A 55,605-nucleotide genomic window follows, 5' to 3' on the forward strand; every position below is an offset into this window, starting at 1 on the left:
CGGGGGCCGGGGCGCGCGCCGGGGCCGCCGCGGCGTCCCGTGCGGGTGTCGGTGCGGCCGCCGGTACGGCTGCCGGGCGGGCCCGTCCGCCGGAGCCGCGACCCGCGCCGCTGGTCCGGCGCCTGGGCGCCCGGCTGCTGGACACCGCCGTGCTCGCGGCGGCCGTCTCGGTGGTCGGGGTGCCGCTGGTGCGGCAGGCGGTGACGCATCTTCAGGACAAGATCGACGCGGCCCGCGAGCTGACCGGGCAGACCCGGATCTGGCTGGTGGATCCCACCGTGCTGCGGGATGCCGGACTCTTGCTGATCGCGCTGCTGGTGGTCGGATTCGTCTGCGAGGCGCTGCCCACCGCGGCCTGGGGCCGCACCCTCGGCAAGGCGATGTTCGGGCTGCGGGTGGTGGACCGGCGTTCCAAGCGGGCGCCGGCGCTGGGCCGGTCGCTGGTGCGCTGGCTCACCCAGCTGCTCTCGATGCTGCTGCTGGTCGGTGTGTTCGGCCTGCTGGGCGCGCTGACGGACCGTCCGTGGCGGCGCGGCTGGCACGACCGGGCCGGGCGCACACTGGTGGTCTCCGGGAAGGCCAGGGCCGCCAGGAGGAACTGATGTACCCCATTTGGCGCGACACACCCGGGTAGGGCACAGTCTGATGAGATATCAGATGATCTACTCGTGCTATGACCACACCCGAGCCGCCCGGCGAGCCGACTCCGCCGTCGTTCGAGAAGCCCGCCGCAGGCGGCTCACCGTCCGACCAGCCGCCGCTGTACAACCCCGACCCCGCGTCGCCGCCACCGCCGCAGTCGCCGTACGACAGCAACCCCTATGAGAACAACCCCTACGGCAACGCCCAGCCCTACTACAACCCCGACGGCGGGGAGCCCGGCGGGGCGGTGCCGGGTGCGATGCCGCCGCTGGGCGGGATCTGGATCCGGCTGGTCGCCAGGATCATCGACGGGGTCCTGCTGGCGATCGTCGCGGTGCCGCTGTCCTTCGTCGCGGCCGCCGCCAGGAACAACGAGCGGACCACGGCCACCTTCGTGGTCGAGACCGGGATCCTGCTGCTCTACTTCGTCTACGAGGGCCTGATGCTGACCCTGGCGGGCGGTCAGACCGTCGGCAAGAAGGTCATGGGCATCCGGGTGGCCATGCTCGCCGACGGCTCGCCCCCGGTCGGCAGCGCCGGGTGGATCAGGGCGGCGGTGTACTCGCTGCCGAACATCATCTGCTGCGTCTGGCAGCTGGTGAACGTCCTGTGGTGCACCTGGGACCGGCCGTACCAGCAGTGCCTGCACGACAAGGCGGCGAAGACCGTGGTGGTCAAGGCCGTGCGGACGGTCTGACCCCGGCGCCCACATGCCTGGAGCGCCCACCCCGGTACCGGGCGGGCGCTCCAGGCACGTGGCGTCGACCGGTCAGTGGCGGGCGCCCTCACGCTCGCGCGCGATCGACTCCACCGGCGGAGCGGAGGCGGGACGGCCGCCGGCCACCAGCCGGCTCCGGGCCGGCTTGGCCCCGCGCCGGGCGGGCGCGGTTATCGCCAGGGCGACGGCGATGGTGCCGAGGGTGAGCCCGAGGATCATCAGCAGGCTGATGGTGAGCAGGCTGTGGGTGCCGGAGGCGGCGAGGAGCGCTACCGTCGCGACGACCACCGCGAGCGTGCCGTAGCAGATCTGGGCCGGTGTCAGACGTGGCATGGCTGTTCCGTCCTTGGGCTTCGGGGCTGCGGGCCGGGGGGTCGACTCCGCTGAAGGGGGCCTGTCGTGCTTCCGGTTGGCCTTCCGGGCTCCATCTCGTCTGACCTCTTCGGCAGGGAGTCGGGACCGGAAAGTTGGAGCCAGGTTCATCAGCTGAAATACCCGGGCCGTTGACCCGTGACGCCCAGCCTAACCTCACCAAGGGAGGCACAGGGGGCGCATCGACTCATCGAAAGGGCGGAAGGTTACCTCTGGCACATGCCGCGGGCGCCCCCGCGCGCCCCACCCGTCGCAGTGCGCCCCTCCCCGCTCAAACGCCGCTCCCGCAGGGTCAGTTGGCGAGCACCACGGGCGTGCCGGTCAGGGTCACCCCGGCGTCCTGGAGCTGCTTGAGCGCCGTCTCGGTGGACTCCTTGCCCACCCCGGCGGTCAGGTCCAGCAGCACCCGGGTGGTGAAGCCCTCCCGGGCCGCGTCCAGGGCGGTGGCGCGGACGCAGTGGTCGGTGGCGATGCCGACCACGTCCACCTCGGTCACCCCGCGCTGCCGCAGCCAGTCGCCCAGCGACACCCCGTGCTCGTCGGCCCCCTCGAAGCCGCTGTAGGCGGCGGCGTGCGCGCCCTTGTCGAACACCGCCTCGATGGCGCCGGAGGTGACCGTGGGCGCGAAGTTGGGGTGGAAGCCGACGCCCTCGGTCCCGGCCACGCAGTGCACCGGCCAGCTGGTGGCGAAGTCGGGGGTGGCCGAGAAGTGGCTGCCCGGGTCGATGTGGTGGTCGCGGGTGGCCACCACATGGGCGTACCCGGCGGTGGACTCGGCCACCAGGTCGGTGATCGAGGCGGCGACCTCGGATCCTCCGGCGACCGGGAGGCTGCCGCCCTCGCAGAAGTCGTTCTGCACGTCGACGACGATCAGTGCGCGGTGCATGGCTCTCCTTGGAGCTGTGCCGGGAGGGTGCGGGGTGCCGGACGGTGACCGGGGTGGAGCGCGAGTCCGGTACAGAGAGAGTAGGGAGCGGCGCGCGTTCTCGCGAGAGGGGGGCACCGTCAGGCTCGCCCCGGGCTACAGAGCCGGTTCCGCCGGGATCAGGTAGTCGGTCGGGATGACCGGTTCCCCCTTGGACAACTGGGTCGCGGAGATCGGCAGTTGGGCCCGCGAGCGCAGGTGCCGCTCGCGCGCGGCGAGCAGCGGCTCGCGGCCGACCACGGTGCCGCCGGTGATCAGCGGGACTTGCAGCAGCCGGTCGGCCAGGTCGGCCGGCACCGGCCCGGTGCCGACGACCTCGGCCTCGGCCACGCCGTCCTGGTCCAGCCGGCGTGCGCCCCACTTGCGCCCCCCGCGGCTGGCCTTGCCCCCGGCGGACCGCTTGGCCACCGGCACCAGCGGCGCGTCCGGGTCGTCCGAGGCGGCCCTGGCGACCAGCTTGTAGACCATCGCGCAGGTCGGCTGCCCGCTGCCGGTGACCAGCGAGGTGCCCACCCCGTAGCCGTCCACCGGCGCGCTGCCCAGCGCCGCGATGGCGTACTCGTCCAGGTCGCTGGTGACGGTGATCCTGGTCTTCTCCGCCCCCAGCTCGTCCAACTGCCGGCGCACCCGGTGGGCCAGCATCAGCAGGTCACCGGAGTCGATCCGGACCGCGCCCAGCTCGGGGCCGGCCACCTCGATCGCGGTGCGGACCGCCTCGGCCAGGTCGTAGGTGTCGATGAGCAGGGTGGTGCCGCGGCCCATGCTGGCGATCTGGGCGGTGAAGGCGTCCCGCTCGCTGTCGTGCAGCAGGGTGAAGGCGTGCGCGCTGGTGCCGGTGGTGGGCAGGCCGTACCGGAACCCGGCCTGCAGGTCCGAGGTGGCCGAGAAGCCCGCCACGTAGGCGGCGCGGGCCGCCGACACCGCCGCCTGCTCGTGCGCCCTGCGCGCGCCCATCTCGATCAGCGGGCGGCCGCCGGCGGCCGCGGACATCCGGGAGGCGGCCGCGGCGATGGCCGAGTCGTAGTTGAGGATCGAGAGGATCACCGTCTCCAGGATCACCGCCTCGGCGAAGCTGCCCTCGACCACCATCAGCGGCGACCCGGGGAAGTAGCACTCGCCCTCGCCGTAGCCGCGGACGTCGCCGCCGAAGCGGTAGTCGGCCAGCCAGGCCAGCGTGGTGTCGTCGACGACGCCCTGGTCGGAGAGCCAGTCCAGCTGGGGGGTGTCGAAGCGGAAGGCCTCGATCGCGTCCAGCACCCGGCCGGTGCCGGCCGTCACGCCGTAGCGGCGGCCCTCGGGCAGGCGGCGGGTGAAGACCTCGAACACCGAGCGGCGCCGCGCGGCTCCGCTCTGCAGCGCGGCCTGCAGCATGGTGAGCTCGTACCGGTCGGTGAGCAGCGCGGTGGACTGCGCTGGCGCAGTCAGTTGGGCGGCGTCCATACGATGATGCTAGCGCCATCTCGTCAGTTTGACGATTTCTCAGCAGCGACCGGCCCCGGATCGCTTGTGATTCCCCCGGATGGCAGCATTGGGGGTGTCCCGAAAAGTCGTAGCAGGACCCGCGTCGCACCCCCACCCCGCTGGACGGCGCGCGGGACCGAAGAGGAGCCACATCGTGAGCGTCGCGCCGGTCGAGATCGAGCGCACCGAGTGGGACACGTCCTCGCAGGAGACGCCGTCCCCGGACACCCCCTGGGTCACCATCGTCCACAACGACCCGGTCAACCTGATGAGTTACGTCGAGTACGTCTTCCAGTCCTACTTCGGCTACCCCAAGGACAAGGCCCGCAGGCTGATGATGGACGTGCACCACAAGGGGCGCGCCTCGGTCTCCAGCGGCAGTCGCGAGGAGATGGAGCGGGACGTCCAGGCGATGCACGGCTACGGCCTCTGGGCCACGCTGCAGCACGACAGGTGACGTACGCTCAGCCCGCTCGGCATTCCTCCCCCGCTCGAACCTGCTCGAAAGGCGCCACGGACCCCTCATGGCCGGACTGTTCAAACCCGCTCGCCACGGTGGCGCGTCACTCACCCTCGACCCGGTCGAGGTGTCCATCCTGCGCAACCTCTCGGTCCAGATGCTGGAACTCCTCGGTCCGGGGGACGAACCGGCCGCCGACGAGGACCCGCTGGCCAGGCTGTTCGCCGAGGGTCCCAGCAAGGCGCCGGAGGACCCCGCCCTGGCCCGGCTGTTCCCCGACGCCTACGGGGAGGGCGAGGACGCCGCCGAGCTCTCCGCCGAGTTCCGCCGCTTCACCGAGAACGACCTGCGCGACCGCAAGCGCGAGGACGCCCTGGCCGTGGTCCGCAGCCTGGACGCGGCCGGCGCCGACCGCAAGGGCCGCAGCCAGGTCCAGCTCGACAAGGACGGCTGCGCGCACTGGCTCGGCGCGCTGAACGACTTGCGGCTCACCCTCGGCAGCCGGCTGGAGGTCAGCGACGACCCGGACGAGGCCGAGGGGATGTACCGGCTCGCCGACGACGACCCGCGCAAGCCGCTGGTGATGGCCTATCTCTGGCTCGGCGGGCTGCAGGAGACGCTGATCGAAGTGATCACGCGCTGAGGCCTGCTTATCCTGGCGCCATGCTGACCATCACCCGAGCCCTGCACGACGCGATCGTCGCCCACGCCCGCGCCGACCACCCCGACGAGGCCTGCGGCGTCGTCGCCGGCCCCGCCGGGACCGACCGGCCCGAGCGCTTCATCCCCATGCTGAACGCCGCCCGCTCGCCCACCTTCTACGAGTTCGACTCGGGTGACCTGCTCAAGCTCTACCGCGAGATGGACGACCGGGACGAGGAGCCGGTCGTCGTCTACCACTCGCACACCGCCACCGAGGCCTACCCCTCGCGCACCGACGTCTCCTACGCCTCCGAGCCCGGGGCCCACTACGTCCTGGTGTCCACGGCGGACAGCGGCAACGACGAGGGCCCGTTCCAGTTCCGCTCGTTCCGCATTGTGGACGGCGAGATCACAGAGGAAGACGTCGAGGTCGTCGAGAGCCATGCCTGAACGGGTCGCCAGCCGCCCCCGGACCGGGCCGGGGGCGCGCCCGCATCGGTCGGGTCCCGGATGATGGGATGCGACCATCCGAGGAGTGGGACGCCCATCCCTTTCCGGGGTCGGGAATCTATACGATGAGCCCATGCGTTCCCTCGATGTGAGCACACCCGCCCCAGGCATCCGCCTCGTGGCGCGGCTGCACGTCGACCTGTGCCGCCTCGCCAGCGCGATCTGTCGCCCCAGCTGAGCCCGCGCAGTACCCCCGACTCCCGCTTTCCCGGGCTGCGTCACCGCGCCCGCAGCCAGCCCCACTCCAGTCACTCCCACTCCTCAGGAGCGCAGCAGCCATGGCCATCGAGGTCCGCATCCCCACCATCCTCCGCACCTACACCGACGGCGCCAAGGCGGTCGAGGGCAACGGCGCCACCCTGGACGCGCTCTTCGCCGACCTGGACGCCCGCCACCCCGGCATCCGCGCCCGCCTGGTGGACGCCGGGCAGCTGCGCCGCTTCGTCAACGTCTACCTGAACGACGAGGACGTACGCTTCCTGGACGGGATCAACACCGCCCTGGGCGAGAACGACGCCGTCACCATCCTCCCCGCCGTGGCCGGCGGTTCCGTCTGATGAAGTACGACACCCCCCTCGAAGCCGTCGGCAACACCCCCCTCGTCGGCCTGCCCCGCCTCTCCGCGAGCATCGACGGCAACGAGGCGGGGGCCGTACGCCTCTGGGCCAAGCTGGAGGACCGCAACCCCACCGGCTCGATCAAGGACCGCCCCGCGCTGCACATGATCGAGCAGGCCGAGGCCGACGGACGGCTCACCCCGGGCTGCACCGTCCTGGAGCCGACCAGCGGCAACACCGGCATCTCGCTCGCCATGGCGGCCAAGCTCAAGGGCTACCGGATGGTCTGCGTGATGCCGGAGAACACCAGCGAGGAGCGGCGCGAGCTGCTGCGGATGTGGGGCGCCGAGGTGATCCCCTCCCCGGCCGCCGGCGGCTCCAACACCGCGGTCCGGGTCGCCAAGGAGCTCGCCGCCGAGCACCCCGACTGGGTGATGCTCTACCAGTACGGCAATCCCGACAACGCCGGCGCGCACTACGCCGGCACCGGCCCGGAGATCCTCGCCGACCTGCCCAGCGTCACCCACTTCGTGGCCGGCCTCGGCACCACCGGCACCCTGATGGGCGTCGGCCGGTTCCTGCGCGAGAAGGTCCCCGGCATCACCATCGTGGCCGCCGAGCCCCGCTACGACGACCTGGTCTACGGGCTGCGCAACCTCGACGAGGGCTTCGTCCCCGAGCTCTACGACGCGTCCGTGCTCTCCACCCGCTTCTCGGTCGGCTCGGCCGACGCCGTCCGGGGCACCCGCGACCTGCTGCAGCAGGAGGGCATCTTCGCCGGGGTCTCCACCGGCGCCATCCTGCACGCCGCCCTCGGCGTGGGCCGCAAGGCCGCGAAGGCGGGCGAGCGCGCCGACATCGTCTTCGTCGTCGCGGACGGCGGCTGGAAGTACCTCTCCACCGGCATCTACACCGCGGCCAGCACCGAGGACGCGGTCGAGGCGCTGCAGGGCCAGCTCTGGGCCTGACCGACCGGCAGGCTGACCGACCGGCGGGCGTACCGGCCCCCACCTGTGTGACACGGGTGGGGGCGTTTTATTTGTCTGTTTCCTGATCCGGAACGGTCACAGAACGTCGACAGGGAACGATCAGTGAGCTTCTGCCTCGTTGGGCCCGGAAAAGGTTGAGAACAGTTCAGCCGACCAGTTGGTGACAACGCATCAGACCTGGTCACGCGTCCAGCCGCAGGAGGTACCGGGATGAGTCCTCGTAACGGAGAGCTCTGGTCCTACACCGAGATCGCCGCCCATATCGGCGTCAAGCCGGAGACAGTGAAGTCGTACCGGCGTCACGGAATGCTGCCCGATCCCGACGTCGTCACCGTCCTCGGCCAGCCGCGCTGGTACGCCGCCACGATCAGGGCCTGGAGCGCCCGACGCCCGCACAGCCGAGACAGATAGGACACCGGAGCAGGACACCGGACCAGGACGCCGGAGGAGGACGCCGGAGGACGGCGTACACGAGTACGGGGGGAGCGCGCAGCTCCCCCCGTACTGGTGATTCCGACCACAACCGGCCCCGCGCACAGCAGCGAAGCCTTTACGCCGCCTTACCCTCGACTCTCAGTGGTGGGGGACGCTGACTTCGCGAGGAGAGGCTGAATGGAACTGACCGTGGTGGGAAGCTCGGGGAGCTTCCCGTCAGCCGACTCTCCCTGCTCCTGCTACCTGGTCGAGGCCGAGGGCTACCGGCTGGTGATCGACCTGGGCAACGGAGCGCTCGGCGCGCTGCAGAAGTACACCGGCCTCTACGACGTGGACGCCATCCTGCTCAGCCATCTGCACGCGGACCACTGCGTGGACATGTGCGCCTACTACGTGGCCAGGAACTACCGGGTCGGCGGCTGCCCCGACCCGCTCCCCGTCTACGGCCCGCACGGCACCCCCGAGCGGCTGGCCCGGGCCTACGACATGGACGAGCACCCGGGGATGAAGGAGGTCTTCGACTTCCGCACGCTGCGGAACGGCAGCTTCACCCTGGGACCCTTCACCGTCACCGCCACCCGGGTCGCGCACCCGGTCGAGGCCTACGCCTTCCGGGTCGAGCAGGGCGGCCGCGCCTTCGTCTACAGCGGCGACACCGGGCCCTGCGAGGAACTGGTCGCGCTGTCCCGGGGTGCGGACCTGCTGCTCAGCGAGGCCGCCTTCACCGACGGCAAGGAGGACATCCCGGACCTCCACCTCAACGGCCGCGAGGCCGGCGAGCACGCCGCGAGGGCCGGGGTGGGCCGGCTGGTGCTCACCCACATCCCGCCGTGGACCGACCCGGAGCGCAACCGCAGCGACGCGGCCGCGGCCTTCGGCCACCCGGTCGAACTGGCCCTGCCGGGGGCCGTGTACTCCGTATGAAGTCCTCTGAAGTTCCGTGAAGCCCGCACGGCGAAGGGCCGGTCCGCACCTGGGGGTGCGGGCCGGCCCTTCGTCCGGTTCTGCCGGGGTCACGCCTTGGTGATGTCCTCGATCTCCTCCTCGGGCTCGCGGCCCGGGGTGGCCAGGTTGAACCTGGTGATCGCGAAGCGGAACAGGACGTAGTACAGCGCCGCGAACACCAGGCCGATCGGGATGATCAGCCACGGCTTGGTGGCCAGGTTCCAGTTCAGCAGGAAGTCCAGCAGGCCGGCGGAGAAGGTGAAGCCGGCGTGCACGCCCAGCATCCAGGTCACCGCCATCGAGACACCGGTGAGCAGCGCGTGGATCCCGTAGAGGACCGGGGCGATGAACATGAAGGAGAACTCGATTGGCTCGGTCACCCCGGTGACGAACGCGGTCAGGCCGACCGAGAGCATCATGCCGGCGACGGCCTTGCGGCGCTCCGGGCGGGCGGTGTGCACGATGGCCAGCGCGGCGGCCGGGAGGCCGAACATCATGATCGGGAAGAAGCCCGACATGAACTGGCCGGCGGTCGGGTCGCCCGCGAAGAAGCGGTTCAGGTCGCCGTGGACGCCGTGGTAGGTGCCGACCTGCTGCCAGAAGAAGGTGTTGACGAACTGGTGCATGCCGATCGGCAGCAGCAGGCGGTTGACGACACCGAAGATGCCCGCGCCGAGGCCGCCGAGGCTGATCAGCCAGTTGCTGAAGTGGTCCAGGCCGGTACCGACCGGACCCCAGGTCAGACCGAAGAAGACGCCGACCAGGGTGCCGATGAAGGCCATCTGGATCGGGACCAGGCGGCGGCCGTTGAAGAAGCCGAGCCAGTCCACCAGCTTGGTGCGGTGGAACTTCTGCCACATGACGGCGCTGAGCAGGCCGATCACGATGCCGCCGAGGACGCCCGGGTCCTGCGGGCTGCCGGCCGGGTTGGCGGCGGTGACCGAGCCGGAGGCCGGGAAGGCCGTCAGCACGTTGTGGTAGACGAGGAAGCCGACGATCGCGGCGAGCGCGGTGGAGCCGTCGGCCTTCTTGGCGAAGCCGATGGCGACGCCGATGCAGAAGAGCAGCGCCATGTTCGAGAACACGCCCTGGCCGGCGGCGGCGAAGACGGCCGCGACCTTGCCCCAGTGCAGGCCCTTGTCGCCGAAGACGTCGGGCTGGCCGAGGCGCAGCAGGATGCCGGCTGCGGGGAGGACTGCGATGGGCAGCTGCAGGCTTCGGCCGACCTTCTGGAGGCCCTGGAAGAAGCCTGAGCCCCGCTTCTTTGCGGGGGCCACCGGGACGGCGGTGGTCGAGCTCATAGGGTGTTCCTTCGCGCTAAGTGGTCTACACCACTGGGTGGTGTAGACCATTTTTAGCACGCGCTTATCGCCATGTGGAGTCTCGTGTTCCAGTTGTGATGTTCGGCATCAGGGCACGTCGAAGGCCCCCGGCGGGTCGCGCCGGGGGCCTTCGGGGGAGTGCTGCGAAGGTGGGTGCTACTTGGTGACTTCCGCTTCCAGCTCGTCCGCGTCGTCCTCGCGCCCGGGGGTCTTCAGGTTGAACTTGGTGATCACGAATCTGAAGACCGTGTAGTAGATCACCGCGAACACCAGGCCGATCGGGATGATCAGCCAGGGTTTGGTGGCCAGACTCCAGTTGATGGCGTAGTCGATCAGGCCGGCCGAGAAGCTGAAGCCGTCATGGACGCCCAGGCCCCAGGTCACCGCCATGGACACACCGGTGAGGACGGCGTGGATGCCGTAGAGCACCGGGGCGATGTAGAGGAAGGAGTACTCGATCGGCTCGGTGACGCCGGTGACGAAGGAGGTCAGGCCGACGGAGATCATCAGGCCCATCACCTCCTTGCGGCGGTGCGGCTTGGCGCAGTGCGCGATCGCGATGGCGGCGGCGGGGAGCGCGAACATCATGATCGGGAAGAAGCCGGAGGTGAACTGGCCGGCCGTCGGGTCGCCCGCCAGGAAGCGGTTGATGTCACCGTGGACCACCGTGCCGTCGGGCTTGGTGTAGTCCCCGAACTGGAACCAGAAGAAGACGTTCAGGAACTGGTGCAGGCCGAAGACCAGCAGCACGCGGTTGGCCACACCGAAGATGCCGGAGCCGGTGGCCCCCAGGTCGGTGATGCTGTTGGCGAAGCTGTCCAGCCCGCGTCCGACCGGCGGCCACACCCAGAGGCAGAGCACCGCGAAGATCAGGGCGACACCGGCCATGATGATCGGCACCAGCCGGCGGCCGTTGAAGAAGCCGAGCCAGTCGACCAGCTTCACCCGGTGGAAGCGCTGCCAGAAGTAGGCCGACAGCAGGCCGATGACGATACCGCCGAAGACCCCGGGGTTCTGGTACGTCGGCTCGGTGTAGACACCGTTGGTGACGACGCCCTGGGTGGCCGGGAACTTGTGCAGCACGCCGTAGTAGACCAGGAAGCCCGCCACCGCGGCGAGAGCGGTCGAACCGTCGGCCTTCTTGGCCATGCCGATCGCGACACCGACCGCGAACAGCAGCGGCAGGCCGAGCGAACCGTCGAGGAGCGCCCCGCCCGCGCCGCCGAAGACCTTCACCACGTTCTCCGGGAAGCCCCAGCTGGTGTGGATGTCGTCCTGGCCGAGGCGGTTGAGGATGCCGGCTGCGGGGAGGACCGCGATCGGCAGCTGCAGGCTGCGCCCCATCTTCTGCAGGCCGCTGATCAGGCCCTGCCACCATGGCGCCTTGGGGGCGGCGACGTTCGCCGAGCTCATGCACTCTCCTCGTCGGGCTCGCTGTTCCACTACGGACTGACGCGGGTCCGCCCCCGACGCCCTTTTGGCGGACACCCTCGAAGTGGTGTAGACCAGTTGTGCGCGAGCTCGCCCGTAACGACAGCAGGGACGACCAAAGTCCCGTTGTCGTCATCCTCGGTGAGCAGGGTGATCTTCGCGCGCGAAGTTGGGCCAACCGTGCGTTACCGTGTCAATGCGGACCAAGAGGGCGCTCCGTGCCGGAGCTCGCCCATAGGTCGGGCACACGGCCCACGGCCGAGAACAGGAGAACAACGATGGCCACGAAGGCTGAGAAGATCGTCGCGGGGCTCGGCGGCATCGACAACATCGAAGAGGTCGAAGGCTGCATCACCCGGCTGCGCACCGAGGTCAAGGACGCCTCCCTCATCGACGAGGCCGCCCTCAAGGCCGCCGGCGCACACGGCGTCGTGAAGATGGGCACCGCGATCCAGGTCGTCATCGGCACCGACGCCGACCCGATCGCAGCCGACATCGAGGACATGATGGAGTAACGCTCCGTCATCCGGGCCCTACCGGGCCCACCTGGACTGCCCTCGCGAGGGGCACAGCCGGCGGCCCGCGCCGCCCGTCCGTCCGACCGCACGACCGGTCGGACCGGAGGGGGCGCGGGCCGTCGGCGTCTGCTTGGTCTTCCGGCCACAGCAGCGGATAGGGTCGGAACCATGACACGCAACGACGGCCGCAGCCTCGACCAGCTCCGCCCCATCACCATCGAGCGGGGCTGGAGCAAGCACGCCGAGGGCTCGGTCCTGGTCTCGTTCGGGGACACCCGGGTGCTCTGCACCGCCAGCGTCACCGAGGGCGTCCCGCGCTGGCGCCGCGGCAGCGGCGAGGGCTGGGTCACCGGCGAGTACGCGATGCTGCCCCGCGCCACCAACACCCGCAACGACCGCGAGTCCGTCCGCGGCAAGATCGGCGGACGCACCCATGAGATCAGCCGCCTGATCGGCCGTTCGCTGCGCGGCGTGGTCGACACCCGTGCTCTGTCCGAGAACACCATCGCCATCGACTGCGACGTCCTCCAGGCCGACGGCGGGACCCGGACGGCCGCCATCACCGGCGCCTACGTGGCCCTGGTCGACGCGGTGCGCTGGGCCCAGGAGAAGAAGATCACCCGGGCCAAGGCCGAGCCGATCGTCGGATCGGTGAGCGCGGTCAGCGTCGGAATCGTGGGCGGGCTGCCCATGCTCGACCTCAACTACGAGGAGGACGTGCGCGCCGAGACGGACATGAACATCGTCTGCACCGGCGACGGCAAGTTCGTCGAGGTCCAGGGCACGGCGGAGGGCGCACCGTTCGACCGCGACCTGCTGAACCAGCTGCTGGACCTGGGACAGCTGGGCTGCGCCGAGCTGGACGAGATCCAGCGCAAGGTCCTGGAGGGGTGAGCGGCATGACTGACCGTCTGATCCTCGCCACCCGCAACGCGGGCAAGGTGGTTGAACTCCGGACCATCCTCGGTGACGCCGGGCTGGGCGTCGAGCTGGTGGGCGCAGACGCCTACCCGGAGATCCCCGACGTCGTCGAGACCGGGGTCACCTTCGCCGAGAACGCCCTGCTCAAGGCGCATGCGCTGGCGCAGGCCACCGGGTTTCCGGCGGTGGCTGACGATTCCGGCCTCTGCGTGGACGTGCTCGGCGGCGCCCCTGGCATCTTCTCGGCCCGCTGGGCCGGCCGGCACGGCGACGACAAGGCCAACCTCGATCTGCTGCTCGCCCAGCTCGGCGACATCGCCGCCCCCCACCGCGCCGCCCACTTCGCCTGCGCCGCGGCACTCGCCCTCCCGGACGGCACCGAACGCGTCGTCATGGGCCGCCTGCGGGGCACCCTCCGGTTCGAGCCGGTGGGGACGAACGGCTTCGGCTACGACCCGATCCTGCAGCCGGACGGGTACGAGGTCACCTGCGCGGAGCTGTCGCCGGAGGAGAAGAACGCGATCAGTCATCGTGGCGAGGCCTTCCGCGGGCTCGTCCCGGTGGTGCGGGAACTGGTGACGGCGGGCTGACGGTCCGGGTCATTCCGCCTGGCCCGCCCCCGCCGACGGTGTTGGATGGCCGGATGGATGAGCAGATCGTGAACCGGCTGCACGAGGCGGTGCGGCGGACGGCGGAACTTACCAGCGGACGGGTGGCCAGCGGGCGGGGCCACGACGAGGCCGATGACTCCGTCGGCACCATCGGCACCGACGACGCTTGCGGCTTCGACCCGTTTCCGCTGCTGCGGTCGCTGCACCGGGCCGGAGCCCGGGCGGTGGTGATCGGTCAGGTTGCCGGGATCCTGCACGGCTCGAACGAGCTGACGGGCGATCTGGACCTGCTCTGGAGCGGGGATCCGGCCCAGGCCGGACCGCTGGTGGCAGCCCTCTCGGCGGTGGGCGGCTCTCTGAGCGACGACGACGGCGCGCCGATCGCCCTGGAGCCGGGCGCCTTCCTGTGCCCCAAGGTCCAGTTCTCCTCGCCGGGCGCCAGCGGTGACTGCTGCACGCCGGCACTGCCCTGGGGCACACTCACCGTCGCCGACTACCTGGACCGCGCCCTGACCGCCACCGACCGCGACGGCTCCGAGATCCACTACCTCCGCCGCGAGGACCTGATCAGCATGCGCAGAGCAGTCGGCCGCCCCAAGGACCTCCGCCGAGCAGCCGAACTCGAAGCCCTCTGAGGGCCGCCTGCTCGTGAAGGCGGGCGGCCCCTTGGACAGTGCGCTCGGTGGGATTCGAACCCACAACCCCGGCCACCTAAAGACCGTCTCTCTTGCCAATTGGAGTACGAGCGCATTGTGTGACTACCGCGTCTCGCCACTGCGGTAGCTGCCTAGATTATGGCATCCGGTCGGTCACTCGATCACCAGGATCCGCCGGTTGCGGCCGCGATAGGTGGGCGTCTGGCTGTGGCAGCAGGGGCACAGGTAGCGCAGATTCTCGGCTCGGCTGTCGAGCCAATTCCCGTCGATGTGGTCGATCTCCAGGACCAGAGGCTTCCCGTTCCAGATCTGCCCGACTCCGCAGTCGCTGCAGAGGTATGACCTGCCGATCTCGTCCAAGGCGCGCCGCAGGCGCGTGTTGGAGACGCGAGTGGAGCCGGGTGGGTATTCGATCAGGATCTCTGCTGCTGAGCGGCGCTGGGGAGAGGGGAGATTCTTGAGGTGCCCCTGGCCGGTGAAGTGGGACGTATCCAGGTTGTGCACCTCGATGCTGTGCATGGTCAGGCTGCGGGATGCGCCACCGTAGTTGAGATCCAACAGGCGGATCACGCCGGTGATGCTCCGGGAGTCCGCGACGGCCGGCTCCAGTACCTGCCGGGGGATGAGTCCCCCGAACTTGCGTACCGGCGAACGACCGGTTGCCGTTGCCGCGGCGAAGTGCGACGTGTCGATGCCGAAGTGGGCCAGTCGGCTGGTCAGATACGAGTAGGCGCTGTTGTAGGGCGCGATGCCCAGATACCGCATGACGTCGCCCACACTCCGGGAATGCACTGCTGCTTCGGCCAGTGCTTCTCTCGTGTACGTACGGCGCGCCTGCGTGGGCCTATTGAGATCGGTGAAGTGTGACGTGTCGATGCCGTAGTGCCTGAGCCGTCTGCTCAGGTAGCTGTGAGTGCCGCCGGCCAAGGGCACATCGAGGCGGCGCATCATCTCGGTGATGCTCTTCGATGCGGCGGCAACCTCGGTGAGCAGGTCCTGGGTGTACTTCAGGGTCGGCATCTGGATCTCCTCCAGGCGGCCGACGAAGCGTCGCGGACCGGAGGGCGTGCACGAGCATCCACCTGGCCGGGTCGCGGGGGCGTCGTCTGCCGAGTGGGCGGTGCTTTGGGTTCGTATGGGTCAACGAGGGGGGAACGGGTGGGTTACGCCGTTCGAGGTGTGAGGTGGATCACATGCCATGGGAGGTGTGGGTGGCGTGAGCATGGTTGTGGTTGAGACCAATAGGACTAGGCCACTTTGGAGGACTGGGGCCCTGAGCTGGCCATCTGTTGAACCTTAAGGGAACTTAAGTGATGTGTTGCTGAATGGGGTCTTGACGGGCGGGGATGGTCCAGGCCAATTTATCCGTCAACAACGGTGGTTACCCGGGAGTCGTGTGGGGGTCTCGGATCCGACTGCCGCAGCAGGTCCGCAGGTGTCAGTCACGGATGGTTCATGTTGCGGAGGCAGAGATGGTCGGTAGGCCCACACAGACGGGGGCCCGGCGGGTACTGGTGGCGGCGTGTTGCGGCGCGCTGCTGGCGGCCGGCGGCTTGCTCACCGTCGGCGGGAGTGCCCAGGCGAGTACGGCACAGTTGCTGGTCAACCCCGGGTTCGAGAGCGGGAGCCTGAGCGGTTGGACCTGTTCGACGGCGGACAAGGTGGTGACGAGCCCGGTTGCGGCGGGCTCGTACGCGCTGTCCGGTACGCCGGCCGGGTCGGACTTCGCGCAGTGCGCGCAGACGGTCACGGTCGCGCCCAACTCGACGTACACGCTGAGCGGGCAGGTGGAGGGGAGCTACGTCTACCTCGGGGCCACCGGCACGGGCGTGACCGCGAGCAACTGGACTCCCAGCGCCACGAGTTGGCAGACGCTGTCGACGACGTTCACCACCGGTGCCAGCACCACCTCGGTGCAGGTGTACGTGCACGGGTGGTACGGGCAGGCGGCCTTCGGGGCCGACGAGCTCTCCTTGAGCGGGCCGCCGGCCGGGGGGACGACCTCCACGCCCACGGCGACGGCCAGTTCCAGCCCCACAGCGAGCGCCAGCCCGACGGCCAGCGCCAGCCCCACCGCCAGCGCGAGCCCCACCGCGACGGCGACCACGCCGCCCGCCGACACCGGGTTCCGGCACCCGGTCTACATGATGCCGCTGGACAACAGCCCGCAGTCGATCTCCGACGTGATCACCAACTCCGGTGAGAACGAGTTCCTGTTCGCCTTCGTGCTGGACTCCGGCGGCTGCACCCCCGCTTGGGACGGCAGCGCCTCCTCCACCGTCGCCTCCGACACCGCCGTGCTGGCGGACGTGAACGCCGCCCGCGCGGCCGGCGGCGATGTCGCGGTGTCCTTCGGCGGCTACAACGGTACCGAGCTGGGCACCAGCTGCGGCAGCTCGTCCGCGCTGGCCGCGGCGTACCAGCAGGTGATCAACAAGTACAAGCTCACCCGGATCGACCTGGACTGGGAGAACGGCAGCCTGGACGCCAACATGGCGGTCCGCTGGGGCGCCATCAAGCAGCTCGAGGCGGCCAACCCCAGCCTGAAGGTGACGCTGACGATCCCGATGACCACCATCGGGCTCCCGGACACCGGCCGGGACGAGATCCAGCAGGCGATCAACGACGGGGCCCGGATCGACCGGGTCAACATCATGGACTTCGACTTCGGACTGAGCGCCGGCACCGAGACCGCCGCCGCCGAGACCGTGGCCAACGACGTGGTCGCGCAGCTGGAGAAGCTCTACGGCTGGGACGCCGCCACCGCCTGGGCGCACCTCAGCGTGCAGCTGATGAACGGTCACACCGACCAGCCCAGCGAGCTGTTCACCCAGTCGACCTTCACCGACCTGCTCGGCTTCGTGCAGGCCAACCACGCAGCGGCGTTCTCCTACTGGGACGTCAACCGGGACCGCGCCTGCGACCCGAGCGTGGTGCACAACTGGGCCGACGGGGCGTGCAGCAGCGTGACCCAGAACGCCTACGACTTCACGAAGATCCTCACCCAGTTCAACGGCTGAGAAGCGGTTCGACGGCTGACTCCACGTCAGCCGTCCGTCCGTCAGCCCCCATGTTCCACCCGCGCCGGGCCGCGTCATGCACCCCCACAACGCTCTGCGCATGTCGTGCTCACAGTCCGGCGCGGGTGTTTCCCCCACAACCCATCTCCTCCAGGAGCCCTTTCATGCCAGAACGCGTCCCGTCCACCCCCCGCGCCGGAAGGCGAGGGATGAGGCGCGGCACCGCGCTCGCCACTGCGACGGTGCTGATAGCCGGTTCCGCCGCGCTCGCCACGACCGTCACCGGGGCCAGTGCCGCATCCACCAATCTGCTGACCAACGGCGACTTCGAGACCGGCAGCCTCAGCGGCTGGACCTGCTCGCTGGGCAGCGTGGTGACCTCGCCGGTGCACGCCGGCTCGTACTCGCTGCTCGGTGCGGCGTCCAGCTCGGACGACGCGCAGTGCACGCAGACCGTGACGGTGCTCCCCAACACCACGTACAGCCTGTCCGGCTACGTCGAGGGTGCCTACGTCTACCTCGGTGCCACCGGCACCGGCGTGACCGCAAGCAACTGGACGCCGAGCGCGACCAGTTGGCAGCAGCTGTCGACCTCGTTCACCACCGGCTCGGCGACCACCTCGGTGCAGGTGTACGTGCACGGCTGGTACGGGCAGGGCTCGTACCACGCCGACGACGTGACGCTGACCGGCCCGGGCGGGACCAGCACCAGCAGCCCCTCGGCCAGTGCGTCGGCCAGTGCTTCGGCTTCCGCCTCGGCGTCCGCCAGTGCCTCCTCCTCGCCATCGGCGAGCGCCAGCCCGAGTGCCAGCGCGAGCGCCTCCGCGTCCGCCTCGGCCAGCGCCTCGGCGTCGCCGAGCAGCACCGCCACCACCGGCACCGGCAGCGGTCCGACCGGCGACGGCCTGGTGAGCACCCCGACCGGGGTCACCGCGAAGGTCACCAACACCGCGGTGACCCTCTCCTGGGCGGCGTCCACGGACAACTCCCAGACCGGGGACACCCCCGGCTACTACGTCTACTCGGGTTCCAACCTGGTGGCGACCTCGATGGGCACCTCGGTGACCGTCAGCTCGCTGCTGCCGAACACCGCCTACTCCTTCACCGTCCAGGGCTACGACAAGGACGGCCACTCCTCGGCGCAGTCCGGTGCGGTCTCGGCGACCACGGCCGGCGCGGCGACGGGTGCGATGAAGTCGGCGTACTTCGACCAGTGGTCGATCTACGGCAACGCCTACTACCCGAAGAACGTGGGGACCTCGGGCGCGGCGGCGAACACCAAGGTGATCACCTACGCGTTCGAGAACATCGACCCCACCGCGCACACCTGCTTCGAGGCGGTCAAGGCCAGCGACTCCACCAACGAGTCCGACGCCAGCGCGGGTGACGGTGCGGGCGACGCCTTCGCCGACTACCAGAAGTCCTACACCAGCGACATCAGCGTCGACGGTTCGTCGGACACCTGGTCGCAGCCGATCAAGGGCAACTTCAACCAGCTGCGGGAACTGAAGGCGAAGTACCCCAACCTGCGGTTCACCCTCTCCATCGGCGGCTGGACCTACTCCAAGTACTTCTCGGACGCGGCGGCCACCGACGCCTCCAGGAAGGCCTTCGTCTCCTCCTGCATCAACATGTTCATCAAGGGCAACCTGCCGACCGGTGTCTCCGGTGACGCCTCCGGCGGCACCGCCGCCATCGCGGGGCTGTTCGACGGCATCGACATCGACTGGGAGTACCCGGCCTCGGCCGGCGGCCACACCGGCAACCACACCTCGGCCGCCGACACCGCCAACTACACGGCGCTGCTGGCCGAGTTCCGCAGCGAGCTGGACGCCTACGGCGCGAGCATCGGCAAGCACTACCTGCTGACCGCGGCGCTGCCCAGCGGCCAGGACAAGATCGCGCTGATCCAGCCCGCGCAGATCGCCCAGTCCCTGGACTACGGCAACATCATGAGCTACGACATGCACGGTGCCTGGGAGTCGACCGGTCCGACCAACTTCCAGGACCCGATCCACGACACCTCCGCCGACCCGAGTGCGGTGATCGCGCCCGGGACCGAGAAGTACAACATCGACAACACCATCAAGGCCTACACCACCGGTTCCTCGGCGTACGGGATCACCGGCGGCTTCCCGGCGAGCAAGCTGGTGCTGGGCGTGCCGTTCTACTTCCGCGGCTGGACCGGGGTGCCGGCCGGCAGCAACTACGGCCTCTACCAGTCGGCGACCGGGGCCAGCCCGGCGCAGACCTACACCCAGCAGGCGGGCATCGCGGACTGGAAGGAGCTGGTGGCCAAGGGTGTGACCACCGGCAGCACCGTCCACTGGGACGCGACCACGCAGAGCTCCTGGATCTACGACGGCACCAACTTCTACACCGGCGACACCCCGCAGGCGATCACCGCGCGCGGCGCCTACGCCACGTCGAAGGGGCTGGGCGGCATCTTCGCCTTCTCCTTCGAGGGTGACGACGCCAGCGGCTCGCTGATCAACACGATGAACAGCTCCATGCAGTAGCCGAGCGGTTCGGCGCAGGGAGGGGCGGTGCACCCGGACGGGTGTGCCGCCCCTCGCCGTGTCCGGGGGCCCGAGTCGACCGGAGTGTCAGCCGATCTTGAGGTCGCGGATCAGCTTGGCGACGTGCCCGGTGGCCTTGACGTTGTAGAAGGCGTGCTCGACCTTGCCGGCCTCGTCCACGACGAAGGTGGAGCGGATCACGCCGGTGACGGTCTTCCCGTACATGGTCTTCTCGCCGAAGGCCCCGTACGCCTTCAGTACCTCCTTCTCGGGGTCCGCCACCAGGGTGACCTTGAGGTGCTCCTTCTCGCGGAACTTGCCGAGCTTCTCGGGCTTGTCCGGGGAGACGCCGATCACGTCGTAGCCGGCGCTCGCGAGCAGGTCCAGGTTGTCGGTGAAGTCGCAGGCCTGCTTGGTGCAGCCGGGGGTGAGCGCGGCCGGGTAGAAGTAGACGACGACCTTGCGGCCGAGGTGGTCGGCCAGGGAGACCGGCTTGCCGTCGGCGTCCGGGAGGGTGAAGGCCGGGGCGGTGTCGCCGGCCTGCAGCTTGGTCTGCTGGTCCGTCATGGGTGCTCCTGCTGGTGCGTGACTCTTACGGGGGCGGGGAAGGTCGTGCCCAGAAGAACGTACCGCCCGGGTGCGACAGTGCGGCGGGAGACCGGGGTGCCGCTGCGCGCGGCGTGACGGGACCTGCCAAACTGTCCGTCAGGTGCACAGGTGGAGCGGGTAGCGGAGGAAGGTGGACTCGTGGGCGAGGTCGTCGGCACGAGGGGCAAGGACAGCGGCCCGGACGGGCGTTCCGCCGCGCAGATCGAGGCGGACATCATCCGGACCCGGAAGCAGCTGGCGGCGACGCTGGACGAGCTGGCCGTGGCGGTGCACCCGTCCACGATCGTGGGCAAGGCCAAGGCCGACGCCAAGGCGGTCGTGGACCGCACGGTGGGGCAGGCCTTCGTGGCGGCCAACCGGGGCGTCGAGCAGGTGCGGGCCCAGTTCGTGGACGAGAAGGGCAATCCGCGCAAGGAGCGGATCGTGCCGGTGGCGGCCGTCGCCGGGGCGGTCGTGGTGGGGCTGGTCCTGCTGCGCCGCCGCAAGTAGTTCCGGAGTCGACGGCCCCCGCGAGGGGGTGGCGCGGGGGAGTGGCGCGGGGTCGTCCGGTGGGGGTGGCGCCGCCGGTCCGACGGGGTGCGCCCGCGGGTCGGCCGCCGTCGGCGCGGCGGTGTACGGTCCTGGGGTGAGTGAATCGTCTGCCCCCGCGTCCGAATCCTTCGGAGAGAAGCTGCCCATCCGGATGCTGCACGACCGGGTGCTGGTCCGCACGGACGGCCCCGAGGGCGATCGCCGCTCCACTGGCGGCATCCTGATCCCGGCGACCGCCGAGCTGAGCAAGCGGTGCGCCTGGGCGAAGGTCGTCGCAATCGGTCAGAACGTGCGTTCGATCGAGCCCGGTGACCGGGTGCTCTACGACCCCGAGGACCGCTCCGAGGTCGAGGTCAGGGGCGAACTCTACGTCCTCCTACGGGAGCGCGACGTACACGCGGTGGCAGCCGAGCGGGTGGGCGACGCGACCGGCTCCACCGGGCTCTACCTCTGACGGTCCATGACGAGGAGGGGGGCCGGATGACTTCGTCGCTGCGTCTGGAAGCGGTCAACTCGGACAACGTCGGCGCTGCTTGCCGGTTGAGGGTGCAGCCTGACCAGGAGCATCTGGTGGACCCGGTCGCGTGGTCCCTCGCGGATGCCTATGTGAACCCTGAGACCACCTGGCCCCGGCTGATCTTCGACGCCGACGAGCTCGTGGGTTTTGTCATGGGTGAGTTCGACCCCCGGAGCCCGGTCGACGAGTTCCGCTGCCGAATCTGGCGCCTGAACATCGCGGCCGGCAAGCAGGGCCGGGGTTACGGGCACTTCGCGGTGGAGGCGGTGGTCCAGGAGGCCCGCCGCCGCGGGCAGCGTCGGCTGACGGTGTTGTGGGTGCCGGGCGAGAACAGCCCCGAACAGTTCTATCTGCGCCTCGGCTTCCGCGCGACCGGCCAAAGGAACCGCGGCAGGGTCGTGGGTGAACTGCTGCTCCCGGAGAGCTGAGCAACCGTAGTGGACCAGGGGCGTCTCGGGGCCAGTTTCGGGTGAGCGTGCCGTGACCGGGTCGGTCGGGGGTGTGCCGGGGTCCAGGCGCAGCCCGCGCGGGGATCGGAGCGGGGGCGGATGATGGACGGACGGGGGAAAACCTCGCGGAGGTGACGCTGTGCGTCACGTACTTCCAGCAGTGCTCGTCGGCCTCGCAGCGGCCGTGGTCGCAGGCTGCTCGTCTTCGAGTCAACCAACTGCCGCGCCTTCTACTGTGGTCACCACCGTTTTCGCCACTCCGACGCAGAGCCTGACGCCGACCACGTCCGCGACGTCTCCCGTCAGCACCACCCCGTCCAGAGTGCCCACTCCTACTCCCACACCTACCCCCACTCCAACGTCCCCGCCCCCGACCACCCGGGCCCCTGCCCCGGTCAACACGATGAGCGCCGTGGAGGTCGTGAACGCCTACTACGCCGCGATCAATGCGCGCGACTACCGCACCGCCTGGAATCTCGGTGGTGACAATCTCGACTCCAGTTACGGCGCATTCGTCAACGGCTTCGCCGGTACCGCCGGCGACACGCTCACGGTCACCGGGAGCCAGGGCGAGACCGTCTCCGTGCGTCTCGACGCGGTCCAGTCCGATGGATCGGATCAGGTCTACACCGGCAGCTACACCGTGAGCGCCGGGCACATCACCGGAGCGCAGCTGGCCGCTGCGGGTGGCGGTGGAGGTGGAGGCGGCGGCGGTGGCGGCGGCCAGCCGTCCTCACCCGCGCCGGCACCGAACGCGCCGATCCTGACGCCGAACGGGGGCTACTACCGTGCGGGGGAGTACTGCCCCGACGCCGACGCCGGGCTGACCACGGTGGACGTCCACGGCAACACGCTCACCTGCGTCCTGGAGTCGGGTCGCTACCACTGGCACTACTGACCCCGACGAGGCTGGGTCGTGCCGTGCCGCTCTGCTTCGGCTGGGCTATATCTGGTGCATGGACAACTTGGACTTCTCGGACAACCGTGACTTCGAGGATGCCGACCGCGGGTTTCTGGACGCGCTGAGTCCGGGTGTGGTCAGGGCTGCGGACGGGCGGGTGGTCTGGGACAACGACGCGTACGGCTTCCTCGCCGAGGAGTGTCCGGAGACGGCCAACCCGAGCCTGTGGCGGCAGGGTCGGCTGGCGTCCCGTCAGGGCTTCTACCGGGTCACCGACGGCATCTACCAGGTGCGCGGGCTCGACCTGTCCAACATGACCCTGGTCGAGGGGGAGACCGGGGTCGTCGTCATCGACCCGCTGATCTCCGCCGAGACGGCGGCGGCCGCGCTGGAGCTGTACCGCAGGAACCGCGGCGACCGCCCGGTCACCGGGCTGATCTACACGCACTCCCACGCCGACCACTTCGGCGGTGCCCGCGGCGTCCTGCCGCACGGCCACGCCCCGGTCCCGGTGATCGCCCCGGCCGGGTTCCTGGAGCACTCTGTGGCCGAGAACGTCTACGCGGGCGGGGCGATGACCCGCAGGTCGGTCTACATGTACGGCGCCGAGCTGCCCAAGGCCCCGGACGGGCAGATCGGCGCTGGGCTGGGCCAGACCACGTCGGTGGGCACGGTCACGCTGATCCCGCCGACGCTGGACATCACCCGGACGGGTCAGCAGGAGACGGTGGACGGGGTGCGGATCGTCTTCCACCTGACCCCGGGCACCGAGGCGCCCTCGGAGATGAACTTCCACTTCCCCGACCACCGGGCGCTGTGCATGGCCGAGAACGCCACCCACAACATGCACAACATCCTGACCCTGCGCGGAGCGGTGGTGCGCGACGCCCGGATCTGGGCGCACTACCTGGACGAGGCGATCACCCTGTTCGGCTCCGCGACCGACGTGGCCTTCGCCTCGCACCACTGGCCCACCTGGGGCACCGAGCGGATCACCGCGCTGCTGGCCTCGCAGCGCGACCTGTACGCCTATCTGCACGACCAGACCCTGCGGCTGCTCAACCAGGGGCTGACCGGCAGTGAGATCGCCGAGGAGCTGGAGCTGCCGCCGGGGCTGCAGGGGTGGGCCAACCGCGGCTACTACGGCTCCACCAGCCACAACGTCAAGGCGATCTACCAGCGCTACATGGGCTGGTTCGACGGCAACCCGGCGCATCTGTGGGAGCACCCCCCGGTCGAGCAGGCCAAGCGCTACATCGCCGTCGCCGGGGGCATCGAGAGCGCCGTGGCGCAGGGGCTGGCCTACGCCGAGGACGGTGACCTGCGGTTCGCCGCGACGCTGCTCAACCACGCGGTGTTCGCCCGGCCCGACCACACCGCGGCCCGCCAGGCGCTGGCCGCGGTCTACGACAGGCTCGGGTACGGCGCCGAGAACGGGCCCTGGCGGAACTTCTTCCTGATGGGCGCCCGCGAGCTGCGCGACGGCGTGCCCCGCACCTCCCTCGACCTGGCCAACGCGGAGCTGGCCGGCGCCCTGACGGTGGACCAGCTCATCGACTCGCTGGCGGTACGCGTCGACGGCCCGCGGGCCTGGGACGCCGTCGCCGTCATCGACCTGGAGCTCACCGACGAGGGCCACACCTGGCGGCTGGAGCTGTCCAACGGCGCGCTGATCCACCGCAGCCGCCGCACCGGAACCCCGGCCCCGGGCGAGGCCGTCCCGGGGCTGACGCTGGCGCTGACCAAGCCGCAGCTGCTGGGCGCGCTGGCCGGCCGGGGCCTGGACGGCGTCGCGGTCACCGGGGACGTCGCCGTCCTGGGCCGGCTGCTCGCCCTGCTGGACAGCCCGGACCCCGACTTCGCCATCGTCACGCCCTGAGCATCGTCACGTCCTGGGCGCGGGGACCAAGAACTACTGGTTCCCGGCCCGGGTGGAGGCCGTGGCGAAGCTGGGCAGGCTGATGCCCGAGGGTGTCGCCCCGCCGGTACTGCTGGAGCTGGTGCCGGTGGAGGCGCTCGGGCTCGACCCGCTGCTGGACGCCGCGGTGCTGGGGGCGGTCGACGGGGACAGGCTCGCCGCCGGGGTGGTGGACGCCGGGGCGACCGGGGCGGTGCTGCCGGCCGCCGGGGTGGTGGCCGGGGCGGTGGCACTGGCCGAGGCGGCCGGGCTGCTGTTGTCGACGATCGAGGTGTTCAGGTCGAACTGCTGGACCGGCTGGCCCTGCAGCGCCGAGGTCATGTAGTCGGTCCAGATCTGGGCCGGGAAGGACCCGCCGTTGACCCGGGTGACCCCGGCCGCGTCGCCCAGCGAGAGCCTGGCGTGGGTGGTGGAGTCCTCGGCGAACAGGCCGACCGAGGTGACCAGCTGCGGGGTGTAGCCGATGAACCAGGCCGACTTGTTGTCGTCGGTGGTGCCGGTCTTGCCGGCCGCGGGACGGTTCAGGTCGAGGGCCACGTAGCCGGTGCCGGTGGGGCTGACGACGCCCTCCAGGACCGAGGTGACGGCGTCGGCGGTGGTGCGGTCGAAGGCCACCGTGGTCTGGTGCGCGGGCAGCGCCCTGTTGGTGCCGTTGCGGCTGAGCGCCTGGACCGACCAGGGGGTGATCTGCTCCCCGTGGTTGTCGATGGTGGCGTAGGCGCCGGCCATCTCGACGGCGCTGGGGGTGGCCACGCCGAGGGCCAGGGCGGGGTTGCTCGCGCTCATGTCGGGGGTGTCGGCGGGCAGCCCGGCGGCGATGGCGGTCTTCCGGACGTTGTCCAGGCCGGCGTCGACGGCCTCCTGCGCGTACACCGAGTTGACCGACTTCTTCATGGCGTAGGTGAGGGTGATCTCGCCGTAGTCCTGGTCGTCCTCGTTGGGCGGGGCGTAGTGCTGGCCGGCCGGCAGGCCCTGGACGCTGCGTCCGCTGGTGCCGTCGTAGTAGGTGTACGGGGTGATCGCCCGGCCGTCCTGGGTCTTGGCGTTGTTCTGCAGCCCGGCGGCCAGGTCGAAGGCCTTGAAGGTGGAGCCGACCTGGATGTCGGTGCGGGTGGCGTCGTTGAACTGCTGGGTGGCGTAGTCGGGTCCGCCGTACGCGGCGACCAGCTTGCCGGTGGTGGGGTCGACGGAGCCGGCGGCGGCGCGGACGTCCTTGGCCTTGGCGGTGTTCGGCAGCTGGTCGGTGAACTCCTTCTTGACGGCCGCGACCAGCTGGTCCTGGTTCTGCTTGACGAAGGTGGTGGTGATCTTCCAGCCGCCGGCGTTGAGCTGGGCCGCGGTGATGATGTCGTTGTCGTTGAGGTACTGGTCGGCGATGTCGATCAGGTAGCCGGCCTGCCCGCTGACGCCGGGGGTGGCGCCGGGCGCCTTGGTCCTGGGGAAGGTCATCGCGTTGCGGTCGCTCTGGCTGACCCAGCCGAGCTTGACCATGCCGTCCAGGACGTAGTTCCAGCGGGCCACGGCGGCGGCCTTGCCGGCCGTGGTGGCGGTGCCGACGTCGTAGGCGCTGGGTGCCTGCAGCAGGGCGGCGAGGTAGGCCGACTGCGGGACGTCCAGCTGGGCCGCGTTGATCCCGTAGTAGGCCTGGGCGGCGGCCTGGATGCCGTAGGCGTTGCGGCCGAAGTAGCTGGTGTTGAGGTAGCCGGCCATGATGTCGTTCTTGCTCTCGGTCTGGTCGACCTTGAGCGAGATGAAGAACTCCTTGACCTTGCGGGTGACCGTCTGGTCCTGGGTCAGGTAGTAGTTCTTGACGTACTGCTGGGTGATGGTGGATCCGCCCTGGAGGCCGTTGCCGGTGACGGTCTGCCAGGCGGCGCGGATGGTGCCCCTGATGCTGACGCCCTGGTTGGTGTAGAAGGTGCGGTCCTCGGCGGAGACCGCGGCGTGCTGCATGTTCAGCGCGATCTGGTCGATCGGCACCGAGATCCGGTTGGTCTCGCCGGTGCGGCCGAGCTCGGTCTTGCCGTCGGCGTAGTAGTAGACGTTGCTCTGCGCGGTGGCGGCGGCGTTGGGGTCGGGCACCTGGACCGTCATGTACATCACGACGAAGGCGCCGACCAGGAGCAGCAGCAGGCCGGCCAGCCCGCCCACGGCCATCCGCCAGGTGGGGATGGCCCGGCGCCACCAGGGCTTGGCCTTGCGGGCGGCCTTGCGGGCCTGCTTCTTGGCGCGGCGGCGGTCGAGGAAGCCGGCTCCCATGCCGCCGCCCTGGGCGCGGTCCTCGGCCTCCAGCGTGTCCGGGTCCATGGGATGGGCGGGACCGTCCGGGTCGTCGCCTCCGGCGGGGCCCCAGCCCTCTCCCTGAGGTCCCTTCGGGTCGCTGCTCATCCGCGTCCTGCTCCTTGTCCCTGGTCACGCGCGCGACGCGTGTCCGACTTTGTGCTCAATATCCTTAAGACGCGCTTTGCGCAGGATCTGGTTCCACACTGCCTTACCGGTCGGCCGGACGGCCGTCGACAGGCATGGATAGGGCCGTTTGTGGCGCGCCGGTACTCCGACTAATCGGAGACACCGGGTCGTGACGGTCGCTACGCTGGCCTGACAACCCCATATCGACGTGAAGCCCCTTGCGCACACCCCCCGGGTGTCCGCGGAAGGGGCCTGTTTGGCGTTCCCGCACGCCGTGGTGGCAGTGGGCTGCGCCATGTCGACAAATCGACTACTGAAGGAAGGACACGCCTGTGGCCCAGTCACTCGCCCTGGCCCATCCCCCTGATCCGACCCCGTTCCGGACCCTCCCGGGCCGCCCCGGCGGCTCGCTGCGGCTGTACGCCGCGGTGGCCCGGGGCAGCTTCCGGCGCTACGCCGGGTACCGCGCCGCCACCTGGGCGGGCGTCTTCACCAACACCGTCTTCGGGTTCTTCATCGCCTACACCTACCAGGCGCTCTGGCAGATCCGTCCGCACCTGGGCGGCTACGACCTCAGCGCCGCGCTCACCTACGTCTGGCTGGGCCAGGCGCTGCTGATGCCGATCGCGGCGATGGGCGGCGGCGTCCAGGACGACATCGAGGCCAGGATCGTCAACGGCGACATCGCCGTGGACCTCTACCGCCCGGTGGACCAGCAGCTGTGGTGGCTGTCGGCCGACCTCGGCCGGGCCGGCTACCACCTGCTCAGCCGGGGGATCGTGCCGCTGCTGGTCGGCGGCCTGTTCTTCCACCTGCGGATGCCGGCCGGAAGCCCGGCGGCCCAGGCGCTGACCTGGGCCGGGGCGACGGTCTCGGTCGCCCTCGCGGTGACTGTCAGCTTCCTGCTGCGCTACCTGGCCGCGCTCACCGGCTTCTGGTCGATGGATCCGCGCGGGGTGCGGCAGGTGACGGTGGTGCTGGGGATGTTCTTCTCCGGCTTCCTGCTGCCGCTGTCGCTGCTGCCGTCGACGCTGGCGGCGGTGGCGCAGCAGCTGCCCTGGGCGGCGATGGTGCAGATCCCGCTGGACGTGTTCCTGCAGCGCCGCACCGGTGCGGCGCTGGCGCAGGGGCTGCTGCTGCAGCTGGGCTGGGCCGGGCTGCTGCTGGGGGCCGGGCAACTGCTCCAGCGCGCGGTGGTGCGGAAGGTGGTGGTGCAGGGTGGCTGAGTCGCTGAGCGTTCCGCCGCCCTGGTACGGGCGGACCCGGGAGGCGCTGCGGGCGTACCGGCTGGTCGCCGGGATGTGGCTGCGGGCCTCGCTGGCCTACCGGGCCTCGTTCTGGATCACCACCGTCGGCAACGCGGTCACCTCGCTGCTGGACTTCGTGGTCATCGCGGTGATGTTCCAGCACACCACGACCCTGGGCGGCTGGACTCTGCCGCAGGTCGCCTTCCTGTACGGCACCTCCGGTCTGACGCTGGGTCTGGCCGACCTGCTGGTGGGCAGCCTGGACCAGCTGGGCCAGCGGGTCCGCGACGGCTCGGTGGACACGGTGCTGGTCCGTCCGGCCGCGGCGCTGGCGCAGCTGAGCGCGGACCGCTTCGCGCTGCGCCGGGCCGGTCGGGTGGTGCAGAACCTGCTGGTGCTGGGCTGGTCGCTGTGGGAGCTGCAGCTGGACTGGACCGGTCCCAAGCTGCTGGTGATGGCCGTGCTGGTGGTGTGCGGAACGGTGATCTTCGGGTCGGTCTTCGTCGCCGGCGCCGCCTTCCAGTTCTTCGCCACGGACGCGGCCGAGGTGCAGAACTCGGTGACCTACGGCGGCGCGACCATGCTCCAGTACCCGCCCTCGGTGTTCGCCCGCGACCTGGTGCGCGGCGCGGTCTACGGGATCCCGCTGGCGTTCGTGAACTGGCTGCCGGCGCTCTACCTGCTGGGCCTGCCCGACCCGATCGGGGTGCCCGGCTGGTTCCGCTTCGCCTCGCCTCTGGCCGCGCTGCTGTGCGCGGCGGCGGCCGGTCTTGCCTGGCGGGCCGGGATCCGCTCGTACCGCAGTACCGGAAGTTGACGATCCATCAGCACACGGGACCACAGGGCTCCCTAGCGAGAGGAACCGACGGCATGGCAATCATCGAGGTCGAGGACGTGGCCAGGACCTTCACCGTACGGCGCAAGGTGGGGCGGCTGAAGCGGGAGCGCAGCGAGGTGCGGGCCGTGGACGGGCTCAGCTTCGAGGTCGCGGCGGGGGAGATGGTCGGCTACATCGGCCCCAACGGCGCGGGGAAGTCCACCACCATCAAGATGCTGACCGGGATCCTGGTCCCCAGCGAGGGGCGGCTGCGGGTGGCCGGCGCCGACCCCTCCCGGGAGCGGGTCCGGCTGGCCCGGCGGATCGGGGTGGTCTTCGGGCAGCGCACCACCCTGTGGTGGGACCTGCCGCTGCGCGACTCCTACGAGCTGGCGCGGCGGATCTACCGGATCGAGGACGCCCGCTACCGGCGCAACCTGGACCGCTGCATCGACCTGCTGGAACTCGGACCGCTGCTGGACGTGCCGGTGCGTCAGCTGTCGCTGGGCCAGCGGATGCGCGGCGACATCGCGGCGGCGCTGCTGCACGACCCGGACGTGCTCTACCTGGACGAGCCGACCATCGGCCTGGACGTGGTCAGTAAGAACCGGGTCCGCGAGTTCCTGGCGGAGATCAACGCGGAGTCGGGCACCACGGTACTGCTCACCACGCACGACCTCACCGACATCGAGCGGCTGTGCTCGCGGGTGATGGTGATCGACCACGGCCGGGTGGTCTACGACGGCGGCCTGGAGGGGCTGCACAACGTCGGCGGCAGCGAGCGGACCCTGGTGGTCGACCTGGCCGCCCCGGAACCGGACCCCATCAGCATCCCCGGCGCCCGCGTGGTCCGGATGGAGGGCCCGCGCCAGTGGCTCGCCTTCCCGGCCACCGACAGCGCGGCCCCGCTGGTGGCGGCCATCGCGGCCCGCTACCCCCTGGTCGACCTGTCGGTGAAGGAACCGGCCATCGAGGACGTCATCGCCCGGATGTACGGCGGCGGCACGACGGAGGGAGAACGCAGCCTGGAGGGCTCGGTCGCCGGGGCGTGATCGGGACCGCAGCCTGTTGAAGCGGCTCCACTCCTTGTATTGGTCTGGACCAAATGGGACCATCGGGAGATGATCAGGGGGAGGGTCGCCGCTGCGGCGGGTGTCGGGGTGGTGCTGTTGCTGGCCGGGTGCTCGTCGGGCGGGGGGACGTCCGGGGTGCCCGACCCGGGTGCCGCGGGCGGGAGTTCGCGGTCGTCGACGGCTGCGGCGACGGCCGCGGCGACGGGGGCGACCGGGGCGGTGTCGGCGCCGGCCGGCTCCGCGCCGGTGGCGCTGGTGCCGCTGCCCTCGCAGGTCAGTGCTGTCAGTGGTCCCGGATATGTTCTGACGGCGGGGACCGTGGTGCGTGGGGAAGGCGGGTCGGCGGCGCGTGCTGTGGCCGCCGACCTGGCCGCGCTGCTGCGGCCGGTGACCGGGCTCGCGCGGCCCGTGGAGGGGACGGGCAGCGCGAGCGGTCTGGTGCTGCGGCTGGACGCCGGGACCGGGGCCGAGGGCTACCGGCTGGACTCCGGGCCGGGCGGGGTGGTGATCACGGCGGCCACCGGGGCCGGGCTGTTCCACGGGGTGCAGACGCTGCGTCAGCTGGTGCCGGCCAAGGGCGCCGGGACGGTGCCGGCGGTACGGATCAGCGACCAGCCCCGCTACGGCTGGCGCAGCGGCAGTCTGGACGTCGCCCGGCACTTCTTCCCGGTCGCGGACGTCGAGGCCTACGTCGACCTGCTGGCGCAGTACAAGTTCAACGTCCTGCACCTGCATCTGACGGACGACCAGGGCTGGCGGATCGCCGTCCCCGGGCTGCCCGCGCTGACCGGGATCGGGGCGTCGACGCAGACCGGCGGGGGTGCGGGCGGCTACTACACGGCCGCCGACTACCGGGCGATCGTGGCCTACGCCGCCGCCCGCTACATCACCGTGGTGCCCGAGGTGGACCTGCCGGGACACACCAACGCGGCGCTGACGGCCTATCCGGACCTGGCCTGCGCGGGGGACGCCCCGGCCAAGCCGTACACCGGGGTCGACGTCGGCTTCAGCCGGATCTGCACCAGCAAGGAGTCGACCTACACCTTTGTCGACCGGGTGGTCGGCGCACTGGCCGCGCTGACGCCCGGTCCGTACCTCGGCATCGGCGGGGACGAGGCCGACACCCTGTCAGCCGCCGACTACGACACCTTCATGGCCCGGGCCGCGGGCATCGTCCGGGCGCACGGCAAGCAGCCGCTGGCCTGGGACGAGGCGTCCGGCGCGGGGAAGGACGCCCCCGGGCTGCTCGGGGTCTGGCACCCGCTGAGCCAGGAGCCGCCCGGGCTGGCGCAGCAGCTGGTGGCCGCGGCGCAGCGGGGCGCCAAGCTGGTGATGGAGCCCGCGGACCGGGCCTACCTGGACCAGAAGTACGACCAGCGGACCCCGATCGGCAGCTCCTGGGCGGGCTACCTGAGCGTGGAGCGGTCCTACGACTGGAATCCGGACAGCTATCTGACGGGCCTTCCGGCCGGCTCGGTGGCCGGGGTCGAGGCCCCGATCTGGACCGAGACCATCGGCACCGTGCAGAACCTGGAGTACATGCTGCTGCCCAGGCTCCCGGCGCTGGCCGAGGTCGCCTGGACACCGCAGGCCCGGCGGAGCTGGGGGGACTTCCGGCAGCGGTTGGCGGCCCAGCTGCCGCGCTGGCAGCAGCAGGGGCTGTCGTACCTGGAGGCGGACGGGGTGCCCTGGGGCGGGTGACCGGGGCGGGGGGCTCTGGGGGCGGGCGCTGGGACAGGCGGACTCTGGGACAGGCTCGCTCCGGGGCGGCAACAGGGACAGGTCGGGGTCGAGTCAGGGATGAGTCAGGGACGGAGTCATCCGTGGTCACCCGGTGACTTCGATCGTGCGGAGGGCAGACTGGAGACGTGCTCCAGCTTTCCGGGGAGCGACCCCCCGTACCCCACGGGACCCCCAGTTGGCGGGGCAGCGCCGACCGGACCCGGCCAGGAGAAGTTGAATGAAGCCAGTCGAGGAAGCCGACGTCGTCCGCACGGGCGAAGCGACGGGGACGGGTGCGGCGCCGACCGGGGCCACCGCTTCGGCGGTCGCCGTGCCGGTCGGGCCGGCCGGTGGGCCGATGGGGGTGCGCTACACCGCCTCCGACGCCGCCAAGCAGCGCGGTGTGCGACGGATGAAGGCCATCGCCACCGGCTTCCTGGTGGCGGCCACCATCGTCTACATCCTGACCAGCTGGGCGATCCACTCCGGCGCCGGCTCCTGGGCCGGCTACGTCCAGGCGGCGGCCGAGGCCGGGATGGTCGGCGCGCTCGCCGACTGGTTCGCCGTCACCGCGCTGTTCCGGCACCCGCTGGGGCTGCCCATCCCGCACACCGCGATCATCCCCACCAAGAAGGACGTGTTCGGGCGCAGTCTGGGCCAGTTCGTCGGCGAGAACTTCCTCTCGGTGGAGGTGGTCCGCGGCCGACTGCGCGGACTGGGCGTGGGACGCCGGCTCGGCGAGTGGCTGTCGGCGCCCGGCAGCGCCGAACGGGTCACCAGGGAGGCGTCCGCCGCCCTGCGCGGGGCGCTGGCGGTGCTGCGCGACGAGGACGTGCAGGCGGTGGTGGGCGAGGCGGTGACCCGGCGGGCCGCTGCGCAGCCGATCGCCCAGCCGATAGGCGCGATGCTGGCCCGGATCCTGGCCGAGGGCGGCCACAAGGGCGTGGTGGACCTGTGCGTGGTGCGGGCCCACGACTGGCTGGAGGAGCACAGCGACCAGGTGATCCGGACCATCTCCGAGGAGGCTCCGGGCTGGACGCCCAAGTTCATCGACAACAAGATCGGCGTCCGGGTCTACCGCGAGCTGCTGCGCTTCGCGGTGGATGTGCGCGACGACCCGAACCACGCGGCGCGCGGGGCGGTCGACAGCTTCCTGGAGGACTTCGCCAAGGAACTGCGGACCGACCCGGACACCATCGCCCGGGTCGAGCGGGCCAAGGCCGACCTGCTGGCCCGCTCCGAGGTGCAGGACCTGATCGCCTCGGCCTGGGCCGCGATCCGGGCCATGGTGCTGGAGGCCGCCGAGGACGAGGACAGCCAGCTGCGGATCCGGATCCGCGACGGCATCCGCAGCTTCGGCCGGCGGCTGGCCACGGACGCCAGGATGCAGGCCAAGCTGGACGGCTGGCTGGAGGACGCCGCCGAGTACGTGGTCGACACCTACCGCGGCGAGATCACCTCGATCATCTCCGACACCGTGGCCGGCTGGGACGCCGACGAGGCCTCCCGCAAGATCGAGGCCAATGTCGGCCGCGACCTGCAGTTCATCCGGATCAACGGCACGGTCGTCGGCGCGGCCGCCGGACTGCTGATCCACACCGTGTCCGTGCTGGTCTGAGGCCGGGTTGAGGCCGGTCCGGGGCCGGGCTGAGGCTGGTCCGAGTGCCGTCGTGAGAAGGTGACGGGGACCGGATCAGGCTGAAGGCGCGAGGCGAAGGAGCACGGCAGTGGCGGGGACTGGGATCGAGGCGTTCGTGGCCGGGCTGCCCAAGGCGGAGCTGCATGTGCACCATGTGGGCTCGGCCTCGCCGGCCGTGGTGGCCGCTCTGGCGGCCCGGTACGAGGGCCGGACGGCGGTGCCGACCGACCCGGAGGCGCTGGCGAAGTACTTCGAGTTCACCGACTTCGCGCACTTCATCCAGGTGTACCTGTCGGTCGTGGACCTGATCAGGGACGCCGAGGACGTGCGTTCGCTGACCTACGGGGTGGCCGAGGAGCTGGCCCGGCGCAACGTCCGCTACGCGGAGCTGACGGTCACTCCGTACAGCTCGGTGCGGCGCGGCATCCCGGGCGAGGCGTTCATGGAGGCCATCGAGGACGCCCGCAAGGCGGCCGAGGCCGAGCTCGGCCTGGTGCTGCGCTGGTGCTTCGACATCCCCGGCGAGGCCGGTGTCGAGTCCGCCGAGATCACCGAGCGGCTGGCGCTGGACCTGCGGCCCGAGGGGCTGGTCAGCTTCGGCCTGGGCGGCCCGGAGATCGGGGTGCCGCGGCCGCAGTTCCAGCCGTACTTCGACCGGGCCCGCGCGGCCGGACTGCACAGCGTCCCGCACGCCGGCGAGGCCACCGGGCCGGAGACGGTCTGGGACGCGCTGCGCTTCCTGGGCGCCGAGCGGATCGGCCACGGCACCTCGTCGATGCAGGACCCGCGGCTGGTGGACCACCTGGGCGAGCACCAGATCCCGTTGGAGGTCTGCCCGACCTCCAACATCGCCACCCGGGTGGTGGAGCGGATCGAGGACCACCCGATCAAGCAGATGGTCGAGGCGGGCCTGTTCGTCACCGTCAACAGCGACGACCCGCCGATGTTCGGCACGGACATCGACCACGAGTACGCCGTCGCGGCCGGGCTGCTCGGGCTGGACGAGGCCGGGGTGGCCGAGCTGGCCCGGCAGGCCGTCCGGGCCTCGTTCCTGGACGGAGCGGGCAAGCGTGCGCTGATCGGGGAGATCGACGGGTACCTGGCGGGGTGGCCGCAGCGGGGGTAGCCTGCCGTGAGCTGAGCTGACGGGTCGTCAGTTGGCGTGCGGGAGGCAGCGTGCGGGGCGGAGCGGCGCGGGAGGGCGGGGCGCGGGCAGGCGAGGCGCGGGAGAGCTGGACGCGGGAAGAGTGGGTGCGGGAGGACGGAGCCCGGGAAGCCGGGGCTCGGGAACGCGGGGCGCGGGACGGCGGAGCTCGGGACGGCAGGGCGCGTGGTGGGGCGCTGCGGCGGCTGTTGATCGGCTTCGGCGAGCTGGCGGTCACCTTCGGTCTGGTAGTCGTGCTGCTCGCGGCCTACGAGCTGTGGTGGACCAACCAGTCCGCCGACGCCAGCGCCCGCTCCGCCGTCGCCGGCCTGGAGCGGCAGTGGCAGGCGGACGCCCGGGCCAGGGCCTCCGCCTCGGCCGCTGCCGGGCCCGCCACCTCGGGGTCCGGCTCCGGGTCCGCGTCCGGCTCCGGGTCCGGATCCAAGGGCGCGGCGGCTCCGGCCAAGCCGGCCCCGCTGCAGGTCGGCGGCGCCAGCGGGAGCGGCATCGACAGCATGAGCCGCGACCTCAGCGCCTTCGCGGTGCTCCGCATCCCCTCGCTGGGCGTCGTCTTCCCGGTCGCCGAGGGCGTCGACAAGTACGCCGTGCTCAATCACGGCTACATCGGCCACTACCCGGGCACGGCGATGCCCGGGCAGCCGGGCAACTTCGCGGTCGCCGGGCACCGCAACACCCACGGCGAGCCGTTCCGCCACCTCGAACGGCTGAGCGTCGGCGACTCGGTGATCGTCGAGACCGAGGGCTGGACCTACTTCTACCGGATCGACTCGATCCTGCCGGAGACCTCGCAGAGCGACGTGGACACCATCGCCGCGGTGCCGCACAGCTCGCTGCACCCCGGCTCGCGCTACGGCTACACCGTCCCGGGCCGCTATCTGACGCTGACCACCTGCACCCCGGCGTTCACCTCGCTGTTCCGGATGATCGCCTGGGGCCACCTGGTGGGCCAGCAGGCGCGGACCGGGTAGCCACCGCGGCGGCAGCCGGCCGCTGTACGGTGACGGAATGAACGGCCACCCTGCCCCCCGCCTGCTCAGCGCCCCCGTTCGGGAGGGTGTGCCGGAGCACGGGCGGATGCCCAAGTACTATGCCGCCAAAGCCCAGTTGACCGAGCTGCTGGTGGAGCTCGGCGAGGGCGGGACGCTGCCGACCGAGCGGGAGCTCGCCGAGCGCTACGGCGTGGCCCGGGAGACGCTGCGGCTGGCCCTGCGCGAGCTGCTGCTGGAGGGGCGGGTGCGCCGGCAGGGCCGCGGCACGGTGGTGGCCGGGCCGAAGATCGAGCAGCCGCTGTCGCTGTCCAGCTACACCGAGGGCGTCCGCCGCCAGGGCCGGCTGCCGGGGCGCCGGCTGATCGCGCTGGAGCGCTTCGCCGCCGAGGGCGAGGTGGCCGCGGAGCTGGGCGTCGCCGAGGGCGACCAGGTGTGGCACCTGGAGCGGGTGCTGCTGGCGGACGAGGAGCGGGTCGGTCTGGAGAGCACCTACGCCCCGGTGGCGCTGCTGCCCGGGCTCGGTGACGACTTCGACCCGGTGTCGTCGTTCTACCGCTACGCCAAGGAGGCCTGCGGCCTGGTAGCCGGGGGCGGCCGGGAGCGGATCGAGACGGTGCTGGCCACGCCGAGGGAGGCGCTGCTGATCGGCACCCCGCCGGCGCTGCCGATGCTGTTGCTGCACCGCAGCAGCTGGGACGCGTCCGGTCACCCCTTCGAGCGGGTGCGGACGCTGTACCGGGGCGACCGGTTCAGCTTCTCGGCCGAGCTGAGCGCGGGGGAGTAGCGGTCGGATGCGGGCGCGGTCCGCTCTGCTGTAACGAACTGATAACGGGTCTAGTCCAAACGTGCCGCCTTGTTCATGCTTGGTTCACCGAGGCAATCCCGGCGCATCATCCAGAGGATCGAAGGTCGGACCCGTGAGAGTCATCGTCGTAGGAGCAGGAGCGCTCGGGACCATGCATGCCTGGCATGCCGTCCGGCGCGGACACCAAGTCGTCCACCTGGAGCGGGAGCAGCAGGCGCGTGGCGCCTCGGTCCGCAACTTCGGGTTGGTCTGGGTCGGCGGGCGCGCCGAGGGCCCGGATCTGGACACCGCCCTGAGGGCGCGTCAGCTGTGGGAGGAGATCGGCGCGGAGGTGCCCGGGGTGGGCTTCCGGGCCAGTGGATCGCTCACGGTGCTGCGCACCGAGGCCGAGCGGGCGGTGGCCGCCGAGGTCGCGGCCCGGCACGACGCCGGCCGGCGCGGCTGGGAGCTGCTGGACGAGGCGGAGACCCGCAAGGCCAACCCGGCCCTGGGCGGGGACTTCCTGGGCGCCCTGTGGAGCCCGTACGACGGGCAGGTCGAGCCCCGGGTCACCCAGCGGGCGCTGCAGGACCGGCTGCGCGAGTCCGGCCGCTACACCTTCCTGGGCGGGCGCGAGGTCCGCGAGGTGGTGGGCGAGCGCTCGGTCCGCGACGACCGGGGCGAGCTGCACAGCGGCGACGCCGTGGTGCTCTGCACCGGTGCCTGGCTGGGCGGCCTGGTCCGCGAGCTGGCACCGGAGCTGCCGGTGCGCCGGGTCCGGCTGCAGATGATGCAGACCGACCCGCTGGACGGGCAGTTGACCACCTCGGTCGCCGACGGTGACAGCTTCCGCTACTACCCGGCCTACGCCGGCGGCGCGCTGGACGCGCTGAACGCCGCCCAGCCGCAGCACCCGACCGCGGCCGAGCACCGGATGCAGCTGCTGATGGTGCAGCGCGCGGACGGCACGCTGACGGTCGGCGACACCCACGAGTACGACCAGCCCTTCGGCTTCGACGTGGTCGAGGACCCCTACACCTATCTGGCGGAGCTGGCCGGCAGCCTGCTGGGGCGGCCGCTGCCGAGGATCCGGCGCCGCTGGGCCGGGGTGTACGCGCAGTGCCTGGACCCGGCCCTGGTGGTGCACCGGGAACGGGTCCGCGAGGGGGTCTGGCTGGTGACCGGCCCGGGCGGGCGCGGGATGACGGGCTCGCCGGCGATCGGCGAAGCGACGGCGAACGAGATGGGGCTGTGATGGGTACGGACGCGACGGGCACGGACGCGACGGGTACGGACGTGACCGGCGCCGGGGTGCGGACCAGGCTGGTGGTGCTGGACATGGCCGGGACCACGGTCGCCGACGGCGGGCTGGTGGAGCGGGCCTTCGAGGCGGCCGCACTGGACCTCGGGGTGGACCCGGTCAGCGCCGAGCACGACCGGATGCTGGACTACGTCCGCACGACCATGGGCGAGAGCAAGATCTCGGTGTTCCGGCACCTGTTCGCCGAGGAGGAGCAGGCTCAGCAGGCCAACCGGGCCTTCGAGCGGGCCTATGACGGGCTGGTCGACGCGGGGCACTGCGCGCCGCTGCCCGGTGCCGAGGACGCCATCCGGGACCTGCGCAAGGCCGGTCTGACGGTGGTGCTGACCACCGGCTTCTCCGGGCCCACCCAGCAGCGCATCATCGGCGCCCTGGGCTGGCAGGACCTGGTCGATCTGGCGCTGTGCCCGGCCGACGCGGGCGGCCGCGGCCGTCCGTACCCGGACCTGGCGCTGGCCGCGCTGCTGCGCACGCACGCCGCCGACGACGTCAGCGAGCTGGCCGTGGTCGGCGACACCGGCTACGACATGCGCTGCGGTGCGTCCGCCGGGGCGGGCGTGGTGGCCGGGGTGCTCACCGGCGCCCACGACGCCGCCCGGCTGCGGGCGGACGGGGCGACGGCGGTGCTGGGCTCGGTGGCCGAACTGCCGGGGTTGCTGCTGTCCCGTTAGGCCTTTCGGCGTCCCGTCAGTCGGGACGCCCGAGCCTCGCACGACCGTTCCCCACTAGGCTGGAGGCGGAGATCGTCGGGCCGCATCGTCGGGGCAGCCGAGTGCTCCTGGAACTGGACCGGAACGGGAACTGGAGATGACAGACGTGGCGGATTCCAAGCCGGTCGAGTCCTGGCTGACTGACATGGACGGCGTGCTGGTCCACGAGGGGACCATCGTCCCCGGGGCGGACGAGTTCATCAACCGGCTGCGGGCGTCGGGCAAGCCCTTCCTGGTGCTGACCAACAACTCCATCTACACCCCGCGCGACCTGCACGCCCGGCTCGCCGGGATCGGTCTGGACGTGCCGGAGGAGGCGATCTGGACCTCGGCCCTGGCCACCGCCAAGTTCCTGCACGGCCAGCGCCCCGGCGGCACCGCCTACGTCATCGGCGAGGCCGGGCTGACCACCGCGCTGCACCAGGTCGGCTACATCCTGACCGACAGCAGCCCGGACTACGTGGTGCTGGGGGAGACCCGCTCCTACAGCTTCGAGGCGCTGACCAAGGCGATCCGCCTGATCAACGCCGGGGCCAGGTTCATCTGCACCAACCCGGACGAGACCGGCCCCTCCCCGGAGGGGGTGCTCCCGGCGGCGGGCTCGGTTGCCGCGCTGATCACCAAGGCCACCGGGGTGGAGCCGTACTTCGTCGGCAAGCCCAACCCGCTGATGATGCGTGAGGCGCTGAACGCGCTGAACGCCCACTCGGAGTCGACGGTCATGATCGGCGACCGGATGGACACCGACATCAAGTCGGGCATGGAGGCCGGTCTGCGCACGGTGCTGGTGCTGTCCGGCCTGACCCAGCAGTCCGAGGTCGAGCGCTACCCGTACCGTCCGTCCCGGGTGGCGAAGTCGGTCGCGGAGCTGATCGACGAGATCTGAGCTGAGCTGAGCCGCGCCGGGCACGTCCCGGTCCGCCGTTCGAGCAGAGTCCGAGCACGATCCGAGCATGATCCGAGCAGGCCCCCGACCAGTGGTCGGGGGCCTGCTCCGCGTCCGAATGGCCGTCGGGGTCATCCGTTGGGGTACCGACGGTGTGTCAGATGGCGCAGGTCCTCCCACTTCTGGCAATCGTTCGTCATATTTTGCATTGATATGGGTGAATTGCCGGAGCGTCAGTTCGGCTGCCCGGGAGTGAGAGGAAACCTGATGGCGAAGCTCCGCACCGCCTCGGCTGGGGCGGCCGTGGCCGTGTTCGCGCTGCTGCTCGCCGTGCAGGCGGCGGGCCCGGCGGCAGCCGCGACGTTCGGCGACACGGGTACGGGCGGCACTGGTGCGGGAGGGGCTTCGTCCGCCGACAACGCCGCCCGGAGCACGGTACTGACCACCACCGACACCACCGGGGTGAAGGCGGAGCCGCGCGGCGTGCTGCGCGCCCTCGACGTGGTCACCGTCTCCCCGGCGCTCACCCGTCCCGGTGGGTCGGTCGATGTGCGCACCTTCGCGGACTGCGGCGGCACCACCACCGGGACGGTCACCTCGACGGCCTTCGCCGGGCCGGTGAAGCTCGGGCTCGCCGCCGACGGCGGGCTGTTCGCCGAGGCCGAGGTCGCCAAGGACGCCAAGCCCGGACCGCATCCGGTCACCGAGCAGTGCAGCGGCACCTCGGTCGCGGTCGGCACGGTCACCGTGGTCCGGATCGGCGCATTGGACACCGGCGGCGGCTGGGGAGCGACCCGCGGCCTCGCCGGGAGCGACGCACTGGGCAGCGCCACCGGGCGCGGCGCGCTCGCGGTCACCGGTGCGGCGGCGCTGGGCGGGCTGGAACTGCTGCGCCGCAGGGCGCTCGCCGCACGACGGGGCGCGGGCAGCCGTGGTTGAGCTCCGGCGCCTGTCCTCCCTCTCGCGCCCGCGGGTGCTGAGCGCGTTGGCGACCCTGTCCACCGGCCTGGTCGTGGTGTCGGTCGGCGGTGCGGCGCTGGGGATCGGCGCGCCGGCCCGGGCGGTCGCCGGGGGCTCCGGCACCGGGGTCAACGCGGTCCCGGTGAGCGCCCGGGGCACCGCCTCCGACGCCGTGCGGGCCACCCCCCGGCCGTCGGCGCACCCCGCGCCGGCCCCGGCCGTGCATCCGGCGCTGACCCGGTCCACCCCGATCCAGCTGGCCATGCCCTCCATCGGGCTGACCGCGCCGCTGCTGGGCCTGGGCATGGACAGCGAGGGCCAGCCCGAGCTGCCGCCGTTCTCGCAGCCCAGGACGGCCGGCTGGCTGCGGGACTCGGCGACCCCGGGCGAGGCCGGCACCTCGGTGCTGGTCGGCCACGTCGACACCAGGACCGGCCCGGCCGTGTTCTGGAACCTGTCGGCGGTGAAGCCGGGCGCCCCGGTCGAGGTGGCCAGGCTGGACGGCAGCACCGCGCTGTTCACGGTGGACCGGGTGCAGGCCTACCCCAAGGCCGCCTTTCCCGCCGCGCAGGTCTACGCGCCGGCGAAGGACGCCCAGCTGCGGATCATCACCTGCGGCGGCGCCTTCGACCGCAAGCGGGCCGAGTACACCGGCAATGTGGTGCTGTACGCGCACCTCAGCGGAGTGCGGGACGCCCAGGCCCGGTAGCCCGGCCCCGGTAGCACCGGCGCCTGCGTACGGCCCTGGTATCTGCGTACGGCCCCGGTATCTGCGTACCATGTACGCGACTCCCCTGGACGGTGCGGGAGCGGGACAGCCGAGGAGGCCGCCGGTGGCAGCCCGCGATGTGGGGTCCGCTCAGCGGCCGGAGGGGCTGGAGCCGGAGGGGGCGCGGTCGGAAGGCCCGCGGCCGCCGGTCTGGGCCCGCCCGCGTTCCGGCGGCCGGGGACCGCAGCCGTCGCTGAGCGTGCCGGCCATCGTCACCGCCGCCGTCGCGCTCGCCGACGCCGAGGGCGTGGACGCCGTCTCGATGCGCCGGATCGCCGCCGAACTCGGCGTCGGGACCATGTCGTTGTACCGCTACGTGGAGACCAAGGACGACCTGCTCGACCTGATGGCCGATCAGGTCATGGGCGAGGAGGGCGCCGTCGGTCCGCGGACCGGCCGGTGGCGGGACGACCTGCGCGGGATCGCCGTCGAGTACCGGCGGTTGATGCTGCGGCACCCCTGGGTGCTGCCCATCGCCGCCAGCAGGCCCCCGCTGGGGCCCAACACCCTGCGCAGGACCGAGTACCTGCTCGGCGTGATGGACGGTCTGGGACTCGACATCACCGCGATGTCCGGCCTGGCCGGAACGGTGCTCGGCTACGTCCGCGGGGTGGTGCTCACCGAGATCGCCAGGACCGAGGTGGCCGGCCGCACCGGGCTGGACGGGGACCGCTACCGGCGCAGCGTCGGCCCGTACCTGACGGAGGTGCTGGCCACCGGCCAGTACCCGCTGCTGGCCCGGTTCGTGGCTCTGGCGGAGCACGACCCCGACCCCGACCGGACCTTCGAGTGGGGCCTGGAGCGCGTCCTCGACGGCGTCGCCGCGGGGCTGGAGGAGCTCTGCACCGAGGCGTAGCGGGACCGCAGCGGGCCGCAGCGGGCCGCGGCAGCCGGGGAGTTCGGGCGTTGTCGGTGCGGCCCGGTACGGTGCAGTTGCACGTCGGTCGTACACCTCGGAGGGAACCGCCATGTCGTCAGTCAATGAGTTCGTGCTGCCCGAATCCTGGCGCGGGGTGCTCGCGGAGGAGACGGAGAAGCCGTACTTCCAGGAGCTCGCCGGGTTCGTGGCGCAGCAGCGGGCCGAGCACCAGGTGTTCCCGCCGGTCGGCCAGGTCTTCTCGGCGCTGGAGCACACCCCCTACGACCGGGTGAAGGTGCTGCTGCTCGGCCAGGACCCGTACCACGACGACAACCAGGCGCACGGGATGTGCTTCTCGGTGAAGCGCGGGGTGAAGATCCCGCCGTCGCTGCGCAACGTCTACAAGGAGCTGGACGCGGACCTGGGCATCCCGGCGCCCGCCCACGGCAATCTGGAGGCCTGGGCGGACCAGGGGGTGCTGCTGCTGAACGCGGTGCTCACGGTGCGCGCGCACGAGGCCAACTCGCACAAGGGCAAGGGCTGGGAGCAGTTCACCGACGCGGTGATCCGCGCCGTCAACGACCGGGCCGAGCCGGCGGTGTTCGTGCTGTGGGGGAACTACGCCAAGAAGAAGCTGCCGCTGATCGACACCGACCGCCATGTGGTGGTCCAGGGCGCCCACCCCTCGCCGCTGTCGGCCAAGCTGTTCCTGGGCAGCCGTCCGTTCTCGCAGATCGACAAGGGCCTGGCCGACCTGGGCCTGGCCCCGATCGACTGGCGGCTGCCGGCCTGACCGGCAGTGTGAGCTGACGGCGGCGGTCAGCTGACGGCGACGGGGGCCGTCGTCAAGTGATCGTCCGCGTCGGCGGCGGCCGCGGCGGCCTCACGGGCGTTGCGGCGCTGGCGCTGCACCATGCGGGCGATCACGGCGCTGATCGTGGTCGCCGCGACGCAGGAGACCGCGAAGCTGAGCCAACTGGTGTCGAAGGTGTGCTCGTTGAGGTAGCCCAGGCCGACGATGTAGGTCGCCCAGACCGCGGCGGAGACGGCGGACCAGCGCAGGAACCGTCGCGGCGGCGTGGCGGTGGTGCCGACGGCGAGGTCGAGCACGGAGCGGCCGCCGGGGACGAACCGGGCCGCGACGATGGTGCGGGCCCGTCTGGTCTCCAGCGCCTCCAGCAGGTAGGCCGCGGCGCCGGCCGCCCCCGGCTTGCGGTCCAGCCGCCGCTGCGCCCAGGCGGCTCCGCGGCGGGCGATCCGGAGCAGCAGCAGGTCCCCGGTGAAGGAGGCGATGGCCACCCCGACGCCGAGCAGCACCGGCGAGGTGTGCGTCTCGGAGGCCTGCAGCGTCGCGGCGATGACCATCGTGCCGCTGGGCACGATCGGCAGGAAGGCGTCGGACAGCACGGCCAGCAGTGCGGCTATGAAGAACCACGAGGAGCCGAAAAGGTCCAGGACCTCGCTCAAGGTGACTCCTCATGGTGTTGTCCGCAGACAGAAAGTGTCGGTTGCAGTATCGGTTGCTTTTTACTACCGGTCGACAACGCTAGCCGGTCCCATGATCACACCCGAAACCGCCCCATAGTGAGTCATGTAACACGACTCTTACCAGCCCCCCAGCAGACGCTCAGATTTGCTACCAGCTGTGCCTTCCCGTTCACCCTGCGTCCCACTCGCGGTCTCCGCGGCGACGTCCTGGATACCTACGTTCGAAGGGTGACCAAGACCGCCGCCCCTGTGCTGCGACTGCGTCTCCAGGCCGCCGCCGCCCTGCTGCTGACCGCAGCGCTGCTCGTTGCCGCCCTGGTCTCGTTCGCCACCGCGAGGGCGGATCTGCACCGGCTCGCCGCGGTCTCCGAACCACGTGCCACCGCAGCCGCTGATCTCTACCGGACCCTGGCGGACCTGGACGCCCAGCACGCCGACTCGCTGGTGGTCGGCTACGCCTCGACCCCGGCCGCGCCGGGGCAGTCGCCGACGCTGGTCGACGACGGGGTGCTGGCCGCGCTCACCGCCCAGGCGGACCGCAGGCAGGTCGGGCACGACCTGGCGGCCCTGGCTGCCGCCGGCGGTCAGGGGCAGGCGGACGTCCAGGCCCTGCTGGACTCGCTGGGCACCTACGACGGGCTGAGCGGGACCGAGGAGTACTCCGCGACCAGCCAGCAGGACCCGGTGGTGGGCCGTCCGCCGGATCTCGCACTGGACTTCTACGACCAGGCCGAGGGGCTGCTGCAGCAGTCGCTGCTGCCGCACGTGCGGACCCTGCTCACCTCCGCCGACCAGCAGGTCGGCGCGGACCGGGGCGCGGCAGTCGGCAATGCGCGCCGGGGCGCGCTGCTGCTGGGCGCGGTGGGGGTGCTGGCGCTGCTGCTGCTGGTCTGGTGGCAGCTCGACCTCAGCCGCCGGCACCGGCGGATGCTCAACCCGGCGCTGCTGCTGGCCACGGCGGCGGTGCTGTCCGTGGTGGTCGCGGGCGGTTCGGCGCTGCTGGGCGCGGCCTCGGCGATGGACGGCGCGGTGCGGCAGGGCTATGCGCCGGGCGCGACGGTGGCTCAGGCCCAGGTGGCCGCGGCGGACGCGGAGGCGTCGCAGAGCCGCTGGCTGGTCGACACCGCGTACCGCCCCTCGCTCGCCTCCGGCTTCGGCACCCTGGCCCAGCAGTTGCACACGCTGACCGCCGGCGACGCCGGATCGCCCGGGGTGACCCGGACCGAGGCCGCCTACCTGGCCTCCGACCGGACGCTGCGCTCGCTGGCCGACGCGGGCCGGCTGGACCAGGCCGCGGTCCAGCTGACCGGTGTGACGCGTGGTCAGGTCGCCTTCGCCTACTACGACTTCAGCCTCAACCTGCAGAACCTGGCCGATCTCAGGGCGGCCCGCTTCGACTCCGGCGTGGACGACGCCTCGGGCGACCTCGACGGCTGGACGGCGATCCCCGCGGTGCTGCTGGGTGCCGGGCTGCTGCTGGTGGTGGCCGGGGTACGGCCGCGGCTGGCCGAGTTCGCCTGAGCGGACCACCCTGCCGGGTGTCTTCCCGGCGTTCCCAATAGCAGTTACCAGTAAGGAAGTTGGCCGACCGGCAGATGCCGGTCGGCCTTTCTGCTGATGAGTCGAAAGATGCCGAGCCTTTCAGGATCGCACATCTTCGGGATTCATGTCGGACCGTCACCCATTGTTTCTGCATTTGTCATTTACGCGATATCTACGCGCGTTTCACTCTCACACGACAGAGCAAGGCCGATCGTGGGGTGCGGACTCATGGCGCAGGACATCGAACTTCGAAGGGCCGGGCAGGTCCCGGTCCAGGTCCGGCCCGGGCGGGTGAAGCGCGCCCGGGAGAGCCCGATGGGGTGGCTCTACACCGCCCCCGCACTGCTGATCTTCTCGGTCTTCATCATCGGCCCCACCGCCTACACGTTCTATGTGAGCACCTTCCACTGGAACGTGCTGAACACCGCCATGTCCAGGTACGTGGGCCTGGACAACTACTCGGCGCTCTTCGACTCCACGACGCCGAGCTTCCTGTCCAGCGCCTGGCGCTCGCTCTACTTCAGCGGCGCGATGGTCATCGGTGGCACCGCGGTCTCGCTGGCCCTCGCCCTGCTGCTGCAGCGCGGCGGCCGGGTGCTCGGTGCCGCCAGGGTCGCCCTCTTCGCCCCGCACGCCACTCCGATCGTCGCCACCTCGCTGGCCTGGGTCTGGATCTTCAACCCCCAGTTCGGCCTGGCCGACATGCTGCTCAAGGCCCTCCATCTGCCGGTCTCGCAGTGGCTCTTCTCGCCGACCTGGGCGATGCCCTCGGTGATCGTCTACAGCCTCTGGCACGAGGTCGGCTTCACCGTGGTGCTCTTCCTCGGCGGACTGGCGGTGATCTCCCCGGAACTGGGCGAGGCCGCGCAGATGGACGGCGCCAACGCCTGGCAGCAGTTCTGGCACGTCACCTGGCCGCAGCTGCGTCCGGTCACCCTCTTCGTGGTCGTCATCACCAGCATCTCCTCGCTCCAGGCCTTCACCCAGTTCTACGAGATGGGCAAGGGCGGCCCGGTCTACGCGACCACCACCCTCAGCTACCTGGTGTACCAGGAGGCCTTCGTGCTGTTCGACACCGGCTACGGAGCCGCCCTCGCGGTGGTCCTGTTCGTCGTCACCGCGGCCTTCACCCTGCTCCAGCGGCGCACCGGAGAACGGATCGCCGACGCGGGCTGAGCGCCGGCCCCTCACAGCCACCCCCTCACAGCAACCCCCCACAGTCACCCCCCCTCACAGCAACCCCGACCGTCACCACACACCCGACACCAGACAGCAAGGGAACCCTCCATGTCCCGCATATCCCGTACCGGCAGGGGAACCGCCCTGCTCGCCGCGGCCACCGCCGTGGCGGCCCTGGCCGGCTGTTCGTCCTCCAGCACCTCCGGCAGCAGCACCGGCGGTGCCGCCGGGGGCGGCAAGACCACCATCAGCTTCATGCAGATCATGGGTACCGGCACGCAGAAGTCCACGCTGGTCAAGCTGACCGACGACTTCGAGAAGGCCAACCCGGACGTCACCGTCAACCTGGAGTACGAGCCCGACTACGGCACCCTGCTGGCCAAGGAGACCGCCGCGGTCGCCGCCCACAACGCCCCCACCATCGGCCAGGCGTACGAGAGCTGGGCCGCGACCTTCGCCAACGCCAAGGCCATCCTGCCGGTCAGCACGTACGCGGGCAGCGACACCCCGGCCGGGCTCTCCGACTTCTACACCGGTGTGCAGAACGACCTGAAGCTGCCCGACGGCAAGCTGTGGATGTGGCCGTTCAACAAGAGCGTCCAGGTGCTCTTCTACAACCAGGACATGCTGAAGGCCAAGGGCCTGACCGCGCCCACCACCTGGACCCAGTTCGCCACCGAGGCCAAGGCCGTCTCCGGCAACGGCGTCACCGCGATCAGCGTGGACCCGGGCTCCACCGCCTCCGGCGTCGGCGGCGGCACCGTGCTGTTCCAGGCGCTCGCCGCGGCCAACGGCACCCCGGACTTCGCCAAGGACGGCACCCCGCAGCTCAACAGCGCCGCCGCGGTCCAGTCGCTGGCCTACCTCGCCGACCTGAAGAAGTCCGGTGCGCTCGCGGTCGGCACCAACTACCCGGGCGAGACCGCGCTGGGCGCCAAGAAGGGCGCCTTCGACATGAGCAGTGCGGCCGGCTACTACTACGAGAACCAGGCGGTGGGCGGCAAGTTCACGCTGGGCACCGAGGTGCTGCCGACCGGCAGCTCCGGTCCGTCCAACATCATGACCGGTACCAACCTGGTGATGTTCGCCAGCGCCAGTGCCGCCCAGCAGAAGGCCGGCTGGGCCTACATGCAGTTCCTGGCCTCCGCCTCCAGCCAGGCGCAGTGGTCCAGCAGCACCGGCTACCTCCCGGTGACCAGCAAGGCGCTGCCGCTGATGAGCAGCTTCCTGGCGAAGAACCCCTACATGAACACCGCGGTCGCCGCGCTGGAGTACGCCGTCGCCGAGCCGCCCTACTCCTGGGTCGCCAAGGCGGAGGACGAGGAGATCGTCGCCGTCCAGGACGTGCTGGAGAAGGGCGCCGACCCCAAGACGGCGCTGGACACCGCCCAGACCGCGGCGCTCGCCGACCAGAAGGCCGCCCAGTGACGACCCTGCTCCAGCCCGAGGTGCGGCACCGGAACTCCTTCCGGCGCCGCGCCTCGGCGCGCACGGCCCTGAGCCGGACCCTGGCGGTGGTCATCGGCCTGCTCTTCCTGGTGCCCTTCTACTACGTCGTGGTCACTTCGCTGAACTCGGCGGGCCGGTCCAGCTCGGTCTCGGACATCCTGCTGCCGCACTGGCAGTGGGGGAACTACGCCCGCGCCTGGGCGGCGGCGCCCTGGCCGCGGCTGTTCCTGAACACCCTGCTGATCGCGGGCGCCACGGTGCTGCTGGCGCTGGCGACCTCGCTGCTGGCCGGCTTCGCCTTCGGAGTGATGCGGTTCAGGGGCCGGGGGTTGCTGTTCGGCCTGGTCCTGGCGGTACTGATGGTCCCCAGTACGGTGCTGATCATTCCCGACTACATGATCGCCAATGACATCCACTGGCTGGACACCTACTGGATCCAGATCGTGCCCTGGGGTGCCAGCGTCTTCGGCATCTTCCTGGTCCGCCAGTTCTTCCTGGGCCTGCCCCAGGAGCTGTTCGACGCGGCCGAGTTGGACGGTGCCGGGCGGCTGCGGATGCTCTGGTCGGTCGGGATGCCGATGGTCCGGCCCGCACTGCTGATCATCGCCCTCAATGTCTTCATGGCGAGCTGGAACAGCTTCCTGTGGCCGTTCATCATGACCCAGAACCCGGACGTCCAGCCGGTCGAGGTCGGCCTGGCCGCCTTCGCCGGGGTCGACGGCACCGACTACCCGGCGCTCTCCGCCGCGGTGGTCTTCACCACGGTGCCGGTGCTGGGCTTCTTCCTGGTGCTGCAGCGCCACTTCATCACCGGTGCGATGTCCGCCGCCGGGGGTGTCCGTGGCTGAGGTGACATCATCCCTGGCGCCGTCCCCGCTGCCGCCCCCGTTGCTGGTCACCGACTTCGACGGGACGCTGTACCGCGGCGACGACCCGATCCGGCACTACGCCCGGCGCGCAGCACGGGAGTTGGCGCCGGACCGGCGCCGGATCGTGCTCGACGGCGTTGACCAGTACCTGGCCATGGGCGCGGCGGCCTCGGCGGTGCCGGAGGCGATCGACGGCTGGGAGGCCGTGATGCTGCTGGCGCGGCGCCTCGGGGTGGACCCCGACGCACTGCAGGCCGCCTTCACCGACACCAGGGTGCATATGCTCAGCGAGGCCTGCTCGCTCGAAGTCCCGTCCGGTTATGCGGAGTTGCTCCAGCAGCTGCGGGCCGGGGGAGTGCGGGTGGTGCTGGCCACCAACAGCCCCGCCGCAGGGCTGGACCCGCTGTTGCGCCGGCTGGACCTGCTGCCGCTGGTCGACGAGGTGGTGGCCGGCACCGGGAAGCCCGCGGGGCTGCGCCGGCTGCTGCAACGCGAACTCGGCGGCGCGGGCGCGGTGGGAGCCGCGGGGCTCGCTCCCGAGCGGGTCCTCGTCATCGGCGACCACTGGCGCAACGACATCGAGCCCGGCACCGACATCGGGGCCTTCGGCGCCTACATCGACCGCTTCGGCCGCGCGGACGGCCCGGCCGACGCGACGGCCACCACGGTGGAGGGGTTGCTCGAACCGATCAGGAAGTGGGAGGCCACGGCCGTCCCGACCACCGCCCCGGCTGCCCCCACCACCCCTGCACCACTGCTCAAAGCCCTTCCTTCTGAAACGAGTTGACACATGGTCACCATCAAGTTCTGGGGTGGCCTCGGCGTCATCGGCGGAAGCAAGATCATGGTCGAGGACGGCGGCCACCGGGTGCTGCTCGACATCGGCCTGGACATCCCCAGCGGGCGGGACCCGTTCCGGCTGCCGGTCCGGACCAGGCCGGGCCGTGAGCTCGCCGACCGGCTGCGGCTGAACACCGCCCCGCACATCCCGGGCCTGTTCGACCCGGCGGCGCTCGACCCGGGATCCCCGCTCGGCGAACCCACCGGGGAGACCGCGGTGTTCGTCAGCCACCCGCACATCGACCACTGCGGGTTGGCCGGCTTCGTCCGCGACGACGTCCCGGTCCACGCCCACACCGACGCCGTGGACCTGCTGAAGGCGCTGGACGCCACCGGCAGCGGCCTGGCCGGCGGTGACCCGGACTGGCGGCGGCTCACCGACGGGCAGCGCACCGAGGTCGGACCGATGCAGGTCGAGTGCGTCGCCGTGGACCACGACGTCCCCGGCGCCTCCGGCTACCTGGTCCGCACCAGCGCCGGGACCCTGGCGTTCACCGGCGACATCCGGTTCCACGGCCACCACCCGGAACGCGCCTGGGAGTTCGTGGACCGCGCCGCCGACTGCGACGTGCTGGCCACCGAGGGCACCACCCTCGGCTGGGACATGAGCGGCCCGCTGCGGGACGAGTCCGACGTCGAACGCGACTTCGCCGCCGCCCTGGAGCAGACCCCCGGCCTGGTGCTGCTGTCCGCCTACCCGCGCGACCGGGACCGGGTCCGGGCCTTCACCGGCATCGCCGAGGCCGCTGGGCGCTCGATCGTCTGGACCGAGCCGGTCGCCGCGTTCCTGCGGCTGATCGGGGTCGACGGGGTGTACTCGGCCGCCGAGGTCCCGCTCTCCGACATCCGGACCGCCCCCGGCCGGTACGTGGTGGTGCCGGACCCGGACGACCTGCCGTCGCTGCTGGACCTGCCGGTCGGCGAGGGCTGCCCGGCCGCCGTGTTCGTCCACGCCAACGGCGAGCCACTGGGGCCCTTCGAGCCCCGCTGGGAGCCGTTCACCGACTGGCTGAAGGCCCTGGACATCCCGCTGCGGCAGATCGGCTGCTCCGGGCACGCCAGCCAGGACCACCTGCACCGGATGCTGGAGCGGATGCGGCCCCGGGTGGTCTTCCCGATCCACACCACCGCGCCGACCCGGCTGCACCCGCCGCTGGGCATCACCCGGGTCGTCGCCGAGTACGCGAGCCGCTACGACTTCGCGGGCGGCGAGGCGATGGGGTGATGCCCGGCGGCGCGGGCTGCGCCCGGGCGGGGGTCAGTGCTTCTTGGCCGTCCGGAGCTTCTTGACTGTCCGGGGCTTCTTGACCGCTGCGGGCTTCTTCTGTGCCGCCGGCTTCCCGGCCGCTGTGGTCTGCTTGGCGGCCGCCGCAGCCGCGGCCGCCTCGGCGACGGAGTGCTGGAGGAGGTAGTCGACCGTCGGGACGGTGCCGGCCACCCCGTCCGGGACCATGAACGGCGAGGTGCGGTAGCGGCCGCCGACGACCACGCTCGGCATCTCGTGCACGTCGTACTTCTCCCGGAGCGCCGGGGCGGCCTGGGTCTCCTGCTGGACCTCGGGCGAGTTCCAGGCGGCCAGCAGCTGGGTGGAGTCGACGCCCTGCATGTCGGCCCAGTTGCTCAGGGTGTCCGGCTGGGTGAGGTCCCAGTGCTCGTCCCGGACGGCGTGGAAGACCGCCTGCTCCAGCCGGTCCTCCAGCCCCAGCCTGTCCAGGGCGTAGTAGAGCCGGGCGTAGGCCATCTCCTGGGGCTGGTCCGGCCACGCCGCCGGGATGTGCCGGATGGTCACCGGCGGGTCCTGCCGCGCGGCCCAGTCCCGCAGCGGCTGGGCCAGCTGGTAGGAGTGGGCGCAGTTGAACCAGAACACCTCCACCACCTCGCGCGGCGAGGCCGGCACCGGGTGGGCGAGCTGCTGGTACTGGACGCCCGCGACCGGAGCGGTCCCGGCGGCGGCCCCGGCCGGGGCCTGCAGGCCGAGCAGCACGACGGAGGCGCAGAGCGCCGCCAGGGCGCGCAGCAGCGGCGTACGCCGGCCTGACGGGTGCGGGCGACGTGACGGGTGCGGGCGACGGAGGGACGTGGCGAAGGGCGTGGACGTCGTCATACCCGCACCCTGACAATCCGACGGGCCGGACCGCGGCGGACACGGCGGTGCGCCGGGTGCATTCCCCCGTACGGGCGCGCGCTGCGCCGTCCGCGTCAGCTCGTACGGGTGACCGCACGGCTCGCACGGGTGCCCGCGCCGGACCGTGCCCCGGAGCCCGTCCCGGACGCAGAGGACCCGCCTGCGCGGGGTGGCGCGGGCGGGTCCGGGGGCTCGGGAAGGCCGACGGGCGTCAGCCGGTGGTGCTGGAGCTGGTGGTGGCCGGGACCACGATGTGGTAGGTCCACCAGTCGAAGCGCATGCCGAAGGCGATGAACAGGCCGATGACGCCGAGCACCAGTCCGCCCCAGGCGACGGCCTTGACCCAGTTCGGGAGCGGGCGGACGGTGAGGTAGCGCCCGGAGAACAGCACCAGCCCGGCCACGACCAGGGCGATGGTGGCGACCAGGCCGTTGATCTCGGCGACCTTGTGCCAGGGGCCGGTGTAGCCCTCGGCCAGCTGGGTGGCGGTGCTCTTGCCGGTGGCGCTGACCTGGGACTGGAGCTGGGCCTGCGCGAGCAGGATGTTGCCGAACCAGGTGCCGGTGACCGAGGCGAGGCCCAGGGCGGCCGCCGCTATGGACATGGCACCGGAGGCGATCCCCTTGGAGACGCCGCCGGAGGCGAGGTCCTCGAGCTCGTCGTCGGAGAGGTCCTCCAGGTCCTTGTCCTCGGGGCTGAGGACGGTGTTGGGGCGGGGCGACCAGGTCTTGGACTCGGGCTCGGCGGCCTCCGTCTCCTTTTCCTTGTCGTCCTTGCTCAGGATCAGCGTCGCAGGGGACTCGACCGCAGGTGAGTCGTCCTCACGGGGGTCGGAGGGCTGCGGGATGTCGGTGGGCTTGGGAGTGGGCATGGCGGCACCCTAGTGATGTTTTGTGAAAACCGGATGAACCTTCCAAGGTTTCCTCATAGGCAAGGAACCGCTGGTCGGCACCGTGCGGCCGGGTCGGCGCAGGTCGGTACGGGTGCGCTCCTGTCCGGCTCCGCCAGCTATTCGGGTCATGTGTTGTACGAAATCGACCCCTGGTTGGTGGGGGTCGCCCTCGTAGGGTCGAAGGGTGGGCTGGTCCGCCTCCTCAGCGGCGGGCCGTTCCCGAGAGACTTGGAGTTTCCTGAGATGGTGGTTCTGCGATGACCGAGCAGGGTGTGGCGCGTCCGACCGGCCTGACCGGTGGCGACAGCCGGGGACGGGTCGCCGAGCTGCAGGCCATCCGGGAGCAGGTGCTGGCGGGGCCGAGCGAGCGGGCCACCGAGGCGCAGCACGCCAAGGGCAAGCTGACCGCCCGGGAGCGGATCGCACTGCTGCTGGACGACGGCTCCTTCAACGAGGTCGAGCCGCTGCGCCGGCACCGGGCCACCGGGTTCGGCCTGGAGGCGAAGAAGCCCTACAGCGACGGTGTGATCACCGGCTGGGGTTCGGTGCACGGCCGCCCGGTCTTCGTCTACGCCCATGACTTCCGGATCTTCGGTGGAGCGCTGGGCGAGGCCCATGCGCAGAAGATCCACAAGATCATGGACATGGCCATCGCCGCCGGCGCCCCGCTGGTCTCGCTGAACGACGGGGCCGGGGCGCGGATCCAGGAGGGCGTCACCGCGCTGGCCGGCTACGGCGGGATCTTCCAGCGCAACACCCGGGCCTCGGGAGTGATCCCGCAGATCAGCGTGATGCTCGGCCCGTGCGCCGGCGGCGCGGCCTACAGCCCGGCGCTGACGGACTTCGTGTTCATGGTCCGGGAGACCTCGCAGATGTTCATCACCGGACCGGACGTGGTCCAGGCGGTGACCGGCGAGAAGATCACCCAGAACGGGCTGGGCGGCGCGGACGTGCACTCCGAGATCTCGGGTGTCTCGCACTTCGCCTACGACGACGAGCGCAGCTGCCTGGAGGAGGTCCGGTTCCTGCTGTCGATGCTGCCGCAGAACAATCGGGAGACCCCGCCGGTGGAGATCACCGAGGACCGGGCCGACCGGCGCTGCGAGGCGCTGCTGGACCTGGTCCCGGCCGACGGCAACCGCCCGTACGACATGCGCAAGGTGATCGAGGAGATCGCCGACGACGGCCAGTACATGGAGATCCACGAGCGCTGGGCCACCAACGTCATCGTGGCGCTGACCCGGATGGACGGCCAGGTGGTCGGGATCGTGGCGAACCAGCCGCAGTCCCTGGCCGGGGTGCTGGACATCCACGCGTCGGAGAAGGCCGCGCGCTTCGTGCAGATGTGCGACGCCTTCAACATCCCGCTGATCACGCTGCTGGACGTGCCGGGCTTCTTGCCCGGCGTCGACCAGGAGCACGGCGGCATCATCCGCCACGGCGCCAAGCTGCTGTACGCGTACTGCAACGCCACGGTGCCGCGGATCCAGCTGATCCTGCGCAAGGCCTACGGCGGCGCCTACATCGTGATGGACTCGCGCTCGGTCGGCGCGGACCTCTCCTACGCCTGGCCGACCAACGAGATCGCGGTCATGGGCGCGGAGGGCGCGGCCAACGTCATCTTCCGCCGCCAGATCGCCGAGGCCGACGACCCCGAGGCGATGCGCGCCCAGATGGTGAAGCAGTACAAGGACGAGCTGATGCACCCCTACTACGCCGCCGAGCGCGGTCTGGTGGACGACGTCATCGACCCGGCCGAGACCCGCCATGTGCTGATCCGCGCGCTGCACATGCTGCGCAGCAAGCACGCCGACCTTCCCGCCCGCAAGCACGGCAACCCGCCCCAGTAACCGGAGGCACCCGCCATGACCACCGTCCTCGAACCCGCCACCCTTCCGGCCACGACGCAGGCCGCCGCGCCGGTCGACCCGCTGGTGCGCGTCGTCAAGGGCACCCTCGCCGACGAGGAGCTCGCCGCACTGACCGCGGTCCTGCTGGCCCGTGCCGCCGCCACCTCGTCCAGGTCCGCCGGGTCCGCCAAGGGCGCCGCGGGGAGCCGGACGCAGGCGCAGTGGCAGCGACCCGAACGCCGTCCGAGCTACAACTCGCCGGTCAGCTGGCACCGCTGACGGTATCCCCGTCATCAGGTGGCTCGGTCACCAGGTCGTCAGGTCGTCAGGTCATGACGGTGGGCGGAACCCCTCGGGGTCCCGCCCACCGTCATCTGCTTGCCGGGTGGTTCATCCGTCAGCAGGCGCCGTTGTCGGTCCAGACGCCGGCGGATCCGCCCGGGATGTCGCCGTAGGTCCACCACTTGGCGGTCCAGGAGTGGCCGTTGTAGGTGACCGTGTTGCCCTGGGTGTAGGTGGCGGTGGCGCTCCAGGCCGCTGCGGTGCAGCTGCCGCCGGTCGGTGCCGCGGTCGTCGGAGCGGCGGTCGTCGGTGCCGCCGTGGTGGGCGCGGCGGTGGTCGGCGTGCTGGTGGGGGGAGTCGCGCCGGCGAACTGCACGCTGTACTTGGTGAAGTCCCAGGCCCCCTGCGTCACGCTGCTGCAGGTGCCGGAGGTCTGGCCGTTGTTGTCGGCCGGGGTGCACTGGCGGTCCCGGTTCACCGACCAGTTGGTGTAGCGGGCCAGGCCGTTGCTGGTGGCGAAGTTCAGCACCGACTGGAAGTCGGACTGGTAGAAGTACTCGCCGCTGTCGCTGCGGCCGTTCATCATCGAGATGCCCTCGTGGGCGTACGCGGTGGCGGAGCTCCAGCCGAAGGTGCTCATCAGCAGGGAGTTGAACGCCTGCAGCGCCGAGATCTGCGAGGCCGCGCCGTTGAAGCCGCCGTCGAACGGCATGATGGAGAAGTTGTTCGGGGTGAAGCCGTCCGTCTTGGCCTGGTTGAGCATCTGCGTGCCGAACCAGCCGGTGCCCGCGGCGGTGCCGGCGGTGGTGATGGAGATGTACAGGCCGGGGTTGTTCTGCTGCAGGATCTGCGCGGCGCCGATCTCGTTGGCCACGGCGGCCGTGTTCTCGTACTCCGGCTCCTCCAGGTCGAAGTCCATGGCGTGCAGCCCGTACTTGGTGATGACCTGCTGGTACGCGGCGGCCGTCGCGGCCGGGGTGCCGCAGGTCTGGCCGAGCTTGGTGCCGCCGTAACCACCGATGGAGACGGAGACGTCGCCGCCGGCGGCGCGGATGCTGCTGATCGTCGAGGCGACGGCGGTGTCGGAGGAGACCGGGGCGGTGCCGCCCCAGGTCGGGGTGCAGCCGCCGCCGCTGGGGGCGAGGATGAAGGCGAGCTGG

The 55,605-nt window shown here is 71.2% G+C and carries 56 protein-coding genes and 1 tRNA gene (1 of these 57 only partly in view); 44 read left to right on the forward strand and 13 right to left on the reverse strand.

Features of this window, described 5'->3' with window-relative positions; all coding sequences use genetic code 11:
- Nucleotides 1-602: RDD family protein (locus tag ABUW04_RS37615; RefSeq protein WP_380568808.1), on the forward strand; the 602-nt coding region annotated here is incomplete at its 5' end.
- A 71-nt stretch (nucleotides 603-673) separates the two neighbouring features.
- The gene (locus tag ABUW04_RS37620; protein WP_037596930.1) at nucleotides 674-1,339 is read left to right on the forward strand and encodes an RDD family protein; all 666 of its coding nucleotides are present in this window, start codon (nucleotides 674-676) and stop codon (nucleotides 1,337-1,339) included.
- A gap of 72 nt (nucleotides 1,340-1,411) precedes the next feature.
- Here ABUW04_RS37620 and ABUW04_RS37625 read toward each other — a convergent pair whose 3' ends face one another.
- The 3 genes from ABUW04_RS37625 to ABUW04_RS37635 all read right to left on the reverse strand — a co-directional run bounded on the left by ABUW04_RS37625 (nucleotide 1,412) and on the right by ABUW04_RS37635 (nucleotide 4,097).
- On the reverse strand, nucleotides 1,412-1,693 hold the full coding sequence (locus ABUW04_RS37625) for a hypothetical protein (protein ID WP_037596928.1): 282 nt from the start codon (nucleotides 1,691-1,693) through the stop codon (nucleotides 1,412-1,414).
- 331 nt (nucleotides 1,694-2,024) lie between these two features.
- Nucleotides 2,025-2,618, reverse strand: coding sequence for a nicotinamidase (locus ABUW04_RS37630; RefSeq protein WP_030260518.1), 594 nt, complete (start codon nucleotides 2,616-2,618; stop codon nucleotides 2,025-2,027).
- A gap of 135 nt (nucleotides 2,619-2,753) precedes the next feature.
- Nucleotides 2,754-4,097, reverse strand: coding sequence for a nicotinate phosphoribosyltransferase (locus ABUW04_RS37635; protein WP_380568809.1), 1,344 nt, complete (start codon nucleotides 4,095-4,097; stop codon nucleotides 2,754-2,756).
- A gap of 175 nt (nucleotides 4,098-4,272) precedes the next feature.
- Between ABUW04_RS37635 and clpS the strand changes: the two genes are divergently transcribed.
- From clpS to ABUW04_RS37675, 8 genes are all read left to right on the forward strand, one after another.
- Nucleotides 4,273-4,575 (forward strand): ATP-dependent Clp protease adapter ClpS, encoded by a 303-nt coding sequence (clpS, locus tag ABUW04_RS37640; protein WP_030260512.1) that lies wholly within the window; start codon nucleotides 4,273-4,275, stop codon nucleotides 4,573-4,575.
- 67 nt (nucleotides 4,576-4,642) lie between these two features.
- Nucleotides 4,643-5,221: a DUF2017 domain-containing protein gene (locus tag ABUW04_RS37645; RefSeq protein ID WP_030260509.1), complete on the forward strand. Its 579-nt coding sequence runs from the start codon at nucleotides 4,643-4,645 to the stop codon at nucleotides 5,219-5,221.
- A 20-nt stretch (nucleotides 5,222-5,241) separates the two neighbouring features.
- On the forward strand, nucleotides 5,242-5,670 hold the full coding sequence (locus ABUW04_RS37650; RefSeq protein ID WP_030260506.1) for a Mov34/MPN/PAD-1 family protein: 429 nt from the start codon (nucleotides 5,242-5,244) through the stop codon (nucleotides 5,668-5,670).
- Between the two features lie 133 nt (nucleotides 5,671-5,803).
- On the forward strand, nucleotides 5,804-5,908 hold the full coding sequence (locus ABUW04_RS37655) for a putative leader peptide (protein ID WP_332262562.1): 105 nt from the start codon (nucleotides 5,804-5,806) through the stop codon (nucleotides 5,906-5,908).
- Nucleotides 5,909-6,008: 100 nt separating this feature from the next.
- Complete coding sequence (locus ABUW04_RS37660; protein ID WP_030260503.1) at nucleotides 6,009-6,287, forward strand: MoaD/ThiS family protein; 279 nt, start codon at nucleotides 6,009-6,011, stop codon at nucleotides 6,285-6,287.
- A complete protein-coding gene (locus ABUW04_RS37665; RefSeq protein ID WP_030260501.1) occupies nucleotides 6,287-7,255 on the forward strand; it encodes a PLP-dependent cysteine synthase family protein in 969 nt (322 codons plus the stop codon). The genes ABUW04_RS37660 and ABUW04_RS37665 overlap by 1 nt, the downstream gene beginning before the upstream one ends.
- 231 nt (nucleotides 7,256-7,486) lie before the next feature.
- Nucleotides 7,487-7,687, forward strand: coding sequence for a MarR family transcriptional regulator (locus ABUW04_RS37670; RefSeq protein ID WP_030260499.1), 201 nt, complete (start codon nucleotides 7,487-7,489; stop codon nucleotides 7,685-7,687).
- A gap of 201 nt (nucleotides 7,688-7,888) precedes the next feature.
- A complete protein-coding gene (locus ABUW04_RS37675; RefSeq protein WP_380568811.1) occupies nucleotides 7,889-8,635 on the forward strand; it encodes an MBL fold metallo-hydrolase in 747 nt (248 codons plus the stop codon).
- Nucleotides 8,636-8,724: 89 nt separating this feature from the next.
- Here the strand turns inward: ABUW04_RS37675 and ABUW04_RS37680 are convergent, their stop codons facing one another.
- Nucleotides 8,725-9,957: a PTS transporter subunit EIIC gene (locus tag ABUW04_RS37680; protein ID WP_030260494.1), complete on the reverse strand. Its 1,233-nt coding sequence runs from the start codon at nucleotides 9,955-9,957 to the stop codon at nucleotides 8,725-8,727.
- A gap of 177 nt (nucleotides 9,958-10,134) precedes the next feature.
- Nucleotides 10,135-11,391 carry a PTS transporter subunit EIIC gene (locus tag ABUW04_RS37685; RefSeq protein ID WP_030260491.1) on the reverse strand — a complete coding sequence of 419 codons (1,257 nt, stop codon included), beginning with the start codon at nucleotides 11,389-11,391 and terminating at the stop codon, nucleotides 10,135-10,137.
- 296 nt (nucleotides 11,392-11,687) lie between these two features.
- Between ABUW04_RS37685 and ABUW04_RS37690 the strand changes: the two genes are divergently transcribed.
- The 4 genes from ABUW04_RS37690 to ABUW04_RS37705 all read left to right on the forward strand — a co-directional run bounded on the left by ABUW04_RS37690 (nucleotide 11,688) and on the right by ABUW04_RS37705 (nucleotide 14,094).
- Nucleotides 11,688-11,924, forward strand: coding sequence for a glucose PTS transporter subunit EIIB (locus ABUW04_RS37690; RefSeq protein ID WP_030260490.1), 237 nt, complete (start codon nucleotides 11,688-11,690; stop codon nucleotides 11,922-11,924).
- 171 nt (nucleotides 11,925-12,095) lie between these two features.
- Nucleotides 12,096-12,821 (forward strand): ribonuclease PH, encoded by a 726-nt coding sequence (rph, locus tag ABUW04_RS37695; RefSeq protein WP_030260485.1) that lies wholly within the window; start codon nucleotides 12,096-12,098, stop codon nucleotides 12,819-12,821.
- Between the two features lie 5 nt (nucleotides 12,822-12,826).
- On the forward strand, nucleotides 12,827-13,438 hold the full coding sequence (gene rdgB / locus ABUW04_RS37700; RefSeq protein ID WP_380568812.1) for an RdgB/HAM1 family non-canonical purine NTP pyrophosphatase: 612 nt from the start codon (nucleotides 12,827-12,829) through the stop codon (nucleotides 13,436-13,438).
- A gap of 53 nt (nucleotides 13,439-13,491) precedes the next feature.
- Nucleotides 13,492-14,094 carry a hypothetical protein gene (locus ABUW04_RS37705; RefSeq protein ID WP_380568813.1) on the forward strand — a complete coding sequence of 201 codons (603 nt, stop codon included), beginning with the start codon at nucleotides 13,492-13,494 and terminating at the stop codon, nucleotides 14,092-14,094.
- Nucleotides 14,095-14,133: 39 nt separating this feature from the next.
- Here the strand turns inward: ABUW04_RS37705 and ABUW04_RS37710 are convergent.
- Nucleotides 14,134-14,208: transfer RNA gene (locus tag ABUW04_RS37710), tRNA-Leu, on the reverse strand.
- A gap of 60 nt (nucleotides 14,209-14,268) precedes the next feature.
- Nucleotides 14,269-15,135 carry an HNH endonuclease signature motif containing protein gene (locus ABUW04_RS37715; protein ID WP_380568814.1) on the reverse strand — a complete coding sequence of 289 codons (867 nt, stop codon included), beginning with the start codon at nucleotides 15,133-15,135 and terminating at the stop codon, nucleotides 14,269-14,271.
- Nucleotides 15,136-15,587: 452 nt separating this feature from the next.
- Here ABUW04_RS37715 and ABUW04_RS37720 point away from each other — a divergent pair, with 452 nt between their 5' ends.
- Both ABUW04_RS37720 and ABUW04_RS37725 read left to right on the forward strand, forming a co-directional pair.
- Complete coding sequence (locus tag ABUW04_RS37720) at nucleotides 15,588-17,135, forward strand: carbohydrate binding domain-containing protein (RefSeq protein ID WP_380568815.1); 1,548 nt, start codon at nucleotides 15,588-15,590, stop codon at nucleotides 17,133-17,135.
- A 209-nt stretch (nucleotides 17,136-17,344) separates the two neighbouring features.
- Complete coding sequence (locus tag ABUW04_RS37725; RefSeq protein ID WP_380568816.1) at nucleotides 17,345-19,654, forward strand: glycosyl hydrolase family 18 protein; 2,310 nt, start codon at nucleotides 17,345-17,347, stop codon at nucleotides 19,652-19,654.
- Nucleotides 19,655-19,741: 87 nt separating this feature from the next.
- Here the strand turns inward: ABUW04_RS37725 and bcp are convergent, their stop codons facing one another.
- Entirely contained in the window at nucleotides 19,742-20,221 is a 480-nt protein-coding gene (gene bcp / locus ABUW04_RS37730) for a thioredoxin-dependent thiol peroxidase (RefSeq protein ID WP_030260472.1), read from the reverse strand.
- A 180-nt stretch (nucleotides 20,222-20,401) separates the two neighbouring features.
- On the opposite strand from bcp, the gene ABUW04_RS37735 reads away from it, so the two are divergent.
- The 5 genes from ABUW04_RS37735 (at nucleotide 20,402) to ABUW04_RS37755 (ending at nucleotide 24,540) form a co-directional block, all read left to right on the forward strand.
- Complete coding sequence (locus tag ABUW04_RS37735) at nucleotides 20,402-20,752, forward strand: DUF3618 domain-containing protein (protein ID WP_051726101.1); 351 nt, start codon at nucleotides 20,402-20,404, stop codon at nucleotides 20,750-20,752.
- A gap of 193 nt (nucleotides 20,753-20,945) precedes the next feature.
- Complete coding sequence (locus tag ABUW04_RS37740) at nucleotides 20,946-21,248, forward strand: GroES family chaperonin (protein ID WP_084715071.1); 303 nt, start codon at nucleotides 20,946-20,948, stop codon at nucleotides 21,246-21,248.
- A gap of 26 nt (nucleotides 21,249-21,274) precedes the next feature.
- Nucleotides 21,275-21,739, forward strand: coding sequence for a GNAT family N-acetyltransferase (locus ABUW04_RS37745; RefSeq protein WP_380568817.1), 465 nt, complete (start codon nucleotides 21,275-21,277; stop codon nucleotides 21,737-21,739).
- Nucleotides 21,740-22,172: 433 nt separating this feature from the next.
- On the forward strand, nucleotides 22,173-22,658 hold the full coding sequence (locus ABUW04_RS37750) for a hypothetical protein (protein ID WP_380568818.1): 486 nt from the start codon (nucleotides 22,173-22,175) through the stop codon (nucleotides 22,656-22,658).
- 58 nt (nucleotides 22,659-22,716) lie between these two features.
- Entirely contained in the window at nucleotides 22,717-24,540 is a 1,824-nt protein-coding gene (locus ABUW04_RS37755; RefSeq protein WP_380568819.1) for an alkyl/aryl-sulfatase, read from the forward strand.
- A 33-nt stretch (nucleotides 24,541-24,573) separates the two neighbouring features.
- Here ABUW04_RS37755 and ABUW04_RS37760 read toward each other — a convergent pair whose 3' ends face one another.
- The gene (locus ABUW04_RS37760; RefSeq protein ID WP_380568821.1) at nucleotides 24,574-26,967 is read right to left on the reverse strand and encodes a transglycosylase domain-containing protein; all 2,394 of its coding nucleotides are present in this window, start codon (nucleotides 26,965-26,967) and stop codon (nucleotides 24,574-24,576) included.
- A gap of 431 nt (nucleotides 26,968-27,398) precedes the next feature.
- On the opposite strand from ABUW04_RS37760, the gene ABUW04_RS37765 reads away from it, so the two are divergent.
- The 15 genes from ABUW04_RS37765 to ung all read left to right on the forward strand — a co-directional run bounded on the left by ABUW04_RS37765 (nucleotide 27,399) and on the right by ung (nucleotide 42,722).
- A complete protein-coding gene (locus tag ABUW04_RS37765; RefSeq protein ID WP_380568911.1) occupies nucleotides 27,399-28,214 on the forward strand; it encodes an ABC transporter permease in 816 nt (271 codons plus the stop codon).
- Nucleotides 28,207-29,052, forward strand: coding sequence for an ABC transporter permease (locus ABUW04_RS37770; protein ID WP_380568822.1), 846 nt, complete (start codon nucleotides 28,207-28,209; stop codon nucleotides 29,050-29,052). Before ABUW04_RS37765 ends, ABUW04_RS37770 begins: the two co-directional genes overlap by 8 nt.
- 53 nt (nucleotides 29,053-29,105) lie before the next feature.
- On the forward strand, nucleotides 29,106-30,104 hold the full coding sequence (locus tag ABUW04_RS37775; RefSeq protein WP_380568823.1) for an ABC transporter ATP-binding protein: 999 nt from the start codon (nucleotides 29,106-29,108) through the stop codon (nucleotides 30,102-30,104).
- Between the two features lie 69 nt (nucleotides 30,105-30,173).
- On the forward strand, nucleotides 30,174-31,826 hold the full coding sequence (locus ABUW04_RS37780) for a beta-N-acetylhexosaminidase (RefSeq protein WP_380568824.1): 1,653 nt from the start codon (nucleotides 30,174-30,176) through the stop codon (nucleotides 31,824-31,826).
- Nucleotides 31,827-32,085: 259 nt separating this feature from the next.
- Nucleotides 32,086-33,465, forward strand: coding sequence for a DUF445 domain-containing protein (locus ABUW04_RS37785; protein WP_380568825.1), 1,380 nt, complete (start codon nucleotides 32,086-32,088; stop codon nucleotides 33,463-33,465).
- A 109-nt stretch (nucleotides 33,466-33,574) separates the two neighbouring features.
- Nucleotides 33,575-34,612 (forward strand): adenosine deaminase, encoded by a 1,038-nt coding sequence (locus ABUW04_RS37790; RefSeq protein ID WP_198037579.1) that lies wholly within the window; start codon nucleotides 33,575-33,577, stop codon nucleotides 34,610-34,612.
- A 125-nt stretch (nucleotides 34,613-34,737) separates the two neighbouring features.
- A complete protein-coding gene (locus ABUW04_RS37795; protein ID WP_380568826.1) occupies nucleotides 34,738-35,619 on the forward strand; it encodes a class E sortase in 882 nt (293 codons plus the stop codon).
- A gap of 106 nt (nucleotides 35,620-35,725) precedes the next feature.
- Nucleotides 35,726-36,424, forward strand: coding sequence for a GntR family transcriptional regulator (locus ABUW04_RS37800; RefSeq protein ID WP_380520435.1), 699 nt, complete (start codon nucleotides 35,726-35,728; stop codon nucleotides 36,422-36,424).
- Between the two features lie 133 nt (nucleotides 36,425-36,557).
- Nucleotides 36,558-37,679, forward strand: a complete 1,122-nt coding sequence (locus ABUW04_RS37805) for a TIGR03364 family FAD-dependent oxidoreductase (protein ID WP_380568827.1) — start codon at nucleotides 36,558-36,560, stop codon at nucleotides 37,677-37,679.
- Entirely contained in the window at nucleotides 37,679-38,416 is a 738-nt protein-coding gene (locus tag ABUW04_RS37810; protein ID WP_380568828.1) for a phosphonatase-like hydrolase, read from the forward strand. Before ABUW04_RS37805 ends, ABUW04_RS37810 begins: the two co-directional genes overlap by 1 nt.
- 145 nt (nucleotides 38,417-38,561) lie before the next feature.
- Nucleotides 38,562-39,341, forward strand: coding sequence for an HAD-IIA family hydrolase (locus ABUW04_RS37815; protein ID WP_030260429.1), 780 nt, complete (start codon nucleotides 38,562-38,564; stop codon nucleotides 39,339-39,341).
- A 267-nt stretch (nucleotides 39,342-39,608) separates the two neighbouring features.
- Nucleotides 39,609-40,280, forward strand: coding sequence for a hypothetical protein (locus tag ABUW04_RS37820; RefSeq protein ID WP_380568829.1), 672 nt, complete (start codon nucleotides 39,609-39,611; stop codon nucleotides 40,278-40,280).
- The gene (locus ABUW04_RS37825) at nucleotides 40,273-41,010 is read left to right on the forward strand and encodes a class F sortase (RefSeq protein WP_380568830.1); all 738 of its coding nucleotides are present in this window, start codon (nucleotides 40,273-40,275) and stop codon (nucleotides 41,008-41,010) included. Before ABUW04_RS37820 ends, ABUW04_RS37825 begins: the two co-directional genes overlap by 8 nt.
- Before the next feature lie 124 nt (nucleotides 41,011-41,134).
- Nucleotides 41,135-41,926: a TetR/AcrR family transcriptional regulator gene (locus ABUW04_RS37830; RefSeq protein WP_380568831.1), complete on the forward strand. Its 792-nt coding sequence runs from the start codon at nucleotides 41,135-41,137 to the stop codon at nucleotides 41,924-41,926.
- A gap of 112 nt (nucleotides 41,927-42,038) precedes the next feature.
- Nucleotides 42,039-42,722: a uracil-DNA glycosylase gene (gene ung, locus ABUW04_RS37835; RefSeq protein WP_030260421.1), complete on the forward strand. Its 684-nt coding sequence runs from the start codon at nucleotides 42,039-42,041 to the stop codon at nucleotides 42,720-42,722.
- A 26-nt stretch (nucleotides 42,723-42,748) separates the two neighbouring features.
- Here ung and ABUW04_RS37840 read toward each other — a convergent pair whose 3' ends face one another.
- Complete coding sequence (locus tag ABUW04_RS37840; RefSeq protein WP_380568832.1) at nucleotides 42,749-43,396, reverse strand: DedA family protein; 648 nt, start codon at nucleotides 43,394-43,396, stop codon at nucleotides 42,749-42,751.
- Between the two features lie 249 nt (nucleotides 43,397-43,645).
- Here ABUW04_RS37840 and ABUW04_RS37845 point away from each other — a divergent pair, with 249 nt between their 5' ends.
- The 6 genes from ABUW04_RS37845 (at nucleotide 43,646) to ABUW04_RS37870 (ending at nucleotide 50,521) form a co-directional block, all read left to right on the forward strand.
- Complete coding sequence (locus tag ABUW04_RS37845; protein ID WP_030260414.1) at nucleotides 43,646-44,938, forward strand: hypothetical protein; 1,293 nt, start codon at nucleotides 43,646-43,648, stop codon at nucleotides 44,936-44,938.
- A 249-nt stretch (nucleotides 44,939-45,187) separates the two neighbouring features.
- The gene (locus ABUW04_RS37850; protein ID WP_380568833.1) at nucleotides 45,188-46,135 is read left to right on the forward strand and encodes a carbohydrate ABC transporter permease; all 948 of its coding nucleotides are present in this window, start codon (nucleotides 45,188-45,190) and stop codon (nucleotides 46,133-46,135) included.
- A 111-nt stretch (nucleotides 46,136-46,246) separates the two neighbouring features.
- Nucleotides 46,247-47,566, forward strand: a complete 1,320-nt coding sequence (locus tag ABUW04_RS37855; RefSeq protein WP_030260408.1) for an extracellular solute-binding protein — start codon at nucleotides 46,247-46,249, stop codon at nucleotides 47,564-47,566.
- The gene (locus ABUW04_RS37860) at nucleotides 47,563-48,435 is read left to right on the forward strand and encodes a carbohydrate ABC transporter permease (protein ID WP_198037578.1); all 873 of its coding nucleotides are present in this window, start codon (nucleotides 47,563-47,565) and stop codon (nucleotides 48,433-48,435) included. The genes ABUW04_RS37855 and ABUW04_RS37860 overlap by 4 nt, the downstream gene beginning before the upstream one ends.
- Nucleotides 48,428-49,243, forward strand: a complete 816-nt coding sequence (locus ABUW04_RS37865) for an HAD family hydrolase (protein ID WP_380568834.1) — start codon at nucleotides 48,428-48,430, stop codon at nucleotides 49,241-49,243. Before ABUW04_RS37860 ends, ABUW04_RS37865 begins: the two co-directional genes overlap by 8 nt.
- Nucleotides 49,244-49,246: 3 nt before the next feature.
- Nucleotides 49,247-50,521: an MBL fold metallo-hydrolase gene (locus tag ABUW04_RS37870; RefSeq protein ID WP_380568835.1), complete on the forward strand. Its 1,275-nt coding sequence runs from the start codon at nucleotides 49,247-49,249 to the stop codon at nucleotides 50,519-50,521.
- Between the two features lie 33 nt (nucleotides 50,522-50,554).
- Here the strand turns inward: ABUW04_RS37870 and ABUW04_RS37875 are convergent, their stop codons facing one another.
- Together ABUW04_RS37875 and ABUW04_RS37880 are read right to left on the reverse strand one after the other, a co-directional pair.
- Nucleotides 50,555-51,400 carry a thiol:disulfide interchange protein DsbA/DsbL gene (locus ABUW04_RS37875; protein ID WP_380568836.1) on the reverse strand — a complete coding sequence of 282 codons (846 nt, stop codon included), beginning with the start codon at nucleotides 51,398-51,400 and terminating at the stop codon, nucleotides 50,555-50,557.
- Nucleotides 51,401-51,632: 232 nt separating this feature from the next.
- Entirely contained in the window at nucleotides 51,633-52,292 is a 660-nt protein-coding gene (locus tag ABUW04_RS37880; protein ID WP_380568837.1) for a hypothetical protein, read from the reverse strand.
- A gap of 278 nt (nucleotides 52,293-52,570) precedes the next feature.
- On the opposite strand from ABUW04_RS37880, the gene ABUW04_RS37885 reads away from it, so the two are divergent.
- Both ABUW04_RS37885 and ABUW04_RS37890 read left to right on the forward strand, forming a co-directional pair.
- Complete coding sequence (locus ABUW04_RS37885; RefSeq protein ID WP_030260396.1) at nucleotides 52,571-54,163, forward strand: acyl-CoA carboxylase subunit beta; 1,593 nt, start codon at nucleotides 52,571-52,573, stop codon at nucleotides 54,161-54,163.
- Nucleotides 54,164-54,178: 15 nt separating this feature from the next.
- Nucleotides 54,179-54,442, forward strand: coding sequence for an acyl-CoA carboxylase epsilon subunit (locus ABUW04_RS37890; RefSeq protein ID WP_051726091.1), 264 nt, complete (start codon nucleotides 54,179-54,181; stop codon nucleotides 54,440-54,442).
- A gap of 118 nt (nucleotides 54,443-54,560) precedes the next feature.
- On the opposite strand, the gene ABUW04_RS37895 is transcribed toward ABUW04_RS37890, so the two are convergent.
- A protein-coding gene (locus ABUW04_RS37895) for a carbohydrate-binding protein (RefSeq protein WP_084715109.1) crosses the window boundary here: on the reverse strand, nucleotides 54,561-55,605 show its 3' portion. 161 nt of this gene lie beyond the right edge of the window; the window shows 1,045 of its 1,206 coding nt (coding positions 162-1,206); the start codon falls outside the window, past its right edge; the stop codon is at nucleotides 54,561-54,563.

This window comes from Streptacidiphilus jeojiensis, assembly GCF_042510965.1.
Classification (GTDB): domain Bacteria; phylum Actinomycetota; class Actinomycetes; order Streptomycetales; family Streptomycetaceae; genus Streptacidiphilus; species Streptacidiphilus jeojiensis.

Coding starts and splice junctions, on each gene's coding strand:
- ABUW04_RS37655 (WP_332262562.1), top strand. CDS start 5,804: ATGCGTTCCCTCGATGTGAGCACACCCGCCCCAGGCATCCGCCTCGTG.
- ABUW04_RS37855 (WP_030260408.1), top strand. CDS start 46,247: ATGTCCCGCATATCCCGTACCGGCAGGGGAACCGCCCTGCTCGCCGCG.
- ABUW04_RS37670 (WP_030260499.1), top strand. CDS start 7,487: ATGAGTCCTCGTAACGGAGAGCTCTGGTCCTACACCGAGATCGCCGCC.
- ABUW04_RS37645 (WP_030260509.1), top strand. CDS start 4,643: ATGGCCGGACTGTTCAAACCCGCTCGCCACGGTGGCGCGTCACTCACC.
- ABUW04_RS37850 (WP_380568833.1), top strand. CDS start 45,188: ATGGCGCAGGACATCGAACTTCGAAGGGCCGGGCAGGTCCCGGTCCAG.
- ABUW04_RS37880 (WP_380568837.1), bottom strand. CDS start 52,292: ATGCCCACTCCCAAGCCCACCGACATCCCGCAGCCCTCCGACCCCCGT.
- ung (WP_030260421.1), top strand. CDS start 42,039: ATGTCGTCAGTCAATGAGTTCGTGCTGCCCGAATCCTGGCGCGGGGTG.
- ABUW04_RS37715 (WP_380568814.1), bottom strand. CDS start 15,135: ATGCCGACCCTGAAGTACACCCAGGACCTGCTCACCGAGGTTGCCGCC.
- ABUW04_RS37785 (WP_380568825.1), top strand. CDS start 32,086: ATGAAGCCAGTCGAGGAAGCCGACGTCGTCCGCACGGGCGAAGCGACG.
- ABUW04_RS37810 (WP_380568828.1), top strand. CDS start 37,679: ATGGGTACGGACGCGACGGGCACGGACGCGACGGGTACGGACGTGACC.
- rph (WP_030260485.1), top strand. CDS start 12,096: ATGACACGCAACGACGGCCGCAGCCTCGACCAGCTCCGCCCCATCACC.
- ABUW04_RS37775 (WP_380568823.1), top strand. CDS start 29,106: ATGGCAATCATCGAGGTCGAGGACGTGGCCAGGACCTTCACCGTACGG.
- ABUW04_RS37820 (WP_380568829.1), top strand. CDS start 39,609: ATGGCGAAGCTCCGCACCGCCTCGGCTGGGGCGGCCGTGGCCGTGTTC.
- ABUW04_RS37760 (WP_380568821.1), bottom strand. CDS start 26,967: ATGAGCAGCGACCCGAAGGGACCTCAGGGAGAGGGCTGGGGCCCCGCC.
- ABUW04_RS37755 (WP_380568819.1), top strand. CDS start 22,717: ATGGACAACTTGGACTTCTCGGACAACCGTGACTTCGAGGATGCCGAC.
- ABUW04_RS37705 (WP_380568813.1), top strand. CDS start 13,492: ATGGATGAGCAGATCGTGAACCGGCTGCACGAGGCGGTGCGGCGGACG.
- ABUW04_RS37680 (WP_030260494.1), bottom strand. CDS start 9,957: ATGAGCTCGACCACCGCCGTCCCGGTGGCCCCCGCAAAGAAGCGGGGC.
- ABUW04_RS37630 (WP_030260518.1), bottom strand. CDS start 2,618: ATGCACCGCGCACTGATCGTCGTCGACGTGCAGAACGACTTCTGCGAG.
- ABUW04_RS37650 (WP_030260506.1), top strand. CDS start 5,242: ATGCTGACCATCACCCGAGCCCTGCACGACGCGATCGTCGCCCACGCC.
- ABUW04_RS37675 (WP_380568811.1), top strand. CDS start 7,889: ATGGAACTGACCGTGGTGGGAAGCTCGGGGAGCTTCCCGTCAGCCGAC.
- ABUW04_RS37800 (WP_380520435.1), top strand. CDS start 35,726: ATGCCCAAGTACTATGCCGCCAAAGCCCAGTTGACCGAGCTGCTGGTG.
- ABUW04_RS37685 (WP_030260491.1), bottom strand. CDS start 11,391: ATGAGCTCGGCGAACGTCGCCGCCCCCAAGGCGCCATGGTGGCAGGGC.
- ABUW04_RS37725 (WP_380568816.1), top strand. CDS start 17,345: ATGAGGCGCGGCACCGCGCTCGCCACTGCGACGGTGCTGATAGCCGGT.
- ABUW04_RS37885 (WP_030260396.1), top strand. CDS start 52,571: ATGACCGAGCAGGGTGTGGCGCGTCCGACCGGCCTGACCGGTGGCGAC.
- ABUW04_RS37780 (WP_380568824.1), top strand. CDS start 30,174: ATGATCAGGGGGAGGGTCGCCGCTGCGGCGGGTGTCGGGGTGGTGCTG.
- ABUW04_RS37690 (WP_030260490.1), top strand. CDS start 11,688: ATGGCCACGAAGGCTGAGAAGATCGTCGCGGGGCTCGGCGGCATCGAC.
- ABUW04_RS37870 (WP_380568835.1), top strand. CDS start 49,247: ATGGTCACCATCAAGTTCTGGGGTGGCCTCGGCGTCATCGGCGGAAGC.
- ABUW04_RS37625 (WP_037596928.1), bottom strand. CDS start 1,693: ATGCCACGTCTGACACCGGCCCAGATCTGCTACGGCACGCTCGCGGTG.
- ABUW04_RS37875 (WP_380568836.1), bottom strand. CDS start 51,400: ATGACGACGTCCACGCCCTTCGCCACGTCCCTCCGTCGCCCGCACCCG.
- ABUW04_RS37745 (WP_380568817.1), top strand. CDS start 21,275: ATGACTTCGTCGCTGCGTCTGGAAGCGGTCAACTCGGACAACGTCGGC.
- ABUW04_RS37620 (WP_037596930.1), top strand. CDS start 674: ATGACCACACCCGAGCCGCCCGGCGAGCCGACTCCGCCGTCGTTCGAG.
- ABUW04_RS37660 (WP_030260503.1), top strand. CDS start 6,009: ATGGCCATCGAGGTCCGCATCCCCACCATCCTCCGCACCTACACCGAC.
- ABUW04_RS37740 (WP_084715071.1), top strand. CDS start 20,946: ATGCTGCACGACCGGGTGCTGGTCCGCACGGACGGCCCCGAGGGCGAT.
- bcp (WP_030260472.1), bottom strand. CDS start 20,221: ATGACGGACCAGCAGACCAAGCTGCAGGCCGGCGACACCGCCCCGGCC.
- ABUW04_RS37635 (WP_380568809.1), bottom strand. CDS start 4,097: ATGGACGCCGCCCAACTGACTGCGCCAGCGCAGTCCACCGCGCTGCTC.
- rdgB (WP_380568812.1), top strand. CDS start 12,827: ATGACTGACCGTCTGATCCTCGCCACCCGCAACGCGGGCAAGGTGGTT.
- ABUW04_RS37720 (WP_380568815.1), top strand. CDS start 15,588: ATGGTCGGTAGGCCCACACAGACGGGGGCCCGGCGGGTACTGGTGGCG.
- ABUW04_RS37665 (WP_030260501.1), top strand. CDS start 6,287: ATGAAGTACGACACCCCCCTCGAAGCCGTCGGCAACACCCCCCTCGTC.
- ABUW04_RS37890 (WP_051726091.1), top strand. CDS start 54,179: ATGACCACCGTCCTCGAACCCGCCACCCTTCCGGCCACGACGCAGGCC.